Raw genomic sequence first — 57120 nt, forward strand, 5'->3', positions numbered from 1 at the left:
GCTGGCCCGTTTTAGCGAAACAGTTCTAGTTCCCCTCCGACCCCTGCTCTGAAACTTACTGGACCCGGCTGAAAACCTGGTCACTGCGGCAGCAAGCCAGCAGCGGTGGTTCTCGGGTCACGGGGAACTTGCCGGTAGCAGGCTACCGTTCGAGGGGCATAAAAAATGAAGTGGCCAACCCATTGGGGGACGGTTGGCCACTTCAGTTTTCAGGCTACTAGGCCACACTGACATTTTGCTGGGAACCAGGCCCGCAGTAGCTGGGAAACCAACGAGGCCGCGGCCATCGCTGGTTCGTGCCACTGCGTGGTGTCATGGGGGCTGATCATGTCGCGTTTCATGGACTATGAGCCTCCTATTTCGGTGGGTGCAGAGGTGGCTCTATGGCCCATGACGCCCATGCCCCACCCTCTGTGGTCTTGATGGATGAGTTTCTCATGACCGATGGACAACTGCACGCCGAGCAGTTACGAATTGGCTCTCCGACGGGCCGGGGTTTCTGCTGATTCCACCCGATCTTTGAAGAATCGAGGAAATCGCCGTCTCGACCGACCCGTGTAGCCGTCCCGAAGTTTGGCCCAGAGATCGGCGCGTACGAAGGTCCACGCAACAGCTCATCGTCGGCGTGGGGAACCCGCGAGCAGCTCGTAGACGGCACGGTCCCTGCCTTTTCGAAGGTCAGCGACGATTCCCTGTTCGTACAGGGCAATCACTCGTGGGTTGATATACGCTTCCCTCGCCACGCTAGGCGTGTTGTGAAGCCATGCCGCCGCATCAGCAATCGCGGCTGTCACGGCATCGGGAGAGGTGGTACCGGAGTGTAGTGAGCGAGATAGCGAGCACGCCGCAACCACTGTGCCCTGCCATGTGCGGAAGTCCTTTGCGGTAAACCCGTGTCCAGCAAGTTCCTCAAGGTAGGAGTTCAGAGCAGTGTCGGAGATGGGTTTCCATTGCTTTCGGCGTCCGGAAGTCACGGCGTAGGAAAGCGCGGGGGCGGATCGGGGAGTATGGGGCATGGAGCCGAGATAGTTTGTCAGAAGCTCGTCCTTGACTAGCAAATCCCATTCCCCCGCCGATTTCCCCCGGAATTTTAGGTGAAGCAGAGTACCTTCAATATCGGTGTGGCGGCGTTGCAGCGTGGTGGCACCAAAAGACCCATTTTCCTTGGCGTACGCCGCCCCACCCACCCGAAGCCCGGTCCGGTCGATGAGTCGAACGCCGGCTGCCAAGGCTCGGCGCTGGCCGTTGAACTCTTGTCGAAGGTCACGAGCGACGCCGCGGCGTATGGTTGGCAACCGTTGGGCGAAGGCTAATGAGCGAATGAACTTCTCACTGTCTTGGATTTCCCGCCATTTCGGATGGTAGATGTATTGAGTCCGCCCGGCCGCGTCCACACCTGTGGCCTGAATGTGGGCGTTTGGTTGCGAGACAATCCATACTTGGGTCCATGCCGGCGGAATGGCCAAGCCAGCAATGCGAGCAAGTATTTTTTCTGAGCGGATGTGTTTACCGTTGGCGGAGACGTAGCTGAACCCCCGTCCTGCTGCTCGCCGGGTGATTCCGCCGGTCCCAGGTTCAATCCGTTGCAGTGACTGGGCCAACGTAACTCCTTTCTCACTCCTGCCGGGCTGAACCAGGCAGCCAGCTTAGCTGTGGGGACGGCTGGAACAATCTGGACGCCTCATTCCACATGCTTCCCCGGCGCTTCTTCGACGTACGTTTCCCCTTCTGAAGTGGTGTACATGATGAGGTCCGGTGTTTGCTGGTGCTTCTCGGCGTCGGCGGCCCGCTCTGTTGGAGGCTCATCAATAGAGGAGCGCTCGGCATCGCCGAGTACCGCACCCAGCCCTTGGGAGTCGGCAGTGGCGCTTCCCTGCGGTATGTCTTCGCCATTGCCGCGGGCAGTCACAGCCTCAGAGGGTTCATTCTGGTTAAGGGTGGAGAACGTGTGTGCACCTCGATGCATCCAGCTCACGCGCACATGCGCTGAGCCGTCCTCAGGTTGCCTCACTTCGGTGACAACTTCCTGTTTCGGCGCACCCATCTCATGCAGTTGGCGCTGGTAGGAAGCCGTCAATTCGCTCAAACTTTCAGGGGTCCACTCACCAGGGCGCATTCGCGTAGAGATCTCCACTGGCTCGAATTTAGACGGTGTCATTTCAACCTCACATTTTGTTATGCGTCAGGAGCAGATACTTGCGGAACGGCCCAAATTCTCTCAGCAAGCCATCAACGCGTCAAACAATTCTTGGTGCTCGGTCATGAAGAATTCGCCCGACATATTTCCTGCCCTTTCCACGTTGACGGCACACCAGCCCGAACTTCAGGGGGACCAAACATGTATGCCCAGAACCAAAGGCCGGACCCCAACAGGTACCTTATGTAACGCGCCGCATAATGTCTAGGAATAGCGGGCGTGCGGATCGGCCACCGGGCATCTGCACTATCGGCGCAACCAGATTCGAGGTGAAGGAGGGGCACCCTGGGCAACAGCGTTCCTTTTCGGTTTCCTCGCCGCAAGCAAGCGCATACGGGCCGCTGAATTCGTAAATTCCCTTACCCTTCCGAGGATCGTCAATGGTGACTTTTATGCGTTCAGACGCAAGCCTGAGCCGCGGCGGACAAGGCTACTCGTCCAAAGCGATCCGCGCTTAGCTGCGCGACCGCGGAATCCAGTGCGTCATTTCCGAGGAGGAAGACCAGAAAGCCAACCGAAAACGCAGAGGATCTGCAGGTGGCAGGCCCGTGCGTTACGGCACGGAAGCGTATAAACGACGTAACGTTGGCGAACGCAGATTCAACACCATGAAGCAATGGTGCGGGCGGCCACCCGATACGACAAACTCCCACTCACCTACCGCGCAGCAGCAGTCCTGCAAGCAGTTTTCATCGGGAGCGCCGCGTTAGGAGACACGCCTAGACCAGATCAGGCAGGCGTCGAGTGCGACGCTGGCCCGGCAGGTGATGGCGAGTTTGTCGTAACGGTTGGCGATCTGCTCTCGTGGGTCAGAGATGGCGGCCTTGATCTTTTTGTTCCGGCGCTGTCAGGGTGCAATTTTTTGCCCAGCTCGAGCAGGAACGAATCAAAGCATGATCCTTAGGCTCGTTCCGCAGTATCTTGTCATTCAGCGGGCCCGCCTGTGGTGCGGGGAGAGTTTCCCCCCATGCTGGTGCGCGAGGTGGATCGTCGAGTCCAGTGCGATGGTCCAGGTAATCTCTGCGGTCGTGTTGGTCTCGGCCATCAACAGCCGGGTAGGCGATCCCTTCAACTACCTGACGGCTCTTGTCGAACGGGCACCCGCGATGGACGTCAGAACTGGGCAGCAACGACTCCACGCGACACAACCGCGTTAGACATGCAACTCCGCCCGCATGTGGCAGCCACGCCCCAGGGCTGGAGCAGACGAAAAAAGGCCCCGACCATGATTTTCATGGTTCGGGGCCGTTTTAATTTTCCTGCTTCAGATGCGCATGGTTCAACAATGTGAATCTTTCCCTGCGGTCTCTCCGTCTCGGCGGGTGCGTCCCACCTGACTGATCCAGAGAGGCATGGTGCCGTGCTTAGTCCAGCGGGACCGGGGTGACGCCCCACGGCGCAAGCCGCTCCGCACCGCCGTCGGCCGCTGTCAGCACCCAGATGCCCTTGGCATGCACGGCAACTGAATGTTCCCAGTGCGCGGCGCGGGCCTTGTCGGCCGTAACAACCGTCCAGTCGTCTTGGAGGGTGATCGTCTCGAGGCCGCCACGGACCAGCATGGGCTCAAGCGCCAGGCACATGCCGGGCTTGAGCTTGGGGCCGCGGTGCTTGGACGCGTAGTTCAGCACGTCGGGGGCCATGTGCATGGTCGACCCGATGCCGTGACCAACGAAATCCTCCAGGATGCCCAATTCAGGACCGGGCTGGGAGGTGACGTAGTCGTCGATGGCATCGCCAATGTCGCCGACATATTTGGCGCTGGCCATGGCCGCAATGCCTCGCCACATGCTTTCCTCGGTGATGTCGCTCAGACGGCGGTCAGCCGGATCCTCAGCGGCGGGGCCGCCAACGATCGTGCTGCGCGCGGAGTCCGAGTGCCACCCTTCGACGATGGCGCCACCATCGATGGAAATGAGGTCGCCGGCTTCCAACACACGGGCACCGGGGATGCCGTGGACGACTTCCTCATTCACCGAGGCGCAGATCGTTGCCGGAAAGCCGTGGTAGCCCAGGAAGTTGGAGGTGGCGCTGGCAGCCTTGATTTCGGCGGCGAAGATGGCGTCCAGCTCGCCTGTGGTGATCCCCGGCCCGACGGCGGCGATCGTGGTGTTCAGTGCAGCGTCCAGGATGAGTCCGCTGCGGCGCATGATGCGCATCTGGTCAATTGTCTTGTACTCAATCCTTTGCTGGCCAAATGCCATGAAAGAATCCTTTCGCTATGGAACAAACAAGGGCTCCTTCCCAAAATACGGGAAGGAGCCCTCCTTCACTACCTGACGCCTGTGCAGCGCCGTTGAGAATTGCCGTTGCCCTTGTTGGCGGTTTAGACGTTTTTGATGGCGTCCATGATGCGTGCAGTCACGTCGTCCATCTCGCCGAGTCCGTCAACCTTGGCCAGAATGCCGCGCTCCGCATAGCGGGACACTACAACCTCAGTCTGTTCACGGTAAAGGTCCAGGCGGTGCCGAATCACTTTTTCGGTGTCGTCGGTGCGTCCGGTTTCCACGGCGCGGCCCAGTAGGCGCTTGACGAGTTCCTCGTCGTCTGCCGTCAGCTGGACAACAACCTCGAGCCCGACCTTGGCCGCGGCCAGGATGTCGTCGAGTTCATCCACCTGGGGCGAGGTACGGGGATAACCATCAAGCAGGAAACCCTCAGCCACATCGTCCTGGGCGAGCCGGTCCCGCACCATCTTGTTGGTTACGCTGTCCGGCACAAAGTCACCCATGTCGATGTACTTCTTCGCTTCCAGGCCCAGGGGTGTCTCACCCTTGACGTTGGCGCGGAAGATGTCACCGGTGGAGATGGCTACGATGCCGAGCTCTGCGCAGATGCGGTCGGCCTGTGTGCCCTTGCCCGACCCGGGAGGTCCTATGATCAACATTCTTGTCATCGCAATAGCCCTTCATAATGGCGCTGCTGGAGCTGCGCATCAATTTGTTTCACTGTCTCCAAACCGACACCGACAATAATCAGGATTGAGGTTCCACCGAACGGGAAGTTCTGGTTCGCGCCAATGATGACCAGTGCAATGAGGGGGATCAATGCGACGATGGCCAGGTAAAGCGCGCCCGGCAGCGTGATGCGTGAAATAACGTACTGGAGGTAGTCCTGGGTGGGACGGCCCGCACGGATGCCGGGAATGAATCCGCCATACTTCTTCATGTTGTCGGAGACCTCTTCAGGGTTGAAGGTGATCGCGACGTAGAAGTAGGTGAACCCGATGGTCAGCAGGAAGTACGCCAGCATGTAGATCGGGTGGTCGCCACGGGTCAGGTTGGTGTTGATCCAGTCGATCCAGGCGGGGGTGTTGGCGCCGTTGGCCGGAGTGGCAAACTGTGCCACCAAGGCCGGCAGGTACAGCATCGACGAGGCGAAGATAACCGGGATAACGCCGGCCATGTTCACCTTGATGGGAATGTAGGTGCTGGTGCCGCCCATGGTGCGTCGGCCAACCATGCGCTTGGCGTACTGAACAGGGATGCGACGCTGAGACTGCTCAACGAAAACAACCAGGCCCATGACGAGCAGACCAATGACCAGGACGATCAGGAAGGTGCCCCAGCCCTGAGTCTTCAGGATGGCACCCAATGAAGTTGGGAACTGTGCAGCAATGGCGGTGAAGATCAACAGGGACATGCCGTTGCCGACGCCCTTTTCGGTGACGAGCTCGCCCATCCACATGATCAAGCCGGAACCGGCGGTCAAGGTGATGATGAGCAGCAAGATCGTGACCAGGCTGTCATTGGGGATCAACGCGCCAGGTGAACCCGCAGCGCCACAACCGGCAAAGAGCTGGCCGGAGCGGGCAAGGGTAACGAGCGTGGTGGCGTTGAGCAGACCCAAGGCTATGGTCAGGTAACGCGTGTACTGGGTTAGCTTGGCCTGGCCCTGGGCACCTTCAAGGTGCAGTTCCTGGAAGCGGGGGATCACAACGCGCAGCAGCTGAACGATGATGCTGGCGGTGATGTAGGGCATGATTCCCAAAGCAAAGATGGAAACCTGAAGCAAGGCGCCGCCGCTGAAAAGGTTCACAAGCTGGTAGATGCCCTGGCTTGTGTCAGCAGCATTCACGCACTGTTGGACATTTCGGTAATCAATTCCAGGCGATGGGATGAAAGCACCCATGCGGAAGATGGCAAGAATTCCCAGCGTGAACAACAACTTGCGTCGCAGATCAGGCGTGCGAAAGGCGCGGCCAAATGCGGTAAGCAAGCGTCCTCCTGATATGTAGTAATGAAGTTAGCTTCTCAAGTGAAGCTCAAGGACTGATTCTAGGGGGTGATCCAGCTCGCACTGAAACTGTGACGGTGACGCGACCGGAAATAGCGCAGGACACGCGAAAAGTTCTGGTAAAACGAAAGACCCCTGGCGGGCGGAACATGAATTCCACCCACCAAGAGTCTAGTCGCTAGATGTGCGCATTTGTGAACTTTTTACAGTTCGGTGGTTGTTCCGCCTGCAGCAGCAATCTTCTGAACTGCGCTGGAGGAGAATGCGTCGGCAGCAATATCAACCTTGACGGTGATTTCGCCGGTGCCGAGCACCTTCACGGGCTGGTTCTTGCGAACGGCACCCTTCTCAACCAGTGCCTCGACGGTGACAACGCCACCTTCGGGGAAGAGCTCGTTCAGCTTGTCCAGGTTAACAACCTGGAACTCAACGCGGAACGGGTTCTTGAAGCCACGCAGCTTGGGCAGGCGCATATGCAGCGGCAGCTGGCCGCCGGCAAAGCCAGCCTTTACCTGGTAGCGGGCCTTGGTACCCTTGGTACCGCGGCCTGCGGTCTTACCCTTGGATCCTTCACCACGGCCAACACGGGTCTTAGCCGTCTTGGCACCCGGTGCGGGACGCAGGTGGTGGACCTTCAGTGCATTCTGCTTTTCAGCAGTTTCTACAGTCTTCTCAGTAGCCACTTTACTTAGTCTCCTCAACCTTGATCAGGTGCTGGACCGTGTTGACCATGCCAGCAGTCACTGCGTCGGCTGAGCGGGTAACGGTGTGACCGATGCGCTTCAGGCCCAGTGAGCGAAGGGTGGCCTTCTGGTTCTGCTTGGCGCCAACGAGGCCCCTGATCTGAGTGATTTCCAGCGTTGCGTCGGAAACCTGAATGTTCTTCGGTGTAGTCATTACAGACCTGCCTTTTGCATGTTGCGCAAGAGAATGGCCGGAGCAACCTCGTCCAAGGGCAAGCCGCGGCGAGCCGCAACAGCCTTGGGGTCTTCCAGGCCCTTCAACGCAGCAACCGTTGCGTGAACAATGTTGATGGCGTTTGAGGAACCAAGTGACTTGGACAGCACGTCATGGATGCCAACGCATTCCAGGATGGCGCGAACCGGGCCACCGGCAATAACACCGGTACCAGCAGCAGCCGGACGCAGCATGACGACGCCAGCGGCGGCCTCACCCTGGACGCGGTGCGGGATGGTCTTGCCAATCATGGGAACGCGGAAGAAGGACTTCTTGGCTTCTTCAACACCCTTGGCGATAGCGGCAGGAACTTCCTTAGCCTTGCCGTAGCCAACGCCAACCATGCCGTTGCCGTCACCAACGATGACCAGAGCGGTGAAGCTGAAGCGACGACCACCCTTGACAACCTTGGCAACACGGTTGATGTTGACAACGCGCTCGATGAACTGGCTCTTCTCGGCTTCCTTGCCACCGTCGCGACCGCGGCCACGGCCACCGTCGCGGCCGCCTTCGCGGCCTCCACGAGCACCGTCGCGACCGCCACGGCCACGGGCGCTGTCAGCGCCTGCAGCTGTCTCAGTCTTCGCGGCTGCACCGTCAGCTGCAGTTGCTTCTGACACAGTGTTCTCCTTGTTAATGTTTTCGGTCACAGTGCCAGACCGCCTTCACGTGCGCCATCAGCGATCGCTGCGACACGGCCATGGTAACGGTTACCGCCACGGTCGAAGACAACAGCTTCAATGCCTGCAGCCTTTGCGCGCTCGGCAACGAGCTCGCCAATGCGCTTGGCCTTGGCGGTCTTGTCACCGTCAAATGCGCGCATGTCTGCTTCCAGGGTCGATGCCGACACCAGGGTCAGACCCTGGGTGTCATCGATGACCTGCACGAATACGTGGCGGGCTGAGCGGTTGACGACCAGGCGCGGACGCACAGTTGTTCCGCTGACGCGCTTGCGAACGCGCAGGTGACGACGGCCGCGTGCTGCGGCCTTGGACTTTCCTCGTACGGATAGTGCCATGGTTACTTACCAGCCTTTCCGACCTTGCGGCGGATGATCTCGCCAGCGTAGCGAACGCCCTTACCCTTGTACGGGTCGGGCTTGCGCAGCTTGCGGATGTTGGCAGCAACTTCGCCCACCTGCTGCTTGCTAATACCTGACACGGAGAGCTTTGTGGGGCTTTCTACGGTCAGTGTGATGCCTTCAGGTGCCTCAATGAGGACCGGGTGGCTGAAACCAAGAGCGAACTCAAGGTCCTTGCCCTTGGCGACTACGCGGTAACCGGTACCAACAATTTCCAGCTTCTTTTCGTAGCCAGCAGTGACACCGATGATCAGGTTGTCAATGAGCGTACGAGTCAGACCGTGGAGTGAACGCGAGGTGCGCTCATCGTTGGGGCGGCTAACGGTGATGATGTTCTCGTCGATCGAAGCCGCGATGGGGCTGGCAACGGTAAGCTGCAGCAATCCCTTCGGGCCCTTGACGGAAACAAGGCTGTCTTCAATCTTGACCTCAACGCCGGCAGGCACGGAGATGGGGAGACGTCCAATACGTGACATAAGTTCTTTCCCTTCTCTCTCTACTACCAGACGTAGGCGAGGACTTCCCCACCCACGCCCTTCTTGGCAGCCTGGCGGTCGGTCAAAAGACCTGAAGACGTCGACAGGATAGCGACACCCAGCCCACCCAAAACGTTGGGAAGGTTGGTGGACTTTGCGTAAACGCGCAGTCCGGGCTTGGAGATGCGGCGCAGGCCAGCGATTGAACGCTCACGTGCGGGACCGTACTTCAAGTCGATGGTCATCTTCTTGCCAACTTCGGCGTCTTCAACCTTCCAGGCAGCGATGTAGCCCTGTGCCTTGAGGATGTCGGCGATGTGGCCCTTGAGCTTGCTAAACGGCATGGACACGGTGTCGTGGTGTGCCGAGTTTGCGTTGCGCAGACGCGTGAGCATGTCTGCGACAGGATCTGTCATTGTCATTTGGGCGCTTGCCCTTCCTCGTAACGGTTTCCTTCGCGTGGCGTAGCAGCGTGGACATCAGATTCCAGCTCTTCACGCCCGCAGAACGGACCTTTTACGTAGATTAGTTATCTTCGGATTTGAACGGGAAGCCAAGCGCCTTGAGCAGCGCGCGGCCTTCGTCATCGGTCTTGGCTGTGGTCACGACAGTGATGTCCATACCGCGGGGGCGGTCGATGGAATCCTGATCGATCTCGTGGAACATAACCTGTTCGGTCAAACCGAAGGTGTAGTTGCCGTTGCCGTCAAACTGCTTGCCACTGAGGCCGCGGAAGTCGCGGATACGGGGCAGTGCAAGTGTGACCAAGCGGTCCAGGAATTCCCACATGCGATCTCCACGCAGGGTAGCGTGGCAACCGATCGGCATGCCTTCGCGCAGCTTGAACTGTGCGATCGACTTGCGAGCCTTCGTTACCTGGGGCTTCTGACCGGTGATGGCGGTGAGGTCGCGGACGGCGTGGTCGATGAGCTTGGAGTCCTTGGCGGCATCTCCAACACCCATGTTGACAACAACCTTGACCAGGCGCGGAACCTGGTTCACGTTCTGGTACTTGAATTCCTCAACCAGCGTCGCCTTGATTTCCGCTGCGTAGCGGGTCTTCAGGCGAGGGGTGATCTTGGGAGTGTTCTCTGCAACTACCGAGCTCATGACAGGTCCTTCCCCGAGGTCTTGGCAACGCGGATGCGTACTTGACGCTCGCGGCCATCGCGCTCAACGGTTTCGATGCGGTAGCCAACACGGGTCGGCTTCTTCGTGGACGGGTCCACTACAGCAACGTTGGAGATGTGAATGGGTGCCTCGACGATTTCAATGCCACCGGTGTTGGTGCCACGTTCCGTCTGGCCAGCCTTGGTGTGCTTCGTGACGCGGTTTACGCCCTCGACCAACACGCGGTTGGTTTCGGTGTAGACCTTCAGGACCTTGCCCTGCTTGCCACGGTCGCCGCCACGCTCAGCCTTGGCGCCTGTGATGACCTGAACCAGGTCACCCTTCTTGATCTTTGCCATAAGTTACAGCACCTCCGGAGCCAACGAGATGATCTTCATGAACTTCTTGTCACGAAGTTCACGGCCAACCGGGCCGAAGATACGGGTACCGCGGGGGTCCCCGTCAGCTTTGAGAATGACAGCTGCATTCTCATCGAACTTGATGTAGGAACCATCCGCACGGCGGCGTTCCTTCTTTGTGCGAACGATGACAGCCTTGACGACGTCACCCTTCTTTACGTTACCGCCGGGGATTGCATCCTTGACGGTTGCGACAATCGTGTCGCCAATGCCTGCGTAGCGGCGCCCAGATCCACCGAGAACGCGGATTGTCAAGATTTCCTTGGCACCCGTGTTGTCGGCGACCTTAAGCCGCGACTCCTGCTGAATCACTAGTGTCTCCTGTTCGTCGCGCCGGTTCTTGGCCATAAGCCATCTATGGATAAGCCTTGCGGAACGTATTGTTCGGGATGTCTCTTGACGTGCCTGGATTTTGCCAAGACACGCCTAAATACCTCATGCCAACTGCACTTTCCGTTCCGATGTGAGGATAAATCCGCCGATCGGACGGCAGTTTGTAGGGGCACGAGTATTTACGAGGTAATTGAGAACCTTCCTGGCTACCGTAAACGGCCGCACAGAAAAGGCACAACAATAGATAATCCTAGCACGACGGCGGAACCTGGCGTTGCGCTGCGCCCCAATCGAATGCGTTGGCTTGCCCACACGCTGTCGGCGATGCTGGCCTTTACGGGCGCGGTATCGGTACGCTGCCAGCCGGCTTCGCCGTCGTGCGTTAAACAACGTTGGGCCCGCTGCCACAAGTGGCAACGGGCCCAACGTTGAGTAATCAATCAACACGGGTGTTGAAAGGCTTACTTGGCCTTCTCTACGATCTCAACCAGGCGGAAACGCTTGGTTGCAGACAGCGGACGGGTCTCGCTGATGATGACCAGGTCGCCGATGCCGGCGCTGTTCTCTTCATCGTGAGCCTTGACCTTCTTGTTGCGGCGCAGAACCTTGCCGTACAAGGCGTGCTTTACGCGGTCTTCGACCTCAACAACGATGGTCTTATCCATCTTGTTGGAGACGACGTAGCCGCGCATCTTCTTGCGCTCGTTGCGGACAACCGCTCCGGCGCCTTCTTCAACGTTGTTTACAGAATCGCTCACTTGGCGTCCTCCTCAGATGTTTCAGCCTTCTTGGAGGCCTTCTTGGCTTCCTTGTCAGCCTTCTTGGAGGCCTTCTCCACGGGTGCAGCGGCAACGACGTCCGGGCGAATGCCCAGCTCGCGCTCACGCATGACTGTGTAGATACGGGCGATGTCGCGCTTTACAACGCTCAAGCGACCGTGGCTTTCCAGCTGTCCGGTAGCGGACTGGAAGCGCAGGTTGAACAGTTCTTCCTTAGCCTTACGGAGTTCTTCAACAAGACGTGCATTGTCGAACCCGTCAAGCTGTGCAGGGGCAAGTTCCTTGGAACCAACTGACATCTCTACTCACCACCTTCGCGACGCACAATGCGTGCTTTCAACGGCAGCTTGTGGATTGCCAGGCGCAATGCCTCGCGTGCTACCTCTTCTGATACACCGGAGAGTTCAAAGAGAACACGGCCCGGCTTGACATTTGCAATCCACCACTCGGGTGAACCCTTACCGGAACCCATGCGGGTTTCGGCAGGCTTCTTGGTCAAGGGACGGTCGGGGTAGATGTTGATCCACACCTTACCGCCACGCTTGATGTGACGAGTCATGGCGATACGAGCGGACTCGATCTGACGGTTGGTTACGTAGGCCGGCGAAAGAGCCTGAATGCCCCACTCACCAAACGAAACCGTGGTGCCGCCAGTAGCCTGACCCGAACGACCGGGGTGGTGCTGCTTACGGTGCTTTACTCGACGTGGGATAAGCATTTAAGCCTGTCCTCCTTCTACTGCCGGAGCCGCAACCTCTGCAGCTACAGGAGCCTCAACTGCGGCCGGAGCCTCAGTGCGGTCGTTACGACGACGGTCGCCACCGGCACGGGGGCCGCGGGCACCGCGGTCATCGCCGTCACGACGGGGGCCGCGGCCACGAGCAGGAGCGGCAGCTGCCTGAGCAGCCAGTTCCTTGGACGTGACATCGCCCTTGTAGATCCAGACCTTGACACCAATGCGGCCGAACACGGTCTTGGCTTCAAAGAAGCCGTAATCGATGTTGGCGCGCAGGGTGTGCAGGGGCACACGACCTTCGCGGTAGAACTCGGTGCGTGACATTTCAGCGCCACCCAGACGACCGGCACAAGCGACACGGATGCCCTTGACACTGCCGGTGCGCTGTGCGGACTGCATTGCCTTCTTCATCGCGCGGCGGAAAGCCACACGGCTAGTCAGCTGCTCTGCGATGCCCTGGGCAACAAGCTGAGCGTCTGCTTCCGGGTTCTTGACTTCCAGGATGTTCAGCTGAACCTGCTTGCCGGTGAGCTTTTCGAGCTCGCCGCGGATGCGGTCTGCTTCGGCTCCACGACGACCGATAACAATTCCGGGACGTGCGGTGTGGATATCCACACGTACACGGTCACGGGTGCGCTCGATCTCAACCTTGGAAATGCCGGCGCGGTCCATGCCCGTGGACATGAGTGCGCGGATCTGGATGTCTTCTTTTACGAAGTCCTTGTACCGCTGGCCGGGCTTGTTGCTGTCTGCGAACCAGTGCGAACGGTGGTCCGTGGTGATCCCGAGACGGAAACCGTGCGGGTTTACTTTCTGTCCCACTTAGCGAACCTCCTCTTTCTCGGGTGTAGCGACAACCACTGTGACGTGGCTGGTGCGCTTCTTGATCTGGAATGCACGGCCCTGTGCTCGCGGCTGGAACCGCTTCATGGTGGGGCCTTCATCAACGAAGATTTCGCTGATGTACAGATCATTTTCGTTGAACGCGATGCTGTCGCGATCTGCCAGAACGCGGGCGTTAGCCATCGCGGACTGAACTACCTTGAATACCGGTTCCGACGCTGCCTGGGGGGCAAACTTCAGAATCGCCAATGCCTCATTCGCCTGCTTGCCACGAATCAGGTTGACGACGCGCCGGGCCTTCATAGGCGTTACGCGCAGATGACGCGCACTTGCCTTGGCTTCCATTGCTATCTCTCTCTCGTCTTTGCCGTAAGAGCGAGCGCCTAGCGGCGCTTGCCCTTGCGGTCGTCCTTGACATGGCCGCGGAATGTCCGCGTTGCGGCGAATTCGCCGAGCTTGTGCCCGACCATCGACTCAGTTACAAACACGGGGATGTGCTTGCGACCATCGTGTACGGCGATCGTGTGACCCAGCATGTCCGGGATGATCATCGACCGGCGTGACCAGGTCTTAATGACGTTCTTGGTGCCCTTATCGTTTTCCCTAGCTACCTTTACAAAGAGGTGCTGGTCAACGAAGGGACCCTTTTTCAGGCTACGTGGCATGTCTCCAGGCTCCTATCGCTTGTTCTTGCCAGTACGGCGGCGACGAACAATCAGCTTGTCGCTCTCTTTGTTGGGGCGGCGCGTACGGCCTTCGCGCTTACCGTTCGGGTTGACCGGGTGACGTCCACCGGAGGTCTTACCTTCACCACCACCATGCGGGTGATCAACAGGGTTCATGACAACACCGCGGACGGTCGGGCGTACGCCCTTCCAGCGCATACGGCCAGCCTTACCCCAGTTGATGTTGGACTGCTCAGCGTTGCCGACCTCGCCGATGGTTGCGCGGCAGCGCACATCAACGTTGCGGATTTCACCGGAGGGCAGACGCAGCTGGGCGAACTTGCCTTCCTTGGCGACGAGCTGAACAGACGCACCAGCGGAACGAGCCATCTTGGCACCGCCACCGGGACGCAGCTCCACAGCGTGGATAACTGTACCCACGGGGATGTTGCGCATCGGCAGGTTGTTGCCAGGCTTGATGTCAGCTGCGGCGCCGGCTTCTACGAAGTCACCCTGCTTGAGCTTGTTCGGGGCGATGATGTAACGCTTGGTGCCATCAACGTAGTGCAGGAGGGCAATGCGTGCGGTGCGGTTGGGATCGTATTCGATCTCAGCAACGCGAGCGTTAACGCCATCCTTGTCGTGACGACGGAAGTCAATCAAGCGGTACTGGCGCTTGTGGCCACCACCCTTGTGACGAGTCGTGATACGACCGGTGTTATTGCGGCCACCCTTTTTGGGCAGGGGACGGACCAGAGACTTCTCCGGCGTCGACCGCGTGATTTCTGCGAAGTCGGCAACGCTCGAGCCGCGACGGCCCGGGGTTGTCGGCTTGTATTTACGGATTCCCATAGTTTATTTCCTCGTTAAAGTGGTCTCCGCTTATGAAAGCGGACCGCCGAAGATGTCGATCGTGCCCTCGCGGAGGGAGACAATTGCGCGCTTGGTGTTCTTGCGCTGTCCCCATCCGAACTTGGTGCGCTTGCGCTTACCGGCACGGTTGATGGTGTTGATCGTGTCGACCTTGACGGAGAAAATCTTCTCCACGGCCAGCTTGATCTCGGTCTTGTTCGAGCGGGGGTCGACCAGGAAGGTGTACTTACCTTCGTCGATCAAGCCGTAGCTCTTTTCCGATACGACGGGTGCAAGCACTACGTCGCGCGGATCCTTGATGGTGACGGCGCTCACTTGGCGTCCTCCTCAAAAGTCTGGGCAGCTTCGCCACCGGCGGGAACAAAGCCTGCGGCCTTGGCATCCTCAACCGTTGCGAACCAAACCTCGGCCACAGTTGCGTCATACCAGCGTGAACCAGGCACGTGGTACTTCATGGAGTCCTTGTTGCCCTTGATGGTGCCTTCGGCGCCTTCAACTGCATCAACGGAAACGAGCTCTTCGACGAGCAGCAGGCTGGAAGCGAAAGCCTCAGCAGCGGCACGGCCCGAAACGAAAACATCGTAAGCGGCCTGCGTGAAGACGATGTCATCAGAAACAAGCACGTCGTAGGTGTTGAGCTGGTCAACGTACAGGACGTGGAGGTTCGTGATGTTGCGTACGCTCAATGCGGCAACGTCGTTGGCGCGCTCGATAACAACGAGCAAGTTCTTGCGCGTCGTAACGGCTGCCAGAGTGGCCATTGCAACCTTGGTGGACGGCTTGGAGCCGGAAACCAATTCAGCGATGACGTGAATACGGCCGTTGCGTGCGCGGTCAGAGAGGGCGCCGCGCAGGGCTGCAGCCTTCATCTTCTTGGGCGTACGCTGGCTGTAATCGCGAGGGGTCGGACCGTGGACAACGCCACCGCCGGTCATGTGAGGGGCGCGGATGGAACCCTGACGGGCACGGCCGGTACCCTTCTGTGCGAACGGCTTGCGGCCTGCACCGGATACTTCGGCGCGGGTCTTGGTCTTGTGAGTACCCTGACGGGCAGCAGCAAGCTGGGCTACGACAACCTGGTGCAACAGCGGCACGTTGGTCTGAACGTCGAAGATCTCAGCAGGCAGATCTACTTTGACAGTAGTCATTTACTTAAGCTCCCTTCACGGCGGTGCGTACGAGTACGACCGAACCGCGGGCGCCGGGAACGGCACCCTTGATCAGCAGCAGCGACTTCTCGGCGTCAACGCCGTGAACGGTGAGGTTCATGGTCGTTACGCGCTCAGCACCCATACGGCCTGCCATGCGCATACCCTTGAAAACGCGGCCAGGGGTGGACGCGCCACCGATGGAACCGGGCTTACGGTGGTTCTTGTGAGCACCGTGAGAGGCCGGGGCGCCGTGGAAGCCGTGACGCTTCATGACACCGGCGAAGCCCTTACCCTTTGAAGTACCGACGACGTCGACCTTCTGGCCGGCTTCGAAGATCTCAACTGAGAGCTCCTGGCCGAGGGTGTAAGTGTCAGCGTCTGCGGTGCGCAGTTCGACGACGTGGCGACGAGGCGTGACGCCTGCCTTTTCGAAGTGACCAGCCAAAGGCTTGGTTACCTTGCGAGGATCGATCGCACCGTAGCCGATCTGGATCGCTACATAGCCATCTACCTCTGCGTTGCGCAGCTGGGTGATGACGTTGGAGTCGGCCTGGACGACGGTTACGGGAACAAGCAAGTTGTTCTCGTCCCAGACCTGGGTCATGCCGAGCTTCGTGCCCAGGATGCCCTTAGTGTTTCGGGTCGCGGTCATAGTTTCTCAGCACCTCCCTACAGTTTGATTTCGATGTTCACGTCGGCCGGCAGGTCGAGACGCATGAGCGAATCTACAGCCTTGGGCGTGGGATCAATGATGTCGATAAGACGCTTGTGCGTGCGCATTTCAAAGTGCTCGCGGCTGTCCTTGTACTTGTGAGGAGAACGAATTACGCAGTAAATGTTCTTCTCGGTGGGCAGCGGCACCGGGCCGACTACCGTTGCGCCTGCGCGCGTGACCGTCTCAACGATCTTCCGGGCTGAAACATCAATAACCTCGTGGTCATATGACTTCAGCCGGATGCGGATTTTTTGTCCCGCCATGGCGTCGTGACTCTCTTTCCTGTAACGAAGCATCCTGAAAGGAGCGATGCTGTTGACGTAAACGCTGTTTACTTTTCATAGTTCATCTGTGGCACTCACAGCCACGCTTCCAATGAACTGAATCCGGATATTTCCGGGTTCCTCAATCCACCGAAGCCCCGACCCCCGCGGTCGGGCGTGTCGCGAATAATTCACGCACGTACCCACACCAATGATGCGAAGGAAGGTTATGTTTGGGCTTTAGCTTGGACCCTGCACCGAGCATTATCTCGGTCGGGACTCGAAAAAGCACTTGAACAACTCAATAAGTATGCCGGATTCCACGCCGGAACGCCAATCGGGCCATGCATAATCCCCGCCACCTCAGCGCCCCGGCAGCCCCTGACTACCGCCGTCGCGCCACCCTTGACTACCATGAGAAGCTGAATTCGTGAGCAAAGTCACCAATAATGGCGCGGTGTCCGCAACCCCGTCAACACAGTCACTGGCCGATGTACCCACGCGCAGGGTCAGCGGGAGGTGGATCTCATTCTTTGCGCTCAGCTGGTTTGGGGTGTGGATCGCGCAGCTGACGCCCGTGCAACTATTGCTTCCGCTGCAGGTCGAAAAGTTCCTCGACGCCGCCGACTGGGTGCAAAACGTCTTGGGCTTCGGCATGATCTCCGGCATCGCCGGCGCTTTCGCACTCATCGCCTACCCGCTCACGGGCGCACTCTCGGACCGCACCACGTCCCGCTTCGGCCGACGCCGGCCGTGGATTGCGGGCGGGACCGCGGGCTTCGCCTTATCACTTCTCATTCTGGGCCTGCAGACGTCCCTGACCGGCATCGGGATGTGCTGGGTCGTGGCAAGCACGTTCTTCTGTGTCCTCACGGCGGCGCTGACAGCCGCCATCTCCGACCAGGTGCCGGTGAACCAGCGCGGATACGTCTCAGGGTGGATTTCGGCCCCTCAGGCCATCGGCATCATCGCCGTCCTGGTCCTGGTCACCACACTGGGGCTTGGCACCTTCGGCGGCTATGCGCTCATGGCCGCACTCCTGGTGGTTCTGTCACTGCCCTTCCTGCTGCTGATTCCCGACGCCGTGCTGCCACAGGGAATCGTTGCGCCACTCACCCTGCACTCGCTCCTGGAAGGGATGTGGATCAGCCCGCGCAAGTTCCCCGACTTCGGCTGGACACTGCTCAGCCGTATCCTGGTGAACCTCGGCAACGCCTTTGGCACCAGCTTGCTGCTGTACTTCCTCATGTACGGGCTGAAGGTGCCCGATGCCGAGGGCTCGCTTATTCTGCTGACCCTTGTCTACATGGTCTTCGTCATCGTGGCGTCGCTGTGGCTTGGCCGGCTTTCGGACAAACTCGGACGCCGCCGGGTGTTTGTGTTCGGCTCTTCAGTGCTCCAGGCCGCCGCGGCACTGATCCTTGCCTTCATCCCCACCGTGGAGGCCGCCACTGTCGGGGCCGCCCTGCTGGGACTGGGCTACGGCTGCTTCCTCTCCGTGGATCAGGCATTGGCCACCGAAGTTCTGCCCGACCAGCTCTCCCGCGGAAAGGACCTCGGCATCATGAACATTGCCCTGACGGTCCCCCAGGCGTTCGCTCCGATGCTGGGCGCGCTGCTGGTCAGCGCGGTCGGCGGCTTCACCCTGCTGTTCCTGGTTTCCGGTCTCACCGCACTTGCAGGGGCCTGGGCCGTTGGCCAGGTCAAGGGAGTCAGGTAGCCCTCCCCACCCGCAGCCGTCGTTTCCCCTAGTTCGGGGATTCAGCGGTTGCCTATGTTTCCGCGGACCAGTGGCAAACGCTGCATCCCCGGCGGACAAAAAAGAAGGCCCCCAGCCGAAGCCGGGGACCTTCTTCAAAGAACTTCAGTAATTAGAAATTACTTGATGATCTTGGTGACACGGCCTGAACCAACGGTGCGGCCGCCTTCGCGGATAGCGAAGCCGAGGCCCTCTTCCATGGCGATCGGCTGGATCAGCGCGACAGTCATTTCGGTGTTGTCGCCAGGCATAACCATTTCCGTGCCCTCGGGCAAGGTGATGACGCCGGTAACATCCGTTGTGCGGAAGTAGAACTGCGGGCGGTAGTTGGAGTAGAACGGGTTGTGACGACCGCCCTCATCCTTGGCCAAGATGTAGACGTTGGCTTCGAAGTCGGTGTGCGGGGTGATGGAACCCGGCTTCACGATGACCTGTCCACGCTCTACGTCTTCGCGCTTGATGCCGCGGAGCAGCAGACCACAGTTCTCGCCGGCCCATGCCTCGTCGAGCTGCTTGTGGAACATTTCGATACCGGTAACCGTGGTCTTCTGGACCGGACGGATGCCGACGATCTCGACCTCAGAGTTGATCTGAAGTGTTCCACGCTCGGCGCGGCCCGTAACAACAGTTCCACGACCGGTGATGGTGAAGACATCTTCAACCGGCATCAAGAACGGCTTGTCCTTGTCGCGGATGGGGTCCGGCACGTTGTTGTCAACGGCGTCCATCAAGTCCTCAACGGACTTGACCCATACGGGGTCGCCTTCCAGAGCCTTCAGGCCGGAAACGCGGACAACAGGTGCCTCGTCGCCGTCGAAGCCCTGTGAGGAGAGGAGTTCGCGAACTTCCATTTCGACCAGGTCGAGGAGTTCTTCGTCATCGACCATGTCGGACTTGTTCAATGCAACCAGCAGGTAGGGGACACCAACCTGGCGGGCCAACAGAACGTGCTCGCGAGTCTGGGCCATCGGGCCGTCAGTCGCAGCAACCACCAGGATAGCGCCGTCCATCTGGGCAGCACCGGTGATCATGTTCTTGATGTAGTCAGCGTGACCGGGGGCGTCTACGTGTGCGTAGTGGCGCTTCTCGGTCTGGTACTCAACGTGCGAGATGTTGATCGTGATACCGCGCTGCTTCTCCTCGGGAGCCGAGTCGATGGAGCTGAAATCACGCTGCTCGTTCAGATCCGGGTACTTGTCGTACAGTACCTTGGAAATGGCAGCCGTCAACGTGGTCTTACCATGGTCAACGTGACCGATGGTGCCGATGTTAACGTGCGGCTTGGTCCGCTCGAACTTTGCCTTTGCCACGGGTTCCTCCTAGAACGTTTTCAGATGACTTACTCTCAGCGACGCTGTTCGTCACTGAAGTCGTAGTAAGTCTACTGGGGGCTTTTTATGTTTAAGAAATTGCTTGATGCTGGCGTCTGTTCCAGCTTAGGGCCGGAACAGACGCCAAGCAAAAGTGCGACTATTCGCCGCGTGCCTTCTGGATGATTTCGTCGGCTACAGCCTTCGGAACCTCAGAGTAGCTATCAAACTTCATCGAGTACACGGCACGACCCTGGGTCTTGGACCGCAGGTCACCGATGTATCCGAACATGCCTGACAACGGAACCAGGGCCTTGATGACCTTGACGCCGCTGGCGTCCTCCATTGACTGCATCTGGCCACGACGGGAGTTGAGGTCACCGATAACTTCACCCATGTATTCCTCAGGGGTGCGGACTTCAACTTCCATCAACGGTTCAAGCAGAACCGGGTTGGCCATCCGAGCAGCTTCCTTGAACGCCATTCGACCGGCGATCTTGAAGGCCATTTCGGAGGAGTCAACATCGTGGGACGCGCCGTCAAGCAGCGTGGCCTTGATGCCAACCATCGGGTAACCGGCAAGCACGCCATCAGGCAATGCGGACTGGATGCCCTGGTCAACGCTGGGGATGTATTCACGGGGAACACGACCACCGGTGACCTTGTTTTCGAATTCGTACATTTCGCCATCAGCAGTATCCAAAGGCGCAATTGCGATCTGAATCTTTGCGAACTGACCTGAACCACCGGTCTGCTTCTTGTGCGTGTAGTCGTGCTTGACGACTGCGCGCTTGATGGTTTCGCGGTAAGCAACCTGCGGCTTGCCAACGTTGGCCTCAACGTTGAATTCGCGACGCATGCGGTCCACAAGGATGTCCAGGTGGAGCTCGCCCATGCCGCCAATTTCAGTCTGGCCGGTGTCTTCGTTGAGGTTGACAGTGAACGTCGGGTCCTCAGCGGAGAGCTTCTGGATAGCCGTTGACAGCTTCTCCTGGTCACTCTTGGTCTTCGGCTCAATGGCAACGAAGATCACGGGATCGGGGAAGGTCATCGACTCGAGAACAATCGGGTTGCCGGGATCGCACAAGGTGTCACCGGTGGTGGTGTCCTTGAGGCCGATCACTGCGTAGATGTGGCCTGCATGGACCTCGTCTACGGGCATTTCCTTATTGGCGTGCATCTGGAAGAGCTTGCCAATACGTTCCTTCTTCTGCTTCGTGGAGTTCAGCAGCTGAGTACCGGGAGTTGCCTTGCCCGAGTACACGCGGATGAAGTTCAACTGGCCGAAGAACGGGTGCGATGCGATCTTGAAGGCAAGTGCCGAGAACGGCTCGTCTTCGCTCGGTTCGCGACGGAGTTCGATTTCCTCGTTGCGGGGATCATGACCGATCATCGCGCCAACATCCAAGGGGTTCGGCAGGTAGTCGATGACAGCATCGAGCATCGGCTGAACGCCACGGTTCTTGAAGGCAGAACCACAGAAGACCGGGTAGATCTCCGAGTTGACTGTCAGCTTGCGAATGCCAGCCTTCAGCTCCTCGATGGAAGGTTCGATACCTTCAAGGTACTTCTCCATGAGCTCTTCGGAGGACTCCGCAGCGGCCTCAACGAGGGCTGCGCGGTACTCTTCTGCCTTTTCCTGAAGATCAGCGGGGATCTCCTGGACTTCGTAAGCGGCACCCATGGTGACGTCACCCTTGGAGTCACCGGCCCAGACGAAAGCCTTCATGGTCATCAGGTCGACGACACCAACGAATTCGCTTTCAGTGCCGATCGGCAGCTGCATGACCAACGGCTTGGCACCCAAACGGTTGATGATGGTGTCTACGGTGAAGTAGAAATCAGCGCCGAGCTTGTCCATCTTGTTGACGAAGCAGATACGCGGAACGTTGTACTTGTCAGCCTGACGCCAAACAGTCTCAGACTGCGGCTCAACGCCTTCCTTGCCGTCGAAAACAGCAACGGCGCCATCGAGAACACGCAAGGAGCGCTCGACCTCTACCGTGAAGTCAACGTGGCCGGGTGTGTCAATGATGTTGATCTGGTTGTTGTTCCAGAAGCAGGTCACGGCGGCAGACGTGATGGTGATGCCGCGTTCCTTTTCCTGTTCCATCCAGTCAGTCGTCGAAGCGCCGTCGTGCGTTTCGCCGATCTTGTGGTTCACACCCGTGTAGAACAGGATGCGCTCAGTGGTGGTGGTCTTGCCAGCATCAATGTGGGCCATGATGCCGATGTTGCGGACCTTGTTCAGGTCTGTAAGCACGTCCTGTGCCACGGTTTCTCCCTTAGTTTAGAGATGAGCTGGAAGGTTGCCGGCGGGTTCGCCGCCGGCATCCTCATGGCTCTAGTTACCAGCGGTAATGTGCGAAGGCCTTGTTGGACTCTGCCATCTTGTGGGTATCTTCGCGACGCTTGACAGCGGCACCAAGACCGTTGGAGGCATCCAGAACTTCGTTGCGCAGGCGCTCGGTCATGGTCTTCTCGCGGCGAGCCTTCGAGTAACCAACCAACCAGCGAAGAGCAAGTGCGGTCTGACGACCCGGCTTGACTTCAACCGGAACCTGGTAGGTGGCGCCACCAACACGGCGGGACTTGACCTCAAGGCTCGGCTTGATGTTCTCCATGGCCTTCTTCAAGGCAACAACGGGATCAGCACCGGTCTTCTCACGAACACCTTCGAGTGCGCCGTAAACGATGCGCTCTGCGGTGGACTTCTTGCCGTCTACCAGAACCTTGTTGATCAGCTGTGTGACCAAAGGGGAACCGTATACGGGATCTACTACTAGCGGCCGCTTCGGGGCCGGACCCTTGCGAGGCATATTACTTCTTCTCCATCTTTGCACCGTAGCGGCTGCGAGCCTGCTTGCGGTTCTTAACGCCCTGGGTATCCAATGCGCCACGGACAATCTTGTAACGAACACCGGGAAGGTCCTTGACTCGGCCTCCACGGACGAGCACGATGGAGTGCTCCTGGAGGTTGTGACCTACACCGGGGATGTAAGCAGTAACTTCCACGCCGCCGTTGAGGCGCACGCGTGCAACCTTACGCAGAGCCGAGTTCGGCTTCTTCGGGGTGGTGGTGTAAACGCGCGTGCAAACGCCGCGACGCATGGGGCTGCCCTTAAGTGCGGGAGCCTTGGTCTTTGTGACCTTGGGTGTCCGGCCCTTTCGGACCAGCTGGTTAATCGTAGGCACTTTCGTGTTCTCCGTTGTTTTCTCGAGTGGATTCTCGTGTTGCTTGCCCCGCCGGCCACATGAAACAGCCGCTGGGAAAAACCTTTTACTGGTAGTCGCAGGCTTGGCGACTTCACAGCGCCTAGGCATGCAAAAATGTGGCATTCGCTGTACAAGAACCGTACAACCCGGACCCGTACCCACTTTCCTTCACCTGGGTGAAGGAAGCGGATACTCTTATCCACTGCCACACTAACAATTACTCATTAGATTACCACGGGTTGGCCCATGACCTGAAATCAGCTGCCTGCGACTCCTTGACACGCGGCACGGGGAGGCGCAATGTTCTAATTACCCCACGACTCCGGAATCCGCCCCCGGCGGACGACGGAGCCCCTCATGCGGGGCGGATCGCTGTTGAGATGCGGTGTGCCATGGCTGATACAGATCTAGTTCTTGAGGGCGGCGGAGTCAAGGGCTCCAGCCTTGTCGGTGCCGTGACGGCCTTGGCCGGTCACAGCGACCCCTACACTTTCCACCGCATTGCAGGCACGTCCGCGGGCGCCATCGTGGCCGCCTTTCTGGCTTCGGGCATGTCACCAGCACAGGTGAAGAACGTCATGGACTCGCTGGATTTTGCCCAGTTTGAGGACAGGCATGGTTTTCTGGAGCGCATTCCCGGCCTTGGCCCGGTGTCCGGTCTGCTCCTGCACGAGGGCCTGTTCTTTGGCGGCTTCATGCACGACTGGATTGCCGAAACATTAGCTGCCCAGGGCGTCCACACCTGGGCGGACCTGAAGGATGACGACCCGGAGAGCTCTCTCCCGCCGGAACAGCGCTACCGGCTGGTGGTGATAGTTTCGGACGTTTCACGCGGCCTCATGCTACGCCTGCCTTGGGACTACAAGTCACTCCTTGGTGTCGACCCGGACACTGTTCCGGTAGCGGATGCCGTCAGGGCTTCAGCCTCCATCCCGTTCTTCTTCCGCCCCTGGAAGATGCACACCGACCCGGCCGCGACCGGCCACGACCACATCGTCTGTGCCGACGGCGGACTGTTGTCCAACTTCCCCATGTCCATCTTTGACCGCACAGACGGCAAGCCTTCGCGCTGGCCAACCATTGGTGTCAAGCTTTCAGGCCAGACCACCATTCGTACAGCGGACTGGAGCGCCGCAAACAGCAACGTGACGCTGGCCAAGTCACTGCTTGGCACCATGATGAGCGCCCATGACAACGCATACGTGAACAACCCGCAGGCCACATCACGCACCATCTTCGTGAACACCTCCCCCTACCAGGCCACCGACTTCCACCTCACCCCCGAGGACAAGACCACGATGTTCGGGCGCGGGATGACCAGCGGTGAAAAGTTCCTGACCACCTGGGACTGGGACAAGTGGAAGGGCGGGGACTATTCCTTTGGTCAGTGAGCACGTTGTTAAAGCGCGATGGCGGTGAGTCACCCTTTCAGGTGACTCACCGCCAATTCGTTGCTTGGGCCCACGCGCCCGGAACATACCGAACCGATGGCCCCACAGCTCCGAGGACCCCGGCTTTTTGATCGCTAGCGATCAAAAAGCCGGGAGGAGCTGGGGATTAGCCGGAGAAGTTGGTGCCCAGATCGTAGTCATCCAAGGGGATGGCACGGAACTCTGCGCCCAAGTCTCCAACGCCGCCCACGTAGTCAAAGTCGCTGAATGCGCTCGGACCGGTGAACAGGTTGGCCTTGGCTTCTTCCGTGGGTTCCACCGTGACGTTGGTGTAGCGCGGAAGACCAGTGCCGGCCGGGATCAGCTTACCGATGATCACGTTTTCCTTCAGACCCAGCAGCGGGTCAGACTTGCCTTCCATGGCCGCCTGCGTCAGAACGCGGGTGGTTTCCTGGAAGGAAGCGGCGGAGAGCCATGACTCGGTGGCCAAGGAGGCCTTGGTGATACCCATGAGCTCGTTACGGCCTGAAGCCGGCTTCTTGCCCTCGGACACGACGCGACGGTTTTCCGTCTCGAAGCGGCCGCGCTCGGCGAGCTCGCCGGGCAGCAGGTTGGAATCGCCGGATTCGATGACCGTCACGCGACGGAGCATCTGGCGGACAATAACCTCGACGTGCTTGTCGTGGATACCCACACCCTGGCTGCGGTAAACGCCCTGAACTTCCTCAACGAGGTGCTTCTGAGCGGCACGCGGGCCGAGGATACGAAGAACCTGCTTGGGATCAACAGCACCCACAATCAGCTTCTGACCAACTTCAACGTGCTCGCCGTCGGCAACCGTCAGACGTGCACGTCGCAGGACCGGGTAAGCGATCTCTTCGGTGCCGTCGTCCGGTGTCAGGATCAAACGCATGGTCTTTTCGGACTCATCAATGTTGATGCGGCCGGCAGCTTCTGCGATCGGAGCGACACCCTTGGGGGTACGTGCTTCGAAGAGCTCCTGGATACGGGGCAGACCCTGGGTGATGTCCTCGCCACGGCTGGCGGAAACAGCACCACCGGTGTGGAAGGTACGCATGGTCAGCTGGGTACCGGGCTCACCAATGGACTGTGCGGCGATAATACCGACGGCCTCACCGATGTCAACGGTCTTGCCCGTGGCCAGTGAACGGCCGTAGCAGAGTGCACACGTTCCAACGGTTGACTCACAGGTGAGTACCGAGCGGACCTTGATCTCTTCAATGCCTGCTGCGAACAGCTTGGCAATGAGGACATCTCCGACGTCGTCTCCGGCCTCGGCCAGGACGGTGCCTGAGGAGTCCACTACCTCGGCAGCCAAGGTACGGGCGTAAACGCTGTTCTCGACTTCCTCGTGCAGAACGAACTCGCCATTGGAGTCGACCACTGCGATCGGCAGGGTCAAACCGCGCTCGGTACCACAGTCGTCTTCGCGAACGATGACATCCTGTGAAACGTCAACCAGTCGACGCGTCAAGTAACCGGAGTTGGCCGTACGCAAAGCAGTATCGGCCAGACCCTTACGGGCACCGTGAGTAGCAATGAAGTACTCCAAAACCGACAGGCCCTCACGGTAGGAGGACTTGATCGGGCGCGGAATAATTTCACCCTTCGGGTTAGCCACCAAGCCACGGATACCGGCAATCTGGCGAACCTGCATCCAGTTACCACGGGCACCGGAGGAAACCATGCGGTTGATCGTGTTGGATGCGGCGAAGGACGCACGCATGACATCAGCGATCTCGTTGGTTGCCTGGTTCCAGATGTCGATGAGCTCCTGGCGGCGCTCGTCGTCGGCGATCAGACCCTTGTCGTACTGGGCCTGGACCTTTGCAGCCTTGACTTCGTAGCCTTCGAGGATGGCCGGCTTGGCCGTAGGCACCTCAATGTCGGAGATGGCAACGGTGATTCCTGAACGGGTTGCCCAGTAGAAACCGGCATCCTTGAGGTTATCCAGTGTCGCTGCAACGACAACCTTGGGGTACCGCTCGGCGAGGTCATTGACGATCTCTGAGAGCTGGCCCTTGTCGGCAACTGCTTCAACCCACGGGTAGTCCGCAGGCAGGGTCTCGTTGAAGATGACCTGTCCCAGGGAGGTGTCGATGATGGCGGAACCGCCAGCTTCGAAGCCTTCCGGGCCCTTGCGCTCGGCACCGGGGATGAAGTTGTCCAGACGGATCTTGACCTGTGAGTTCAAGTGCAACTCATTGGCGTCGAAGGCCATGACGGCTTCGGCAGCGGTGGAGAACATACGGCCTTCGCCGGCAGAACCCTCACGCTTGGTGGTCAAGTGGTACAGACCGATGATCATATCCTGCGACGGCAGGGTAACCGGGCGGCCGTCGGAAGGCTTCAAGATGTTGTTCGAGGACAACATCAGGATGCGTGCTTCAGCCTGGGCCTCGGGGCTCAGCGGCAGGTGGACTGCCATCTGGTCGCCGTCGAAGTCTGCGTTGAAGGCGCCACAAACCAGCGGGTGAAGCTGGATTGCTTTGCCTTCAACAAGCTGGGGTTCGAACGCCTGGATACCCAAACGGTGCAGGGTTGGTGCACGGTTCAGCAATACCGGGTGCTCGGTGATGATCTCTTCGAGAACATCCCAGACCTGGGGACGGAAACGCTCGACCATGCGCTTGGCGCTCTTGATGTTTTGTGCGTGGTTGAGGTCAACCAGGCGCTTCATCACGAACGGCTTGAAGAGCTCCAGGGCCATCTGCTTGGGCAGACCACACTGGTGCAGTTTCAGCTGCGGGCCAACAACAATGACCGAACGGCCCGAGTAGTCAACGCGCTTGCCGAGGAGGTTCTGACGGAATCGACCCTGCTTGCCCTTGAGCATGTCAGAGAGCGACTTCAACGGACGGTTGCCCGGACCCGTGACGGGACGGCCACGACGACCGTTGTCGAACAGTGAGTCAACAGCTTCCTGAAGCATGCGCTTCTCGTTGTTGACGATGATCTCCGGAGCACCCAGATCAAGCAGGCGCTTGAGGCGGTTGTTGCGGTTGATCACACGACGGTACAGGTCATTCAGGTCCGAGGTGGCGAAACGGCCACCGTCGAGCTGAACCATGGGGCGCAGTTCCGGCGGGATCACCGGGACGGCATCCAGAACCATGCCAAGCGGGCTGTTGTTGGTCGTCAGGAATGCATTGACAACCTTCAGGCGCTTGAGGGCACGGGTCTTGCGCTGGCCCTTGCCGTTGGCAATGATGTCGCGCAGGATCTCGGCTTCACCGGGCATGTCGAAGGTCTCAAGACGGCTCTTGATGGCTTCGGCACCCATGGAACCTTCGAAGAACATGCCGTACCGGTCACGCAGTTCGCGGTACAGGGCCTCGTCACCTTCGAGGTCGGCAACCTTCAGGCCCTTGAAACGGTCCCAAACCTGCTCGAGGCGGTCGATGTCGGCGTCCGCGCGCTTGCGCACGTTGGCCATCTGACGGTCCGCGGAGTCGCGGGCCTTCTTCTTATCGGCAGCCTTGGCGCCTTCACCTTCAAGGCGGGCAAGCTCGCCCTCAAGGTCGCGGGCGATCGTGGCGATGTCGCTGTCACGGGTGTCGACCATCTGCTTGCGTTCCAGGTCATGCTCGATCTGGAGGTTCGGCAGTTCGGCGTGACGTGCTTCGTCGTCAACGCTGGTGATCATGTAGGCAGCGAAGTAAATGACCTTTTCGAGGTCCTTCGGTGCAAGGTCCAGCAGGTAGCCCAAGCGCGAGGGGACGCCCTTGAAGTACCAGATGTGGGTGACGGGTGCTGCAAGCTCAATGTGACCCATGCGCTCACGGCGTACCTTTGCGCGGGTGACTTCTACGCCACAACGCTCACAAATGATGCCCTTGAAACGCACGCGCTTGTACTTGCCGCAGTAGCATTCCCAGTCGCGGGACGGGCCAAAGATCTTCTCACAGAAAAGACCGTCTTTTTCCGGCTTGAGCGTGCGGTAGTTAATGGTTTCCGGCTTCTTGACTTCGCCGTGGCTCCAGTCGCGAATATCTTGCGCGGTGGCCAGGCCAATCTGCATACTGCCGAAGGAGGATTCGCTGGACATATGGGTCCTGTTCTCTCTAATTCTCTAAAGTCTGAATGTCTAGGCGGGGTACGGGAGGAAGTGAAGGTTCGACGGCGATGGGCTGGCCACCGCCGTCGTCCTCCTAAACTTCTTCGACAGAGTTAGGCTCGGCCCGTGACAGGTCGATGCCCAGCTCCTCCGCGGCCCGGAAGACTTCTTCATCCGAGTCACGCATCTCAATCGTGGCACCATCGGAAGAAAGGACTTCCACGTTCAGGCACAGCGACTGCATTTCCTTGATCAGAACCTTGAAGGATTCCGGGATGCCCGGCTCCGGGATGTTCTCGCCCTTGACGATGGCTTCGTAGACCTTCACGCGGCCATGGATGTCATCGGACTTGATCGTCAGCAGTTCCTGCAGAGTGTAGGCAGCGCCGTACGCCTCAAGTGCCCAAACTTCCATTTCACCAAAGCGCTGGCCACCGAACTGGGCCTTACCGCCCAAGGGCTGCTGGGTGATCATGGAGTACGGACCGGTGGAGCGGGCGTGAATCTTGTCGTCCACCAGGTGGTGGAGCTTCAGGATGTACATGTAGCCCACGGATACCGGGTCCGGGAACGGCTCGCCGGAGCGGCCGTCGAACAGACGCGTCTTACCGGATGAGTCGATCAGGCGTTCGCCGTCACGGGTCACGTTGGTGGAGTCCAGCAGGCCTGTGATTTCAGTATCACGGGCACCGTCGAATACCGGGGTGGCAACCTTGGTCTGGCCGGTCTCGCGAGGCAGGTTCGGCAGGTTCTTGATCCAGTCAGGCTCGCCTTCAACCTTCCAACCGGTCTTGGCAACCCAACCGAGGTGAATTTCCAGGACCTGGCCAACGTTCATTCGACCCGGAACACCCAAGGGGTTCAAGACGATGTCAACGGGGGTGCCGTCTGCAAGGAAGGGCATGTCCTCGATCGGGAGGATCTTGGAGATAACACCCTTATTGCCGTGACGGCCTGCAAGTTTGTCACCATCGGTGATCTTGCGCTTGTTGGCAACGTACACGCGAACCAGCTGGTTCACGCCGGGAGGCAGGTCGTCCTCGGAGTCACGGTCAAAGACGCGCACGCCGATGACGGTACCGGACTCGCCGTGGGGAACCTTCAGGGAGGTGTCGCGAACTTCGCGGCTCTTCTCACCGAAGATGGCGCGCAGCAGACGCTCTTCCGGGGTCAGCTCGGTTTCACCCTTGGGGGTGACCTTGCCTACCAGGATGTCGCCGGCTTCAACTTCAGCACCGATGTGGATGATGCCGCGCTCGTCGAGACCGGCAAGGATTTCCTCGGAAACGTTCGGGATGTCCCGGGTGATTTCCTCGGCACCAAGCTTGGTGTCGCGTGCATCGATTTCATGCTCTTCGATGTGGATGGAGGAGAGGACATCTTCGGCAACAATGCGCTGCGAAAGGATGATGGCATCCTCGTAGTTGTGGCCTTCCCATGACATGAATGCCACGAGGAGGTTCTTGCCCAAGGCAAGCTCGCCCATGTCCGTTGCCGGACCGTCGGCGATGATGCCGCCAACTTCCAGGCGCTGGCCTTCGGAAGCCAGGACGCGCTGGTTGTAAGCCGTTCCCTGGTTGGAGCGCTGGTACTTGGCGATCGGGTAGTTGGTCTCCGTGCCGTCGTCGTTCAACATGACGACGACGTCTGCGGAAACTTCCGAGACCACACCGGCCTTCTTGGCGATGACAACGTCACCGGCGTCAACAGCGGTGGCGCGCTCCATGCCGGTACCCACGAACGGGGCCTCGGACTGGACCAGCGGCACAGCCTGACGCTGCATGTTCGCACCCATGAGGGCGCGGTTGGCGTCATCGTGCTCGAGGAACGGAATCAGTGCGGTAGCCACAGACACCATCTGGCGCGGGGAAACGTCCATGTACTCGACCTCGTTGGCCGGGATCAACACGGGTTCGCCGCCACCACCGCGCTGGCGAACCAGAACGGACTCTTCAACGAAGTGGCTGTCGTCATCGAGAGGCGCGTTGGCCTGGGCGATGACTACATCCATCTCGTCATCAGCTGTCAGGTAGTCAACTTCGTCGGAAACGAAGCCTTCCTTGACACGACGGTACGGTGTCTCAATGAAACCGAACGGGTTGATGCGTCCGTAGGATGCCAATGAACCAATCAGACCAATGTTCGGGCCTTCAGGGGTTTCAATGGGGCACATACGGCCGTAGTGGGACGGGTGAACGTCTCGAACTTCCATGCCTGCGCGGTCACGGGACAAACCGCCCGGGCCCAGCGCGGACAGGCGACGCTTGTGCGTCAGGCCAGCCAGCGGGTTGTTCTGATCCATGAACTGTGACAGCTGGGAGGTTCCGAAGAACTCCTTGATGGCTGCAACAACGGGACGGATGTTGATCAGGGTCTGCGGCGTGATCGCTTCGACGTCCTGGGTGGTCATACGCTCGCGGACAACGCGCTCCATGCGGGAAAGGCCCGTGCGGACCTGGTTCTCGATGAGCTCGCCAACGGCGCGGATACGACGGTTGCCGAAGTGGTCGATGTCATCGACATCAACGCGCAAGTCAACCTCGGCGCCATCACGCTGGCCCTTGGTGGTCTTGTTTCCGGCGTGCAAGGCAACAAGGTACTTGATCATGGCGACGATGTCGTCAACGCTCAGCACGGAGGCCTCGGGGTCGCTCAACGGCAGGTCAATGCCCAGCTTGCGGTTGATCTTGTAACGGCCAACCTTGGCCAGATCGTAGCGCTTGGGGTTGAAGTACAGGTTATGCAACAGCGCGTCGGCGGCGTCAACCGTCGGCGGCTCGCCCGGGCGCAGCTTGCGGTAGATATCAAGCAACGCGTCTTCGCGACCCGTGGTGGCATCCTTTTCCAAGGTGGCACGGATGGAGTCGAACTCGCCGAACTCCTCCAGGATCTGGCCTTCGGTCCAACCCAAGGCCTTCAGCAGTACGGTGACCGACTGCTTGCGCTTGCGGTCAAGACGAACGCCAACCTGGTCGCGCTTGTCAATCTCCAGCTCGAACCATGCACCACGTGAGGGGATGATCTTTGCGGTGAAGATTTCCTTGTCACTGGTCTTGTCCGCCGTGCGCTCGAAGTAAGCACCGGGGGAACGAACCAGCTGCGACACAACGACACGCTCTGTGCCGTTGATGACGAAGGTACCCTTGTTGGTCATGAGCGGGAAATCACCCATGAAGACAGTCTGCTGCTTGATTTCACCGGTCAAGTTGTTCATGAACTCGGCCTTGACGTACAGCGGCGCGGCGTACGTGGCGTCGCGGTCCTTGCACTCGTCAACGGTGAACTTGGGATCAGAGAATTCCGGCTCCGTGAAGGACAAGGACATGGTGCCCTGGAAGTCTTCAATCGGGGAGATCTCTTCGAAGATGTCGGATAGGCCCGAGGTGACGGCCACACTGTCATCGCCGGCGTCCACGGCCGTCTGCATGCGGTCCTGCCAGCGCTCGTTGCCGACGAGCCAGTCAAAGCTCTCGGTCTGGAGTGCAAGCAGATTCGGCACGTCAAGCGGCTCATGAATCTTTGCGAATGAGAGGCGACTCTTTGCACCGTCGGTGCTGTTTGAATCGATAGCGGTTGCAGCGTTATTTACATTAGAGGTGCTCGAGGCGACCAAGAGGGATCCTTCCACAGACCTGCAGGCTTGTTCTTACGAACCCTCACCCGATTCACTCCTGGTCATCAAACCCGGACGAACGCTGGCCAAGCAGCTTCGGAAAGTGCTTCACAGTGCAGCTTGGCTGCCCTGTTTTGCATGCTGTCCGCAGCTCTTGACCGAAACAAAGCCCACCGCTATATGAAGGCTGAAGGTTAAGAGGGATACGCAAAGATCTACATTACAGGGTTTTATGGCCGCGTGTCTACCCCAGGAACCAGGAAACTGCAAGTATTGATGTTGGATCACCCCTGTGGCCGCAGGATTACGGGGAATTTTTGCCACTATCGTTCGCGTCACACCTGTCAAATCTTCCCTGCGGCAGGGTCCTGGGAAATTTCCCGGAGGTCCAAGCTGTTAGATTCTATGCAGGACGGTACAGCTCAATGAGGATCTGTACGGCACGCGATTTCAAGGAGTGCGGAAGCCATGGCGGCACAGGCAAATGATGTTGTAATTCTCGCGGGTGCGCGCACCCCCCAGGGGCGGCTGAATGGTCAATTGGCGCCGTTTACCGCCGTCGAGCTTGGGTCACGGGCCATTGCAGCAGCCGTGGAACGCTCCGGCATTGCCGCAGCCGACGTCGACTACGTGATCATGGGCCAGGTCCTTCAGGCAGGGGCGGGGCAGAACCCGGCACGACAGAGTGCCGTCGGCGCCGGAATCGGCTGGAACGTCCCCGCCGTGACCATCAACAAGGTCTGCCTGTCCGGGCTGACGGCCGTGATCGACGCCGCACGCATGATCCGGGCCGGCGAGGCCACAGTGGTTGTTGCCGGCGGCCAGGAGTCAATGACACGGGCCCCGCACATTCTTCCCGGATCCCGGCAGGGCTGGACCTACGGTGCGATCCAGGCGCTCGACGTCGCAGCGCATGACGGGCTGACTGACGCCTTCGACGACGACTCAATGGGACTCTCCACCGAGCGCGGCAACATTCGCCTGAACCTCTCCCGCACTGCGCAGGACGAGGTCGCGGCAGCCTCACACCAGCGCGCGGCTGCGGCAGCGGACGCAGGTATTTTCGCGGACGAAATCGTGCCCGTGACTGTCCCCCAGCGCAAGGGTGAGCCCGTCATGCTCACCGCCGACGAGGGTGTCCGCCCCGCCACCACAGTGGAGACGCTTGCCAGCCTGCGCCCAGCCTTCACGGCCGACGGCGCCATCACGGCAGGTAACTCCTCCCCCCTCTCCGACGGTGCCAGCGCCGTCGTCGTGGCCTCACGCTCCTACGCCGAGGAGCACGGCCTGCCATGGCTCGCCGTCGTCGGCTCCCCCGGGCAGGTTGCCGGCCCCGACAACTCCCTGCACTCACAGCCATCAAATGCCATTTTCCGGGCACTGAAGACCGCCGGCTGGGAGGTTGGCGACCTGGACTTCATCGAGATCAACGAGGCCTTCGGCTCCGTCGCTGTCCAGTCCCTGCGCGATCTGGGCGTACCCCTGGAGAAGTGCAACATCCACGGCGGGGCCATTGCCCTCGGCCACCCCATCGGGGCATCGGGTGCCCGCCTGGCCTTGCACGCCGCCATGGAACTTGGCCGGCGGGGCTCCGGCAAGGCCGCAGTTTCCCTGTGCGGCGGTGGCGGCCAGGGCGAAGCACTCCTGCTGTACCGGGACGCCGAGTGAGCGCCGAGGCCGCCCTGACCGGGCATGGCCGTGTCGCGGCGGATGCTGCGGCCCGCGGCCTTGTCGTGGAGATTTTTCCCCGTCCGGCCGCAAACTCACTCACCGAAGCCGCGTCCCTCATGGGGATCGAGCCTTCCAACATTGTGAAGTCTCTGGTGGTCAAACGCAGCGACGGAACATTCCTCTTCGCGCTGGTGCCCGGCGGTAGGTCCATCTCCTGGCCCAAGCTGCGCGCGGTGGTGGGTGTGAACAAACTGCAAATGCCCCCTGCCGACGTGGCCCTTGGGGCAACCGGCTACGAACGTGGCACCATCACTCCCCTGGGAAGCACGACGGCGTGGCCCGTCTACGTTGACGACGGCATCCGGGGGCGCAGGGTTGCCATGGGCGCCGGTGAACACGGCTACAGCATGTTCGTCGAGGCCGATGCCCTCATCGAAGCGTTCGGCGCGATCGTTGCGGACATTTCAGTCCCCGAATAGCCTCCGAGCGCTCCTGGTCCGCCACGTCGCCCGGTAGGTTTCACCGTCACCATGGGTTCAAGACGGCGAAACGGTCATCCGCTGGTGAAATATCAACAGCGGATGACCGTTTCGCAGTCATGGAGCGGGTGGGGAGCAAAGAAGCCCCGCACCAAACGGTGCGGGGCTTCTTTAAGAAACGCGGGGTGATTACTTGAGGGTAACCGTGGCGCCGGCAGCTTCAAGAGCTTCCTTGGCCTTCTCGGCAGCTTCCTTCGTTGCACCTTCGAGAACAGCCTTGGGAGCCGAGTCAACGACCTCCTTGGCTTCCTTCAGACCCAAGGAAGTGATCGCGCGGACTTCCTTGATAACAGCGATCTTCTTGTCGCCAGCTGCTTCGAGGATAACGTCGAATTCGGTCTGCTCTTCAGCTTCTTCGGCTGCGCCACCGGCAGGACCGGCAACTGCAACAGCAGCAGCGGTTACTTCGAAGGTCTCTTCGAAGAGCTTAACGAACTCGGAGAGCTCGATGATGGTCAGTTCCTTGAAAGCTGCAATCAGCTCGTCGTTGGTGAGCTTAGCCATGGTAGGCGCTCCTTCTGTTTCTTGCCCACAAGGGGCTAATCCATAAACCTAGGTCCTGATGAAACTAGGGAAAAACTACTACTGATGACCGGCACAGCGGCGGTGTGCCCACGAAGGACACAACACGCTTACGCTTCGGTGGTCTCAGCTTCTGCGGCGGGAGCTTCTTCAGCAACCGGAGCTTCTTCAGCTGCCGGTGCTTCCTCAGCGGCCGGAGCCTCTTCGGCGGGTGCACCTTCGGCCAGCTTCAAACGCAGGGCTTCGAGGGTGCGCGCAACGGCGGCCATCGGAGCCTTGAGGATGCCTGCAACCTTGGCCAGCTGCAGTTCGCGAGATTCCAGGGCTGCCAGGGCGGCGACCTCAGAAGCATCGAGAGCCTTGCCTTCGAAGATACCGGTCTTGATGACCAGCTGCTTGTTGGCCTTTGCAAAATCAGTGAGGCTCTTTGCCGCAGCAACAGCGTCGCCCTTGATGAAAGCAATTGCGGTGGGGCCGGACAGCTGACCGTCGAAAGCGTCAACACCAGCTTCCTTTGCCGCAATGGCCGTCAGGGTGTTCTTTACAACCGAGAACTTGGTGTCCTGGCCGAGAGAAACGCGCAGCTCCTTGAGCTGAGCAACGGTGAGCCCACGGTATTCGGTTAGGACTGCTGCAGTTGAATCATTGAAATCCTTTGCGATTTCTGCAACCGCAGCCACCTTTGTCGGCGTTGCCATAACACTCCTTCCGGGAATTAGTGCCAGTCTTTCCGGTCCCGCCCCCAGCCAGCAAGCTGGCAACAGGCAAATAAAAACGCCCCGCACAGATGTACGGGGCGTTTTTCGCAGCGGATCCATGGGAGTTATCCCGGTTCAACACTGCTCATAAGCTTTGTGCACCTGCGCTGGTCGTCCATATCAGGACTTTTCGGATGAAAACCGGCCCGGTTCCAGCACAAGAAGGTACATGATGCACTTGATGGCTGGGGGTGGTTGACATCGACCGACGGTCTTTGGTTCTTATAGATTACAGGAGGCACCGTGCTGATTCCAAATCGGCGCCTCGCGCCACCGGCCACGACTTTCCTTAGACGGCGTTGAAGTCCTTGCGCCATTGCCCCGTCATGCCGGCACTGACATAGCCCAATTCGGCGTTGACCGAGAGCATGTAGGAATTTTCGGGCGCGTTCCAGGTGTAGACGGTCCGGGCCTGGGGGAACTCCCGCACGAGCTGGTCCATGTTGGACACCTTGATGAGCAGCCCCACGTCCTTGCCCTTGTGAGAGAGTTCCACCACCGTATCGTCCTGAAAGGCCACGTCGCTGCGGTGGCCCAGAATGGAGATGGAGGTGAACGCGACAAGGGCGCCCGTTTCAAGGCATTCGGCGGCACTGACCATCGAATGCCGTCCGGTGAGCACCGACAGTTCCTCTGCCTCTCGCAGCCTCGCCACATCCCATGGTTCCTGCGCTACTCCGTCGGGGCCCAGGCTCTGTTCCAGGCGGGCGATGTCCTGGGCCCATTCCTCGGGGCAACTGTCCACCCACTGGTGTATGGCGTAGCCGGAATTGTGCGTCCGTGCTGCCTTGGCTGCCAGCTCCTCAGTGAGCCCGGCCCGCACCGGCAACGCACACGCGCTGAACTGCTCCACCTGTTCAAGGTCGTAGCCGGCGCTGAAGGCAAACCGGGCCTCCCTGCTGCTCATCGGCAGGACTCCGCTGCCGTGGGTGGCAGGGATCGGATCGCCGGTGCCCTCCTCAAGTGTTGCCGCCGGGTGGTTTGTCTCGACCATTACAATCTGCCGGTTTTCTCCCCTGACAAAAGTTTCCGCGGCTTCAAGGAGCTTACGGCCAAGCCCCATGCCCTCGGCGGTAGGCAGCACGTCAAGGGTGACGTGGGCCAGCTCTGTGTTGTCGTCAAGGGGCAGGGCTATGCCAGCCCGCCCAACAATTGCGCCTCCCTTGCGCGCAACCAACACCACATACCACTCGTAGGGGTCGTGGCACTGGTCGAACAGTTCCTCCGCGGTGTAGGCCAGTTCGTCGTTGCCCCACGTATGCCTGCGCACCAGGCGGGACACCTCCACGGCCTCCAGGAAGTCTGCTGCAAGGTCACCGTCCAATGAATCGGGAATCCGCAATTGCTCGATGGTCGTTTCGCTCATGAATTCACTACCCTGTTGTTGACTTTCGTCCGGGCCGCACCATGACATAGTCATGTTCGACTCTTTTCCCCAATTGAAAACTTCTCGTCCCGGCAACGCTGAACCCGTGCTTGCCGTAGAAACGCTGGGCCCGCAGGTTTTCGCTGTTGACGCCAAGCCACGCCTGCCTGTTGCCGTGCTCGGTAATCCAGCCAAGGCTTGCCTGCATAATGTCCCTGCTGATGCTGCCACCATGGACGTCCGGGTGCGCGTAGCATTTGCTCAGCTCCACCGCATCGGGGTCAGACACCGCCGCCACGTCAGCGTCCGACGGCGGGGAGTCCACCAGCATCGTGTAGGCCAGCAGGTGCCCGGCACCGTCCACTGCAGTCTCTTCAGCAACGAACAGGATGCGGGAGGGATCCGCCAGATATTTGGCAAAGGCCTGCGTGCTGAGGTTCGCGGCCACAAACGCTGAAATCTCCGCTGCCGGGCTGTCCGGCGGACAGGCGAGGGGGAAGGTAACGGCAGCCAATTCCGCCAAGGCAGGGGCGTCGTCGGCCGTGGCCTGCCGGATCGTTGCTTCCATGCCTGCACTCCCCCTGTTGTGATTAGCTGTGGACTTCTACCAGCTTACAAATAAAGAAGGGACCGTGGTGGCGAAACGCCACCACGGTCCCTTCTTTATAAACTTGAAGGCTAGCCTTCCATGACAACCTTGGTTGCCGCAGGGTCAACAGCGATACCCGGGCCGAACGTCGTGGAGACGGTGGCCTTCTGCAGGTAACGGCCCTTGGAAGCTGACGGCTTCAAACGAAGCACCTCTTCCAGGGCAGCTGCGTAGTTCTCAGCCAGCTTGACGGCGTCGAAGGACACCTTGCCGATGATGAAGTGAAGGTTGGAGTGCTTGTCGACGCGGAAGTCGATCTTTCCACCCTTGATGTCGTTAACAGCCTTGGCAACATCGTTCGTTACCGTACCGGTCTTCGGGTTCGGCATGAGGTTACGGGGACCAAGAACCTTACCCAAACGACCAACCTTACCCATGAGGTCAGGTGTGGCAACGGCTGCGTCGAAGTCGGTCCAGCCGCCCTGGATCTTTTCGATCAGGTCGTCGGTGCCAACGAATTCGGCGCCGGCTGCGATAGCAGCCTCGGCACGCTCACCGGTTGCGAAAACCAGGACGCGGGCAGTCTTACCGGTACCGTGGGGCAGGTTGACCGTGCCACGGATCATCTGGTCAGCCTTGCGAGGGTCTACACCCAAGCGGAAGGCAACCTCAACGGTGGCGTCGAACTTGGACGGGTTGGTGTCCTTGGCGAGCTTGATAGCTTCGAACGGTGCGTAGACATTGTCTGCATCGATCTTGGCTACGGCTGCCTCATATGCTTTACTGCGCTTTGCCATGCTGCGTTTCTCCTTGTGCAGTTGTGGTCGTTAGGACCGCGCGGGCCCTGCCACTACGTACGTCGCCAGCCACACGAGGTGGGCTGTTCGGCGTCGTTCTTAATGATTGTTTGTGCCCAAATGGGCGTAAAGCGAAAGTCGAAAGACTTAGGCCTCGACGGTGATACCCATGGAACGGGCGGTACCGGCGATGGTCTTCTCAGCAGCTTCGATGGTGGTTGCGTTGAGGTCAACCATCTTCTGGGTTGCGATCTCGGTAACCTGAGCCTTGGTCAGCTGGGCAACCTTGACGGTGTGCGGGGTACCTGAACCCTTGGCAACCCCTGCTGCCTTCTTGATGAGCTCTGCAGCCGGCGGGGTCTTGGTGATGAACGTGAAGGAACGGTCTTCGTAAACCGTGATTTCCACGGGGATGACGTTTCCGCGCTGGGATTCAGTTGCAGCGTTGTACGCCTTGCAGAATTCCATGATGTTGACGCCGTGCTGACCAAGCGCGGGACCGATCGGAGGTGCCGGGTTAGCGGCGCCTGCCTGGATCTGCAGCTTGATAAGGCCGGTGACCTTTTTCTTGGGAGCCAATGTAGGGTCCTTCTCTCAATATCTTTCCGTAGAACGACGGAGCGCGTCCTAAGTGGGTGGCCGAATGGCGTCCGGCCGAACGTTTCGCGGAGAAATAAGCACTTTCCCGCGGAACGAAATTTGGGGCAACTAGATCTTGGTGACCTGGTTGAATGCGAGGGTGACGGGGGTTTCACGCTCGAAGATGGAAACCAGCACAACGAGCTGCTGCGCTTCGGGCTTGATCTCGGAGATCGACGCGGACAGCCCCTCGAACGGACCGTCCTTGACGATGACTGCCTCGCCGACTTCAAAGTCGATCTCGGCGTCGCTGGGATCGTGACGCAGCGGAACGCCGGTCTCTTCAGCCTGCTGCTCCTCGAAGATCGGGGCGAGCATGGAGAAGACTTCATCCAAACGCAGCGGGACAGGGTTGTGGGCGTTGCCAACAAATCCTGTAACACCGGGGGTGTGGCGGACAACGCCCCAGGAGGCGTCTGTCAGGTCCATGCGGACGAGAACATAGCCGGGAATGCGGACGCGGTTGACAACCTTGCGCTGTGCATTCTTGATCTCCACGACTTCTTCCATGGGGACCTGGACTTCGAAGATGTAATCTTCCATGTTCAGCGACAGGCTGCGTGACTCAAGGTTTACCTTGACGCGGTTCTCGTAGCCTGCGTAGGAGTGGATGACGTACCAGTCACCCTCCTGGCGGCGCAGCTTGGCCTTGAATTCTGCGACGTGGTCAACTTCAGGCTCGGCCGGAACTTCGGCGGCATCCTCTGCCACTTCGGTTTCAACGTCGGCGTCGGTTTCAACGTCGGCGTCGTCAGCATCGGTTACAGCGTCGACTTCGTCAGCAACGGCTTCTTCAGCAACGGCATCAAGGTCGGCATTGATGGCAGCATCAGCAACCACAGTGTCCTGGTCCTGCTCACTGTATGTTGCCTCGGGCTCCAGCTCAGACACGAATTTCCTGCTTTCCTTGTGCGTTTCTTAAATGGCTCAAACCGACCCCATGCCGAAATATTCAGCGGGGTCGGCCCAGATGAGCGTTTTACTGCTCGGCGTTGATGTTTCCACCGAAGATCCACAGCACGGCCTTGCCGAAGCCCAGATCCAAGACGGTAACAATACTCATCACGATTACTACGAACACGAGCACAACGGCGGTCATGTTGATCAACTCTTTGCGAGTGGGCGTGACAACCTTCTTCAACTCGCCGATGACCTGGCGAAGGAAAATGGCAATCCGGGCAAAGAATCCGGGCTTGCCGGGCTTTGCTACCTTCTTTGCAGGGCCCTTGGAGCTGCTAGCCGCAGTTTCGGTCACCGGTGCCTCACTCGTCATTTTGTTGGGATACCCGCAAATCTGCGGGCTCTGACCGTACGATGTGCAAAATATTCGCTCAGGCGCCTGGAATTTCCACACGAATAATTCGTGCTTCAAAGCCATTACGCCCATGCGCAGGGCAGACAGGACTCGAACCTGCAACCTGCGGTTTTGGAGACCGCTGCGCTACCAATTGCGCCACTACCCTTTGGAGTTGATCCGCCTGAAACTTGCTCGATTCAGTGGTTCAAAAATCCATTCAGTGCTAATAACCATGAATAACCTACAGTCTCTAAGCCGTGTTTCCAAAACCAGCGTCAAGGCGTGAACCATCATGGTGCTTGAGCACCAGTTACCCATTCTACGCATCCTTGGCGCCGTTCGTCGAACCGGGCACCGGATGCCCCTAAAGTAGTCAGTGACGATGTTTGCATTTTGGGCCTCCCACCGAAGAAAGATTCCTGATGTCTGCCGACTTGACAGCTGACCATGCCTCCGGCCGCCGCGTTTCCGCACGAATCGCCGCCATTGCCGAATCCGCCACCCTGGCCGTTGACGCCAAGGCCAAGGCCTTGAAGGCGGCCGGCCGGCCCGTCATTGGCTTTGGTGCCGGTGAACCCGACTTTCCCACCCCGGATTACATTGTTGAGGCAGCCATCGCTGCTGCCCGCCAGCCCAAGTACCACAGGTACTCCCCGGCCGCCGGGCTCCCGGAGCTGCGCAGCGCCATCGCCGATAAGACGCTGCGGGACTCCGGTTACGCCGTCGACCCCGCCCAGGTGCTGGTGACTAACGGCGGCAAGCAGGCTGTCTACGAGTCTTTCGCGACCCTGCTGGACCCGGGCGATGAGGTCATCGTGCCCACTCCCTTCTGGACCACGTATCCGGAGGCCATCCGCCTCGCCGGCGGTGTTCCCGTTGAGGTGTTTGCCGGCCCGGAGCAGGGTTACCTTGTCACCGTCGATCAGCTTGAGGCAGCACTGACCCCGCGCACCAAGGTGCTGCTGTTCGTGTCCCCCTCCAACCCGACGGGTGCCGTTTACTCCCCCGAGCAGACGCGTGAAATTGGCCTGTGGGCCGCGTCCAAGGGCCTGTGGGTCATCACGGATGAAATCTATGAGCACCTGACCTACGACGGCGTCCCCTTCACCTCGATTGCCACTGCGGTGCCCGAGCTGGGGGACAAGGTGGTGATCCTGAACGGTGTTGCCAAGACCTACGCCATGACCGGTTGGCGCGTGGGCTGGATGATCGCGCCGCTGGATGTCACCAAGGCCGCCACCAACATGCAGTCCCATGCAACGTCCAACGTGGCCAATGTGTCGCAGATGGCCGCGCTGGCAGCCGTTTCCGGCCCGCTGACCGCCGTGGATGAGATGAAGGTTGCCTTCAACCGCCGCCGCCTAGCCATGGTTTCGGCACTGAACGCCATTGACGGCGTGGAATGCCCCACCCCGCACGGCGCCTTCTACGCCTACGCTGACGTCCGTGGCCTGCTGGGCCGTGACATTGGCGGCATCCGCCCGGCCACATCGGCCGAGCTGGCCGCCCTGGTCCTGGACAAGGCTGAAGTTGCCGTTGTCCCCGGCGAAGCCTTCGGGCCCAGCGGCTACATCCGCCTGTCCTACGCCCTGGGCGACGACGACCTCGCAGTCGGCGTCCACCGGCTGCAGGAAATCCTCGGCTCAGCCAAGGCCTAAGGCACCCTAGGCGCGCGCCGCCGTCGTACCTCACGGCCAGTCTGTGACGCAGTTAGTGCACCAAAAACCCCTCTTTTCGGGGAAATCGATGCACTAACTGCGTCACAGTCGTTTAAAGCAGGCGGCGGTCCACGGCCCAGCGGGTCAGTTCATGGCGCGATGACAGCTGCAATTTGCGCAGCACGGCCGACACATGGGTCTCCACCGTCTTGATCGAAATGAAAAGCGCCTTGGCCACCTCCTTGTAGGAGTAGCCGCGGGCGATCAGGCGCATGACCTCGAGTTCACGGGCCGAAAGCCTGTCCAGCTCGTCCTCCACGGCAACCTCGGCCGTGCCAAAGGCGTCAAGGACAAAGCCGGCCAGCCGCGGCGAGAACACCGCGTCCCCGCTTGCCACCCGCCGGACGGCAGCTGAAATTTCAGCCCCGGAAATTGACTTCGTCACATAACCGCGGGCACCGGATCGGATCACCGAAACCACGTCCTCGGCCGCGTCGGAAACACTCAGTGCCAGGAATTTAGTGCTCCCCAACAGCGCGGCACACCCGGCAATGACCTCACGCCCTCCCTGCCCCCGCCCGCCGGGAAGGTGGACGTCGAGCAGGACCACGTCCGGCTGCTGGGCATTGACGGCCGCGATGGCCTCCTCCACGGTGGCAGCTTCGGCCAAAACCACAATGTCACCGGCCAGGTCGGCCTTGAGACCGGAGCGGAAAATGGCGTGGTCATCGACAATCACAACCCTGATGGGTGTTTCAGACATGGTCATTTCGCTTCCTGGGTGGCTGGGGTTTCGGCGGGCAGGTGGAGCCGCACCTCGGTGCCCTCCGATGAGCTAATGATCTCAGCCGTGCCGCCGTTACGCTGCATGCGTCCGACGACGGACTCCCTGACTCCCAGCCTGTCCGCCGGCACTGCCCCCATGTCAAAGCCGGTGCCGCGGTCCTTCACGAACACGTCAACACCCTTGGGGCCGGCCTCCACATAGACCGAAACGGTGGTGCCGCCATGGCGCACCCCGTTCAGCACTGCTTCACGCACCGCCTGAACCAAGGCAGTGCCGCGTTCGGTCAGTTCGGCGTCGCCTACGGTGACGATCTCCACGGCAAGTCCGCACAAGTCTTCAGCCTCGGCACACACGGCCTTGACCCGTTCCACCAATGCCCCTGAACTGTTGGCGTTGTCCTGGTAGATCCATTCACGCAGCTCCCGTTCCTGAGCGCGGGCCAGGCGGGTCACGTCGGCGGCGGAACCGGCGTTCTTCTGGATCAGCGCCAGGGTTTGCAGGACGGAGTCGTGCAGGTGGGCGGCAATCTCGGCTCGCTCCGTTTCGCGGATGCGCCCGGCCCTTTCACTTTGGAATTCTCGCCAAAACTTCAATGCCCACGGTGCCAGGACAAGTGCCACGCCTGCCAAGACGGCCAGTGAAGCAATCACTGACGTCCACATCAGCGTCCAGGAGCCTGATCCTGCCACGATCACGATGACCCCGGCAATGACAAGGGCAATGCCGCCGCCCAGCCGGGCCAAGGCCATGGGTGTGTCCATCTTGGTGGCGCTGAGCAGGCCGACCCTGCGGGTGTCATCCAATTGAGTCCACGTCAGGACGGCACCTACGGCAATCACCAGCACAGGGATCAAGGTCCCCAGCTGCAGGTTCCAGCCCATTTGCTGTCCAAACATGACGACGGCGGCAATCACGAGCCCGCCGCCAATCAGTATGTCCTTGAACCCGATCGGAAGCTTCCGGCGGTCGGGGTTTCCGCCGGCCTCCGCGGGCTGTTCCATCGAAACGGCCCCCGCGGCGGGACGGAACAGTTTCAGCCGCGGGTTCCCGTCGGCGTCGTCCAAGGTGCTGCCGGCCCCTGCCGCATCGCCGGCCATGGGCACCAGAAGCCACAGCCAGGCGTACAACACCAGGCCCGCGCCAAAGGAAAAGCAGGCAGCAACCATGATGGCGCGCACAACCCCCACCTTGACCCCGAGGTGTTCGGCCAACCCGCCGCAGACCCCGGCGACCATACGATCCCGGGAACGGTACATCTTTGCGCTCATGGTTCAATCCAAGCACGCCAAGCACCCACCCGGAGCCGTTCCCGGGGGCACTTCAGGGTTCTTTCAGGGTCTCCCCCGATGGCAGTGCGGGCCTCCCCCGCGGCAGGATTGAACCATGAACATCCCCCATGACACCCCGGATCAGCCCGGGGGCCCAACACCCGCCCAAGAGACACCCGACGCCCAAACGTGGCAGTCAGGTCCCGCAGGTCCCGCAGGTCCCGCAGGTCCCGCAGGTCCAGAACAGCCTGCCTCCGCAGGGTTCTTCCAGTGGCTGCGCAGCCTTGGCGTTCGGCGCGGAAGCAGCCGGTGGGTGGGCGGTGTATGCAGCGGCCTGGCCAACAAGTGGGGCATTGACCCTGTGATTGTGCGCGGGCTCGCCGTTGTCCTCACACTCTTTTTCGGTGTGGGCCTGCTGGCCTACGGACTCGCATGGGCGCTGCTGCCTGAACCCGACGGCCGCATCCACGTCCAGGAGGTCGCCCGCGGGCGCTGGACCGCGGGCATGACGGGTGCCGGCATAGTGACCCTCCTGGGATTTGCCGGCCCCGGCCAGGGTTTCCTCTTTGGTGGCAAGGACGGGTGGTTCCCCTGGGCCGTGTTCTGGATTGGTGGGACAGCCGCTGTCATCTACTGGGCCGTGACCCGCAAGAAGGACCAGGCCCCGGGCACCGCCACCGGCTGGCAGCATCCGAACCAGGGCAACCAGATGGGCCAAGGCCCCCGGCCGGATCAGGGTGCGCAGTCCCGCCAAGGCACCCAGTATGACGCGGCAAGTCAGCACTTCGCACCCAACCCGCAGATGTACGTCAAGGTCCGGCCGGTGAAGCGCACGCCGAGGCTCGGTGCCGCCGCCAGCCTGCTCGTGCTGGGCCTTGCAGTTATCGTCGGCGCCACGGTACTCATCCTGAACGCCGCCAGCATCATCGACCTCAACGGCTACCAGACAGGCTTTGCCACAGCCGCAGCCGCCATCACTGCCGGGATCGGCATAGTGGTCGCGGGCATCCGGGGCCGGAGCGCCGGCGGGCTCGGAACCTTCGCCATTATCATGTTGGTTCTCGTCGGCCTGCTGAGCCTGCCGCCGCAGACAGGACCGTTCACCGGATTCAGCTCGGTGAGCTGGACTCCCAATTCGGGTACGTCCGCGGCGACCGGGCGAACAGTGCTGATGGGCAACGCAACGTTTGACCTGACCCAGTTCGACGGCGGACCCTCCTTGCGTGCCGACGTCCAGGTCCCGCTCACAGCCGTCGCCGCCAGCATCACCATCAAGGTTCCTGACAACATTCCTGTCACGGTCAAAAGCGAACTTGCCGCCGCGTCATTGACGGTTAACGGCAAGAACCACGGCGGCGCGCTCGCCCAGGAGGCGACCACCGAGATCAACCCGTCCGCCACAGGGCATGGAATTGTCATCACCGTGCAGGGCGTCGCGAGCAGCATCGACGTCCAAACCGTGACCGGGAAGTGACCGGCATGGTCCCCACCACACCCACGGCTGGAAGCGACGAAACAAAGGGCCCGGCCACCGCAAACGCTACGGAGCACACCATGAAAATCAACGAATCAGACACCCCGCAAGCCGCCCACGGCAAGCAGTCCAGCCCCGCGGTTCAGCCGGCCACCCACCCGGCGAGGGTCGGCACCGTGGTGTGGGGCGCCGTCGTGGTTGTCATGGGAATCCTTGTCATTGGTGTCAGGCAGAGCGGGCTCTCCCTCGACGCCGGCCAGACGGCCATGTGGCTGCTGCTGGGCGCGGGGGTCGCCATGGTTGCCGGCGGCGCCATCAACATCCTGCGAAAGAAGCAGCCGTAGCGGCCCGTCCACGGTTCGCCATGAAGTTGCCGGGATCACATGAGCGTCTAGAATGATTTGAGAGGAGCTCAATGGTGCGCTCGAAACACCCCATTGACCCCATCCCTTGAAGGACTTAATACTCATGAAGATTGGAATTCTCACCAGCGGCGGAGACTGCCCCGGGCTGAATGCTGTAATCCGTGGAATCGTGCTCAAGGGCATCAAGAGTTACGGCCACGAATTTGTCGGCTTCAGGGACGGCTGGCGCGGCGTGGTTGAGGGAGATGTCATGGACCTCCCCCGCCAGATGGTCCGCGGCATCTCCAAGCAAGGCGGCACCATTCTGGGAACCTCCCGCACCAACCCCTTTGAGGGCAACGGCGGCCCCGAAGTCATCAAGGCCCACATGCAACGCCTCGGCATTGACGCACTTATCGCCATTGGCGGCGAAGGCACCCTCGCAGCCGCACGCCGCCTCACGGATGCAGGCCTGAAAATTGTTGGCGTGCCCAAGACCGTGGACAACGACCTTGACGCCACCGACTACACTTTTGGTTTCGACACGGCCGTGCAAATCGCCACCGAGGCCATCGACCGCCTCCGCACCACCGGCGAATCGCACCACCGCTGCATGATCGCGGAGGTCATGGGCCGCCACGTCGGCTGGATCGCCCTCCATGCAGGCATGGCAACCGGTGCCCACGCCGTATTGATCCCGGAACAGACAACCAGCATGGACCAGATCGTTGAATGGGTAAAGGAAGCCCATGACCGCGGCCGCGCACCGTTGGTGGTTGTTGCCGAAGGATTCGTCCCTGACACCCACGAATCGGCACACTCCGAGCGCGGCCTGGACACGTTCGGCCGCCCCCGCCTCGGTGGCATCAGCGAGCAGCTCGCACCGGAAATTGAAGCCCGTACTGGCATCGAAACCCGTGCGACCATCCTCGGCCACATCCAGCGCGGCGGCGTCCCCTCCAGCTTTGACCGTGTGTTGGCCACCCGTTTGGGCATGGCCGCCGTCGACTCTGTTGTTGAGGAACGCTGGGGCACCATGGTGGCTCTGAAGGGGACAGAGATTGAGCATGTGCCTTTCGAAGCCGCCCTGGGGAACCTGAAGACCGTTCCGCAGCACCGTTACGACGAGGCCGCGATCCTGTTCGGGTAGCAGACACTTGACCTTCGACGCCCCATGGCTTTTTCACAAAGCCGTGGGGCGTTTTTGTATAACTTATTCCGTTGCGGTGGATCCGGGCTGCGGCTTCAGACAAAAGAGGCCCTCGCCGGGGCGATGAGGCGGTGGGTGTTGATGCCGATCGGTGTACATGTGATTAGGGAGAGGAAGATTGCTCGGCTTGGCAGAAGTTCGTGCCAGCCCGGGAAAACGACGTCCTTCGACCCGACCTCGGACGGACAAGGAAAACGCCTGACACACAACCGGGCGCGGCGCCGAACAGGGGCCGGCAACCACCTGTGGATACGAAAAAACGCCCCACAGCTTTCCAGAAGCTGTGGGGCGTTAATGTTGAAGCATGACCTTTGATCTTGCATCCGCGCCCATCGTGTTCCTGGCCTGGGAGCGCGGGCTCCAACTGCCGGCAGGCTCCCTCCTCGCGGACCGGGCAGACACCCGGGTCACACACGCAGTGGCGGGCCCGACGCTGACGTTCCTGCGGCTCTGGGATACGTCGATCCTTGTCGGCCCGGAACACCTGCTGGCCGCCGCTGAAGCCTTTGACGATGACGAGCTCAGCGACCACTCGACCATGCTGCGCCTCACGAGGGATCACGGCGGCCGCGGCCTGGGCACCGAGGCGCTGTATTACGCCGACGACCTGGAATTGCACCAGCCCGAACAAACAGTCCATGTTTCCTCCGGCCCGGAGCAGGCCGCCCTGCTGGAGTCCTTATGCCCGCCGGATGACGTCAATGATGTTGGCCTGTCGGGCAGGGAGCACAAGTTCACGATCATGGCGTCGGGAATGCCCGGCTCCGGCCCCCTCGCCTGCAGCGCCTATGCCGAGTACGAAGGGCTGTTGGCCAGGCTGGGAACCCTGGTGGCCCCCGAGTTCCGGCGGCAGGGCCAGGGCAGGCTGGCAACCAGCATCGCCGCGCATGAGGCACTGGCCGCCGGGCTCATTGTGCAGTGGAGCGCCGACATCCACAACGCCGGCGCCCACGCCCTGGCAACCTCACTTGGCCTTAATGTTGCTGGTTTACGGACGCAGGTTTCCCTGTCTCCGGCTGCCTCTTAGCCTGGTCAAACTCGGCGTAGATCGCGTCAACCGACCGTGGCTTTGCGAAGAACGCCGCGGCGAATCCTCCCAACAGCACAACGACGGCCGGCAAGATCATGGACTGGCCCATCGCGGTTGCGAAGCCGGCCCGGAGGAATTCGGGCAGCTGACCCTCGACACCTCCGGTACCGGAGGAGGCGCCAGCTGGCATCTCGGCCGCGAGCCGGGCGGTGATGAGGGCTGCGATGGCTGCGGATCCGAGAACCGAGCCTATCTGCCGCGTCGTGTTGTAGACCCCGGCCCCTGCGCCCGCCTCATGCGGGCCAAGGTTGCGGGTCGCCGTCGTCGACAGCGGGGCCCAGATGCCCGAGCTTGCGATGCCTAGGAGTCCGCTGGGCAGCAGGAACATCCAGATGGGCGTGTCCGGATTCATGAGTGAGGACGCCCATAAAAGTGACGCGGACATCAACACGAAGCCGAGGCAGGCGACATAGCGTGGGTTGACCACGTCAATGAGCTTGCCAACAAAGGGCGCCAGGACACCGGCAAATAGGGCCATGGGGACCATCATGAGCGCGGATTGGGTCGGGGACATGCCACGAACCAGCTGGTAGTAGAAGAACAGCGGCAGGCTCATGGCAGTGACGGTGAAGCCCATGGTGGTGATTGACGCGTTGGCAAGGGAGAAGTTGCGGACCTTGAACAGATGCAGTGGCACGAGCGGTTCGCCCTTGTTCAAGGCCTGCCACACAACAAAAGCCATAAGGAAAACAATGCCGGCGATGATCAGGCTCCACACGCTCAGCGGCCCGGCGATGGTGCCCCAGTTGTACGTGCCGCCTTCCTGGATGCCAAAGACCAGCATAAACAGCCCTGCCGAGCTGAGCAGGACGCCCAGCAGGTCAAACTTATGGTCATGGGTCTTCAGGGTGGGCACCAGGCGCCAGGCCATCACAAATGCCACGATGCCAACAGGGACATTGACGAAGAAGATCCATTCCCAACCCAGCCCGTCAACCAAGACGCCGCCCAGGATCGGGCCGACCAGCATGGCCACACCGGCGGTAGCTCCCCAGAGGCCCATGGCAGGGCCACGCTTGTCGGGGGCAAAGATGCGGGTGATGACGGCCATGGTTTGCGGCGTCATCAGGGCAGCGCCGAGGCCCTGGACCACACGGGCGATGATGAGTGTGCCAATATCACCGGAAAAACCGCACCACAGCGATGCCAAGGTGAAGACGCTCAGTCCAATGAGGTACAGGTTTTTGGGGCCGTATTTGTCGCCGAGGCGGCCGGCGACAAGCAACGGCACGGCGTAGGCCAGAAGGTAGGCACTGGTGACCCAGATGACTGAGTTAATGTCGGTATGCAACCCCTCCATGATCTTCGGGTTTGCCACGGAGACGATGGTTGAATCCACCAGGATCATGAAGAATCCCAGTACTAAAGCCCATAACGCGGGCCACGGTTTTGCCACGATTTCCATGGGTGATCCTTAAGGTTGAGAACTGTAGTTCAAATTTTCGTTAATTCGGGGTGCGCCGCATCAGGTCTTGTTACCTCAGTGACGGCTGTTTGCACACTGGCCGGGGCACAGGCGCCCCAGAGCAGTGAGCCGTCCATGAGTTCCTCGCGGAAGCCGCGAACCCACTCGATTTCGGCACGTACCAGGTGCTTCTGGTAGCCCACATCAATCCAGTACTGGCGCGGCACATGACGTGAAAGCGCCAATCGGCTGTCGGCGTCGAGCAGTGCCAGGTCCTTTTCAAGCGCACTCTGGCGCTCCCCCAGCAGACCAATGACGTCCCCGGCCGGCAGATTGTGCGCCTCGGACAGGGCCTGCGGGAAACGGGGAAATTCCTTGACCGGCTGCGCAAGAAGGGCGCACACGGCCGCCGTCAGATACTCCCGGCCTTCAGGGAGAATTGAGTAAGTGGTGCGTTCGGGCCGGTTGCCGTCACGGCAGGTTCCCACGGATTCCACCAGTCCGGCGGCGGCGAGCCTTCCAACCGCGTGGTAGAGCGTTCCCGGCCTGACCTTGAGCAGGCGGTCCCCATGCCGGTCCACCAACAACTGGTACATCTCGTAGGGATGCATGTCCCGCTCCGCCAACAAGCCAAGGGCAGCCATGGCCAGGGGCGTTGGTTGCTGCCCTGCCGCCATGTCCAGCCCTTCGTTGCGGTGTCGAAACCTGCACGTCGCCGAAATGATCCACGTGGAGTATTCCAGCTGGAACACCCAGCGACAATTTTATCCCTCCAGCGGAACGTGGCTTGAATTCCACTGCTGGTAAATCGCTGGGAATCTCACCTCGGCGGGCGGAGGAAGCCCGTCTGCCTGCCCAGGACCTGTCCGGCATCGGTGGCAACGATGATTTCCTGGTTGGCGGGATATTTTTCGCCACTGTCATCAACCATCAGGACAGCGGCCGGGTCAACTGACCGCTTGATAACGGCCAGTGCAATCGGGCCCATTTCAAAGTGTTGCGCCACGGACGTCACCTTGCCGACAACACGGTCCTCAAGTAACACCTCGCTGCCTGCGGCGGGCAGGGTGTGCAGGGAACCGTCGAGTTGCAGGAACACCAGGCGGCGCGGAGGGTGGCCCAGGTTGTGCACCCGGGCAATGGTTTCCTGCCCTTTGTAACAGCCCTTGGCCAAGTGGACCGCCGTGCGCATCAGGTCAAGTTCGTGCGGGATGGTCTTCTCGTCTGTCTCCGCACCCCGGCGTGGACGCCACGCGGCGAGGCGCAGGGCTTCGGCCGCCCAGACTCCGGCCAGCGGCAACGATCCAACCGCCTCGACGAATTCCGTGGCGGGGATCAGGTATTCGCGCCACGGGCGCTCAAGGCCGGGATGGTCGGCTTCGGGCAGCGCGGCGTAGCTGTAGCCTCCCGCGCCAATGTTCGGCCACGGATCAACCCACACCAGGTATTTTTCCCAGCCGGGGACCTCGGTGACCGAGCCGGCCACGGCCCAGTCGGCAGAAACATCGGCAATCTCAACCCGCAGCATGAACTTCATGGAATTCAGCCACTGGGCAAGCGGTGCAGCTTCGGCGGTCTCAACGATCAGCCAGGCAGTCCCGCCATCGTCAACAACCCGGGCATCGAATTCAATGCGCCCCTGGATCGTCAGCAGCAGCAGTTCGGTGCCGACATTGGGGGCAAGGTTTGTCAACGCCTGGGACGAGAGCGTGTTGAGCCAGCTGAGCCTGTCGGGCCCCGTCACCGTCACCACTCCCCTGTGGGAGAGATCAACGACGGCGGATCCCGGCTTGCCCAGGTATCCCGCCAGAAGGCGCTGCTCGCGGTTGGGATCCCCATAATGGGAGGCAACGCCGGCGTCAAGACCGCCGGCCGCAACGGCCCCGGACCGGTTCAACAAAGGACTCAAATAGCTCATAACGGGTGCAACACCTTCTCTTGGCGGCCTATTCCTGCCCAGTGGGGCGAGGCGGCGAACCGGCGGAGGAGCCGGCGTCGTACTTAAGCAACTGACCCGCACCAGTGGCTGAAAAACAACGGAAATTCGTGATTTTTCGACCACTCATGCGGGTCAGATGGAAAAATTGGCTAGTTAGGCTGGGACTTTGCGCAGTGCGGCTGAGGCGTGGGCGTCAAGTGCCTTGCCTTGGGCGGCAACATCCCAGCGCCAGTAAAGGTCGCCGTTGACGAGGCCGAAAATGCGAGTTGCAGCTTTGTAGTCCTTGGCTCCTGCACCGCGCATGACGGCGTCGGTGGATAGCTGGATCTGCGGTCCCTTGATGCTGCCGTAGTACAGCTCCGAGATGCCGCCGGGGTGCACGATGTTGGCCATAATGTCGAAGCCGCCGTCGGCGTTGCGCAGCGCTTCGACGTCGTCGGCTGTCCTGAGTGCGGGGACGATGTCTGCGGGGACAAGCCCGGGTCCACCATCGGCATCATTCATGGGACGGTCAAGTTGCCAAAAGCCGGTCTCGACGGACAGCGGCCGCAAGACGGTGCCGTTCTCATCGGTGAGCCACGACTCTGCCGTGTACTGCAGGTAGGGCAGTCCGTTGGCTTTGAAGGTCGCGGTCTGGGTGAAGTACTCGGAATCAGCTTCCCCGGAGCCGAGGCGTCCGCCACCAGTCCAGGTTCCAAGCAGCCATGACAGCGGAACCAGTTCCGGGGTCAGGTCGGTGGGAATCTCAATGGGCATGGCAGGTTACTGCTGACCCTTGAAGAGGCGCCACACCACCAGTGCGGCAAAGCCGGCCATGGCAACGCCTGCGACGACCAAAAGGCAGATAAAGAAGATTTCCAAGGCAAGTACGCTCATAGTTTCATCCTAACAATGTTCTGGCGGGGTTGTTGACTCTCATTCCATGCACGGGCCGAAGCCTAGTGCAGGACAATTTTTTCAACGAAATACACGAGTGAGCCCAAGGACAATATGGGCGCGAGTGAGGCCGCGGCGACGCCAAGGGGATGTGTGGAAACCCCGGCCAGGGTCCGCAGCCGGTGGAAGGCGGCGATGACGGCGCCCACAACGATGCCCAACACCATGGCCGGCACAATCCTGACGTCGGAAAAGATCAGTGCAGCCAACGGGCTGGCCAGCGCTGCCAAGGCGATTGTCAGGGGTGCCAGCACCCGGTCGGGCCAAGGCAACATGCCGGCAAGAAGTGCCACCACGCCGCTGAAGGCCACGATGACCGTCAGGCCAGGTTCACCAAGGTAGCGCAGGGACGCCACCCACCCGCAGGCCAATCCGGCGATCAACACCCCGGCGCCGGCACCAAGGGTGGACTCCAGCCGGTGTATTTGTCCGGTGCCCCGAACGAGCTGGACAACCATGATGGCGCCAAAACCCACGGCAATGTAAAGGGGTGTCCATGCAAGATAGTCGCTTCCGGCGGCAAGGCCGGCGGTCAGGGCGGCCCCGGCCCCGGCCAGGCCGATGACGGCGCCAAGGGTCTTCTTGGCCGGGATGCCCAAATAGTGCGGCCAGCCGACGCCAAAGACGGCGGCCAGCGCGATGCCCGCACCCATGGTGTAGCCGAGGCCCAGATAGTGCCCGGCCACCAGCATGGCAAAGGCGAGGATTCCAATAAGTCCGGCTATTGATGACTTCACACATCAATCCTGCCCTATTCTGCCGGTACACTGTGGAACAACCCTGCGGGCGGCGGCGTCAATTCCACTTCTACCCGCAATTTGTCCGGGTTTGCAGCTGGTTCGTCGCTCAAAGATGCGCGTTTAAGGCACTTTGTTAGGAAGTCATGTCGCAGATTTTAATGCTGACCAATCACCACGGCAGTTCCGTGGAGGTCCTGCCTGCGCTGGAACTTTTGAGCCACACCATCCACATTCTTCCAGCCGTGCCCACTGCGTTGCTTGAAGCCAAGCCCTCCGACCTGATCATGGTCGATGCCCGCAAGGATCTCGTCGGTTCCCGCTCCCTGACCCAGCTGTTGCGTGCCACGGGGATCAGCGTCCCCCTGCTGCTTGTCCTGACCGAGGGCGGCATGGCAGCGGTGACTGCCTCGTGGGCGGCCGACGACGTCATCCTTGACACCGCGGGCCCCGCCGAAATTGAGGCGCGGATCCGCCTGGCCCTGACCCGTGCTGCCAATGCCAATGACGACGCGCCGCAGGAAATCCAGGCCGCAGGCATCGTCATTGACGAGGACAGTTACACCGCAAGGGTCCACGGTTCGGTGTTGAACCTGACCTACAAGGAATTCGAGCTCCTGAAGTACCTTGCCCAGCACCCCGGCCGCGTCTTCACGAGGGTGCAACTGCTCAATGAGGTGTGGGGCTATGACTATTACGGTGGCACCCGCACGGTTGACGTCCATATCCGCCGCCTGCGTGCCAAGCTCGGCTCCGAGAATGAGAACCTGATCAGCACGGTGCGCAACGTGGGCTACCGCCTGACAGTTTCCAAGATTCCCGACGGCGCACTCGCTGACGCTTAGCGCCGCACCTCCCCCGTGGCCCAACCAGGAGGAAATCCCCACCATGACAGTCTTGCCACGCGCCCTTGCAGTGATGGACGCCGATACCTTCGCCCTACAGTTCGATGATTCGCGCCTTCGGCGGCTCGGAGAGCTGGCAACCCTCGGCCAAACAGTGTGGACGGCGTCGCTTGACGCCCCGCAGGTGCAGTCGCAACTGGCCGACGTCGAAGTGCTTGTCACCAGCTGGGGCGTTCCTGTCCTTGATGAAGCCGCACTGTCACGCATGCCCGCCCTGAAAGCTGTCTTTCACTGCGCCGGTTCCGTGCGCACCTTTGCCACCGAGGCGATGTGGGACCGCGGAATTACGGTGTGCAACGGCGCCGATGCCAACGCCGTACCCGTCGCAGAATTCACCTTCGCCAGCATCATTTTGGCCGGCAAGAGGGCCCAAGTCCTGGCCAACGACGCCCGCACGCACCGCGGCGAACGCGCCTACGCCACGGCCCGCGGCGAGCGGAGCAATCTGGGCCGAACCATTGGAATCGTGGGGTATTCAAGGATCGGCCGGCGCGTGGTGGCAATGCTGCGCCAACTCCAGGACGTGACCATCTTGGTGGCAGACCCGTTCGCGGACCCCGCCGAGGTGACCGCCGCGGGCGCAACACTTCTCTCACTCGCCGACATGCTTCCGCGGGTGGACATCCTGTCCATCCATGCCCCCGAGCTGCCCAGCACCCGCCACATGATTGGCGCAGCCGAACTCGCGGCCCTGCCGGATCAGGCAACCATCATCAACACTGCCCGCGGCTCATTGATTGATACGGATGCGTTGACGCAGGAGTGCCGGACCGGACGCCTGACGGCCATCCTTGATGTGACGGATCCCGAACCGCTCCCGGCCGACAGTGAACTCCATGACCTGCCCAATGTCATCCTGACACCGCATGTGGCCGGATCACTGGGAACTGAAACCCGCCGCATGGTCGACGACGCCCTGGCCGACCTCGCACGCTTCACCAGCGGAACCCCGCTGCAGGCCCGGGTTGCGCGCGAGGACATGGAATACAGCGCCTAGTTTCCCGGAATAAACACATGAAGGCCCGTTTCCTTGACGGAAACGGGCCTTCAGTTATTGGTGGAGGACATACGGGTCGAACGTATCGAGGACACCCCACTGGTGCATCCCCCTCGCCACTGGCCGTTTTCACGAACAAGTGCACTCAAACTCTAAGGCACGTCCACCGAATGGTGCAAACCGCCGGCATCCGCACCACGGATCTGACACGATCAGTGGCCTTCGAGTCTCGCCTTAGCCAATGCGCTCCCACTAGGCTGGGGTTATGAGCCCCGCAAAGACTGACAGCTGGCCAGTGACAGTGATCCCCGGTGTGCCCGGGCCCGAGCTTCTGGGAGAAATCCAGACGGTGATTGACGCGGCGGAGGACGCCGACGGAAACCCGCCCTTCTCCGAGCAGACGCTGGTTGAACTCAAGGCCGCGGACGCCGGTCCCGACACCGTCCTGACGCTGCTGACGTACGCACCCGAGGATGCCTCCCCCACAGTCGGTGAAGACCTCGCCGGGGTTGCCGTCGTAGTTCTCAACGGCAGTGAAGGCGTCTTGGAGATCGCTGTGCACCCGGCCTACCGCAACGACGGCGTCGGCACCATCCTCGCCGACAAGCTGGTGGAGGTTCGTGGGCTGCAGGGCCTGAAAGCCTGGTCCCACGGCGGCCATGAGGCGGCCGCCGATCTGGCCGCCAGCTACGGGTACCGTGCCATCCGTGAACTGTGGCGCATGCGCCTGGTCCGGCAGGCGCCGTCGTCCGCTGGCGTTGAGAGGCACGACTATCCAGCGCCCGACGGGGTGAGGCTGCGGACCTTTGTCCCGGACCAGGACGAGGAAGCCTGGTTGGCAGCCAACGCGGCCGCATTTGCGCACCACCCCGAGCAGGGTTCGCTGACGCTGACGGACCTGCGCGCGCGCATGGCGGAACCGTGGTTTGATCCGGCGGGGTTCTTCCTGGCGGTCAATGACGAGGATGAGATCCTTGGCTTCCATTGGACCAAGGTCCACCCGGCACGCTCGGGGCAGGCGGCCATGGGCGAGGTTTACGTCGTGGGCGTGATACCAGCTGCGCAGGGGCTCGGCCTGGGCAACACCCTGACCCGCCAAGGCCTGGACCACCTGCACGATGCGGGTCTGAGCGCCATCATGCTTTATGTTGATGCGGACAATGAGGCGGCGGTCGCGCTGTATCGCAAACTTGGGTTCACCAAGTGGGATTCCGACGTCATGTACGGCCCCGTTTCGGCATAGGCCTCGCATCCGCTGATTTTGCCGGCAACGGCGGCTGTGGCTTGTAAGGTTGATGCAAGGCAGTACCGACTAAGAGGACTTGTTGATGAATCGCGATTACAAGCAATCCGCAAACTTGGCGGTGGCCAACGGCCGGGAACGATTTGCCGCGGGCGAGGTTCCGGCCTATCGGGCCACGCAGGACCGCATCGAGATCCCGGAGTTTGAGCCGACGCTCATTCCCGAGGGCGACATCAGCCCCGACAGGTTTCTCGACCGTGAGCTGAGCTGGCTGGCGTTCAACGCCAGGGTGTTGGAACTGGCCGAGGACCCCGAGCTGCAGCTGCTTGAGCGCGTAACCTTCCTGTCAATATTTGCCTCCAACCTTGATGAATTCTTCATGGTGCGCGTAGCCGGGTTGAAGCGCCGCATCGCTACAGGACTGGCTGTGCCCTCCCCCGCCGGGCTGAGCCCGCTTGAGGTGTTGGAACAGATCAGCGACGCGGCCCACGAGCTTCAGGCCAGGCACGCCCACGTTTTTGCCAACCAGATCCGGCCGGCACTCGCCTACGAGCACATCCACTTGGTGCATTGGGACGAGATCGACGACGCGTCCAAAATCCAGCTGTCCAAAATGTTCGCCGAAAAGATCTTCCCGATCCTCACCCCCCTGGCGGTGGATCCGGCTCACCCCTTCCCCTACATTTCCGGGCTTTCGCTGAACCTGGCCGTGGTGGTTCGCAACCCTGTCAGCGACAAGGAGCTCTTCGCC

The 57120-nt window shown here is 60.6% G+C and carries 59 protein-coding genes and 1 tRNA gene (1 of these 60 only partly in view); 13 read left to right on the forward strand and 47 right to left on the reverse strand.

Annotation, left to right across the window (positions count from 1 at the left end; all coding sequences use genetic code 11):
* Positions 1-614: 614 nt before the first annotated feature.
* The 25 genes from AAGW05_RS05565 to rpsJ all read right to left on the reverse strand — a co-directional run bounded on the left by AAGW05_RS05565 (position 615) and on the right by rpsJ (position 16831).
* The gene (locus tag AAGW05_RS05565; RefSeq protein ID WP_411803501.1) at positions 615-1601 is read right to left on the reverse strand and encodes a DNA topoisomerase IB; all 987 of its coding nucleotides are present in this window, start codon (positions 1599-1601) and stop codon (positions 615-617) included.
* A gap of 80 nt (positions 1602-1681) precedes the next feature.
* Positions 1682-2086 carry a hypothetical protein gene (locus AAGW05_RS05570; RefSeq protein ID WP_411803502.1) on the reverse strand — a complete coding sequence of 135 codons (405 nt, stop codon included), beginning with the start codon at positions 2084-2086 and terminating at the stop codon, positions 1682-1684.
* Positions 2087-3561: 1475 nt separating this feature from the next.
* Positions 3562-4398, reverse strand: coding sequence for a type I methionyl aminopeptidase (gene map, locus AAGW05_RS05575; protein ID WP_411803503.1), 837 nt, complete (start codon positions 4396-4398; stop codon positions 3562-3564).
* A gap of 122 nt (positions 4399-4520) precedes the next feature.
* A complete protein-coding gene (locus tag AAGW05_RS05580) occupies positions 4521-5081 on the reverse strand; it encodes an adenylate kinase (protein WP_411803504.1) in 561 nt (186 codons plus the stop codon).
* Positions 5082-5086: 5 nt separating this feature from the next.
* Positions 5087-6412, reverse strand: a complete 1326-nt coding sequence (gene secY / locus AAGW05_RS05585) for a preprotein translocase subunit SecY (RefSeq protein ID WP_411803505.1) — start codon at positions 6410-6412, stop codon at positions 5087-5089.
* 221 nt (positions 6413-6633) lie between these two features.
* Complete coding sequence (gene rplO / locus AAGW05_RS05590; protein WP_411803506.1) at positions 6634-7113, reverse strand: 50S ribosomal protein L15; 480 nt, start codon at positions 7111-7113, stop codon at positions 6634-6636.
* A gap of 1 nt (position 7114) precedes the next feature.
* A complete protein-coding gene (rpmD, locus tag AAGW05_RS05595) occupies positions 7115-7327 on the reverse strand; it encodes a 50S ribosomal protein L30 (protein WP_411803507.1) in 213 nt (70 codons plus the stop codon).
* Positions 7327-8007, reverse strand: coding sequence for a 30S ribosomal protein S5 (gene rpsE / locus AAGW05_RS05600; protein WP_411803508.1), 681 nt, complete (start codon positions 8005-8007; stop codon positions 7327-7329). Before rpsE ends, rpmD begins: the two co-directional genes overlap by 1 nt.
* 26 nt (positions 8008-8033) lie before the next feature.
* The gene (rplR, locus tag AAGW05_RS05605) at positions 8034-8405 is read right to left on the reverse strand and encodes a 50S ribosomal protein L18 (RefSeq protein ID WP_044576453.1); all 372 of its coding nucleotides are present in this window, start codon (positions 8403-8405) and stop codon (positions 8034-8036) included.
* Positions 8406-8407: 2 nt separating this feature from the next.
* Positions 8408-8944, reverse strand: a complete 537-nt coding sequence (rplF, locus tag AAGW05_RS05610) for a 50S ribosomal protein L6 (RefSeq protein ID WP_411803509.1) — start codon at positions 8942-8944, stop codon at positions 8408-8410.
* 23 nt (positions 8945-8967) lie between these two features.
* Positions 8968-9366, reverse strand: a complete 399-nt coding sequence (gene rpsH, locus AAGW05_RS05615; RefSeq protein WP_103464858.1) for a 30S ribosomal protein S8 — start codon at positions 9364-9366, stop codon at positions 8968-8970.
* 103 nt (positions 9367-9469) lie between these two features.
* Complete coding sequence (gene rplE / locus AAGW05_RS05620; RefSeq protein ID WP_411803510.1) at positions 9470-10054, reverse strand: 50S ribosomal protein L5; 585 nt, start codon at positions 10052-10054, stop codon at positions 9470-9472.
* Positions 10051-10413 (reverse strand): 50S ribosomal protein L24, encoded by a 363-nt coding sequence (gene rplX, locus AAGW05_RS05625; RefSeq protein ID WP_411803511.1) that lies wholly within the window; start codon positions 10411-10413, stop codon positions 10051-10053. The genes rplE and rplX overlap by 4 nt, the downstream gene beginning before the upstream one ends.
* A 3-nt stretch (positions 10414-10416) precedes the next feature.
* Entirely contained in the window at positions 10417-10785 is a 369-nt protein-coding gene (gene rplN, locus AAGW05_RS05630) for a 50S ribosomal protein L14 (RefSeq protein WP_062286641.1), read from the reverse strand.
* A gap of 482 nt (positions 10786-11267) precedes the next feature.
* Positions 11268-11498, reverse strand: coding sequence for a 30S ribosomal protein S17 (rpsQ, locus tag AAGW05_RS05635; protein WP_411803738.1), 231 nt, complete (start codon positions 11496-11498; stop codon positions 11268-11270).
* A gap of 62 nt (positions 11499-11560) precedes the next feature.
* Positions 11561-11884: a 50S ribosomal protein L29 gene (gene rpmC, locus AAGW05_RS05640; protein WP_411803512.1), complete on the reverse strand. Its 324-nt coding sequence runs from the start codon at positions 11882-11884 to the stop codon at positions 11561-11563.
* A gap of 2 nt (positions 11885-11886) precedes the next feature.
* On the reverse strand, positions 11887-12303 hold the full coding sequence (gene rplP / locus AAGW05_RS05645) for a 50S ribosomal protein L16 (RefSeq protein ID WP_038464683.1): 417 nt from the start codon (positions 12301-12303) through the stop codon (positions 11887-11889).
* On the reverse strand, positions 12304-13143 hold the full coding sequence (gene rpsC / locus AAGW05_RS05650; RefSeq protein WP_411803513.1) for a 30S ribosomal protein S3: 840 nt from the start codon (positions 13141-13143) through the stop codon (positions 12304-12306).
* Entirely contained in the window at positions 13144-13509 is a 366-nt protein-coding gene (rplV, locus tag AAGW05_RS05655; RefSeq protein WP_411803514.1) for a 50S ribosomal protein L22, read from the reverse strand.
* 38 nt (positions 13510-13547) lie between these two features.
* Positions 13548-13829, reverse strand: a complete 282-nt coding sequence (gene rpsS / locus AAGW05_RS05660) for a 30S ribosomal protein S19 (protein WP_019481497.1) — start codon at positions 13827-13829, stop codon at positions 13548-13550.
* A 12-nt stretch (positions 13830-13841) separates the two neighbouring features.
* Positions 13842-14681, reverse strand: a complete 840-nt coding sequence (rplB, locus tag AAGW05_RS05665) for a 50S ribosomal protein L2 (protein WP_411803515.1) — start codon at positions 14679-14681, stop codon at positions 13842-13844.
* 30 nt (positions 14682-14711) lie between these two features.
* Positions 14712-15017 (reverse strand): 50S ribosomal protein L23, encoded by a 306-nt coding sequence (gene rplW / locus AAGW05_RS05670; RefSeq protein ID WP_283458455.1) that lies wholly within the window; start codon positions 15015-15017, stop codon positions 14712-14714.
* On the reverse strand, positions 15014-15850 hold the full coding sequence (gene rplD, locus AAGW05_RS05675; RefSeq protein ID WP_411803516.1) for a 50S ribosomal protein L4: 837 nt from the start codon (positions 15848-15850) through the stop codon (positions 15014-15016). The genes rplW and rplD overlap by 4 nt, the downstream gene beginning before the upstream one ends.
* Before the next feature lie 4 nt (positions 15851-15854).
* Positions 15855-16505 carry a 50S ribosomal protein L3 gene (gene rplC / locus AAGW05_RS05680; protein ID WP_411803517.1) on the reverse strand — a complete coding sequence of 217 codons (651 nt, stop codon included), beginning with the start codon at positions 16503-16505 and terminating at the stop codon, positions 15855-15857.
* 17 nt (positions 16506-16522) lie between these two features.
* Positions 16523-16831: a 30S ribosomal protein S10 gene (rpsJ, locus tag AAGW05_RS05685; RefSeq protein WP_038464699.1), complete on the reverse strand. Its 309-nt coding sequence runs from the start codon at positions 16829-16831 to the stop codon at positions 16523-16525.
* Positions 16832-17261: 430 nt separating this feature from the next.
* Here rpsJ and AAGW05_RS05690 point away from each other — a divergent pair, with 430 nt between their 5' ends.
* A complete protein-coding gene (locus tag AAGW05_RS05690; RefSeq protein ID WP_411803518.1) occupies positions 17262-18551 on the forward strand; it encodes an MFS transporter in 1290 nt (429 codons plus the stop codon).
* A gap of 158 nt (positions 18552-18709) precedes the next feature.
* Here the strand turns inward: AAGW05_RS05690 and tuf are convergent, their stop codons facing one another.
* The 4 genes from tuf to rpsL all read right to left on the reverse strand — a co-directional run bounded on the left by tuf (position 18710) and on the right by rpsL (position 23095).
* A complete protein-coding gene (gene tuf, locus AAGW05_RS05695) occupies positions 18710-19900 on the reverse strand; it encodes an elongation factor Tu (protein ID WP_411803519.1) in 1191 nt (396 codons plus the stop codon).
* Between the two features lie 160 nt (positions 19901-20060).
* Entirely contained in the window at positions 20061-22175 is a 2115-nt protein-coding gene (gene fusA / locus AAGW05_RS05700; RefSeq protein WP_411803520.1) for an elongation factor G, read from the reverse strand.
* A 73-nt stretch (positions 22176-22248) separates the two neighbouring features.
* Positions 22249-22719: a 30S ribosomal protein S7 gene (rpsG, locus tag AAGW05_RS05705; protein ID WP_038464713.1), complete on the reverse strand. Its 471-nt coding sequence runs from the start codon at positions 22717-22719 to the stop codon at positions 22249-22251.
* Position 22720: 1 nt separating this feature from the next.
* On the reverse strand, positions 22721-23095 hold the full coding sequence (gene rpsL, locus AAGW05_RS05710; protein WP_038464715.1) for a 30S ribosomal protein S12: 375 nt from the start codon (positions 23093-23095) through the stop codon (positions 22721-22723).
* Between the two features lie 413 nt (positions 23096-23508).
* Here rpsL and AAGW05_RS05715 point away from each other — a divergent pair, with 413 nt between their 5' ends.
* Positions 23509-24507, forward strand: a complete 999-nt coding sequence (locus AAGW05_RS05715; RefSeq protein ID WP_411803521.1) for a patatin-like phospholipase family protein — start codon at positions 23509-23511, stop codon at positions 24505-24507.
* A 166-nt stretch (positions 24508-24673) separates the two neighbouring features.
* Here the strand turns inward: AAGW05_RS05715 and AAGW05_RS05720 are convergent, their stop codons facing one another.
* A complete protein-coding gene (locus AAGW05_RS05720; protein ID WP_411803522.1) occupies positions 24674-28576 on the reverse strand; it encodes a DNA-directed RNA polymerase subunit beta' in 3903 nt (1300 codons plus the stop codon).
* Between the two features lie 103 nt (positions 28577-28679).
* Positions 28680-32198, reverse strand: a complete 3519-nt coding sequence (gene rpoB / locus AAGW05_RS05725; protein WP_411803523.1) for a DNA-directed RNA polymerase subunit beta — start codon at positions 32196-32198, stop codon at positions 28680-28682.
* A gap of 468 nt (positions 32199-32666) precedes the next feature.
* Between rpoB and AAGW05_RS05730 the strand changes: the two genes are divergently transcribed.
* Both AAGW05_RS05730 and AAGW05_RS05735 read left to right on the forward strand, forming a co-directional pair.
* Complete coding sequence (locus AAGW05_RS05730) at positions 32667-33866, forward strand: acetyl-CoA C-acetyltransferase (protein ID WP_411803524.1); 1200 nt, start codon at positions 32667-32669, stop codon at positions 33864-33866.
* Positions 33863-34348, forward strand: a complete 486-nt coding sequence (locus tag AAGW05_RS05735; RefSeq protein WP_411803525.1) for an aminoacyl-tRNA deacylase — start codon at positions 33863-33865, stop codon at positions 34346-34348. Before AAGW05_RS05730 ends, AAGW05_RS05735 begins: the two co-directional genes overlap by 4 nt.
* 189 nt (positions 34349-34537) lie before the next feature.
* Here the strand turns inward: AAGW05_RS05735 and rplL are convergent, their stop codons facing one another.
* The 9 genes from rplL to AAGW05_RS05780 form a co-directional block, all read right to left on the reverse strand.
* The gene (rplL, locus tag AAGW05_RS05740) at positions 34538-34912 is read right to left on the reverse strand and encodes a 50S ribosomal protein L7/L12 (RefSeq protein ID WP_411803526.1); all 375 of its coding nucleotides are present in this window, start codon (positions 34910-34912) and stop codon (positions 34538-34540) included.
* Positions 34913-35040: 128 nt separating this feature from the next.
* On the reverse strand, positions 35041-35628 hold the full coding sequence (rplJ, locus tag AAGW05_RS05745; RefSeq protein WP_411803527.1) for a 50S ribosomal protein L10: 588 nt from the start codon (positions 35626-35628) through the stop codon (positions 35041-35043).
* A 349-nt stretch (positions 35629-35977) separates the two neighbouring features.
* Positions 35978-37054, reverse strand: a complete 1077-nt coding sequence (locus tag AAGW05_RS05750) for a GNAT family N-acetyltransferase (RefSeq protein WP_411803528.1) — start codon at positions 37052-37054, stop codon at positions 35978-35980.
* A 7-nt stretch (positions 37055-37061) separates the two neighbouring features.
* On the reverse strand, positions 37062-37622 hold the full coding sequence (locus tag AAGW05_RS05755; RefSeq protein ID WP_411803529.1) for an N-acetyltransferase family protein: 561 nt from the start codon (positions 37620-37622) through the stop codon (positions 37062-37064).
* 110 nt (positions 37623-37732) lie between these two features.
* Complete coding sequence (rplA, locus tag AAGW05_RS05760) at positions 37733-38440, reverse strand: 50S ribosomal protein L1 (protein WP_411803530.1); 708 nt, start codon at positions 38438-38440, stop codon at positions 37733-37735.
* Positions 38441-38587: 147 nt separating this feature from the next.
* Positions 38588-39019 carry a 50S ribosomal protein L11 gene (rplK, locus tag AAGW05_RS05765; RefSeq protein ID WP_411803532.1) on the reverse strand — a complete coding sequence of 144 codons (432 nt, stop codon included), beginning with the start codon at positions 39017-39019 and terminating at the stop codon, positions 38588-38590.
* A 129-nt stretch (positions 39020-39148) separates the two neighbouring features.
* The gene (gene nusG / locus AAGW05_RS05770; protein WP_411803533.1) at positions 39149-39970 is read right to left on the reverse strand and encodes a transcription termination/antitermination protein NusG; all 822 of its coding nucleotides are present in this window, start codon (positions 39968-39970) and stop codon (positions 39149-39151) included.
* A gap of 88 nt (positions 39971-40058) precedes the next feature.
* Complete coding sequence (gene secE, locus AAGW05_RS05775) at positions 40059-40352, reverse strand: preprotein translocase subunit SecE (protein WP_411803534.1); 294 nt, start codon at positions 40350-40352, stop codon at positions 40059-40061.
* Between the two features lie 117 nt (positions 40353-40469).
* Positions 40470-40542: transfer RNA gene (locus AAGW05_RS05780), tRNA-Trp, on the reverse strand.
* 256 nt (positions 40543-40798) lie between these two features.
* Here AAGW05_RS05780 and AAGW05_RS05785 point away from each other — a divergent pair.
* Positions 40799-42034, forward strand: coding sequence for a pyridoxal phosphate-dependent aminotransferase (locus AAGW05_RS05785; protein ID WP_411803535.1), 1236 nt, complete (start codon positions 40799-40801; stop codon positions 42032-42034).
* A 112-nt stretch (positions 42035-42146) separates the two neighbouring features.
* On the opposite strand, the gene AAGW05_RS05790 is transcribed toward AAGW05_RS05785, so the two are convergent.
* Together AAGW05_RS05790 and AAGW05_RS05795 are read right to left on the reverse strand one after the other, a co-directional pair.
* The gene (locus AAGW05_RS05790) at positions 42147-42797 is read right to left on the reverse strand and encodes a LuxR C-terminal-related transcriptional regulator (RefSeq protein WP_411803536.1); all 651 of its coding nucleotides are present in this window, start codon (positions 42795-42797) and stop codon (positions 42147-42149) included.
* 2 nt (positions 42798-42799) lie between these two features.
* The gene (locus AAGW05_RS05795) at positions 42800-44089 is read right to left on the reverse strand and encodes a PspC domain-containing protein (RefSeq protein ID WP_411803537.1); all 1290 of its coding nucleotides are present in this window, start codon (positions 44087-44089) and stop codon (positions 42800-42802) included.
* Positions 44090-44204: 115 nt separating this feature from the next.
* Between AAGW05_RS05795 and AAGW05_RS05800 the strand changes: the two genes are divergently transcribed.
* The 4 genes from AAGW05_RS05800 (at position 44205) to AAGW05_RS05815 (ending at position 48144) form a co-directional block, all read left to right on the forward strand.
* Positions 44205-45563 (forward strand): PspC domain-containing protein, encoded by a 1359-nt coding sequence (locus AAGW05_RS05800; protein ID WP_411803538.1) that lies wholly within the window; start codon positions 44205-44207, stop codon positions 45561-45563.
* A gap of 80 nt (positions 45564-45643) precedes the next feature.
* Positions 45644-45907 carry a hypothetical protein gene (locus AAGW05_RS05805; RefSeq protein WP_411803539.1) on the forward strand — a complete coding sequence of 88 codons (264 nt, stop codon included), beginning with the start codon at positions 45644-45646 and terminating at the stop codon, positions 45905-45907.
* Positions 45908-46031: 124 nt separating this feature from the next.
* Complete coding sequence (locus AAGW05_RS05810) at positions 46032-47057, forward strand: 6-phosphofructokinase (protein ID WP_411803540.1); 1026 nt, start codon at positions 46032-46034, stop codon at positions 47055-47057.
* A gap of 364 nt (positions 47058-47421) precedes the next feature.
* The gene (locus tag AAGW05_RS05815) at positions 47422-48144 is read left to right on the forward strand and encodes a GNAT family N-acetyltransferase (RefSeq protein ID WP_411803541.1); all 723 of its coding nucleotides are present in this window, start codon (positions 47422-47424) and stop codon (positions 48142-48144) included.
* On the opposite strand, the gene AAGW05_RS05820 is transcribed toward AAGW05_RS05815, so the two are convergent.
* The 5 genes from AAGW05_RS05820 to AAGW05_RS05840 all read right to left on the reverse strand — a co-directional run bounded on the left by AAGW05_RS05820 (position 48092) and on the right by AAGW05_RS05840 (position 53224).
* Positions 48092-49612 carry a DHA2 family efflux MFS transporter permease subunit gene (locus AAGW05_RS05820; protein ID WP_411803542.1) on the reverse strand — a complete coding sequence of 507 codons (1521 nt, stop codon included), beginning with the start codon at positions 49610-49612 and terminating at the stop codon, positions 48092-48094. The two genes, AAGW05_RS05815 and AAGW05_RS05820, sit on opposite strands and share 53 nt — an antisense overlap.
* Positions 49613-49641: 29 nt before the next feature.
* Entirely contained in the window at positions 49642-50364 is a 723-nt protein-coding gene (locus tag AAGW05_RS05825) for a PadR family transcriptional regulator (RefSeq protein ID WP_411803543.1), read from the reverse strand.
* Between the two features lie 68 nt (positions 50365-50432).
* Positions 50433-51530, reverse strand: a complete 1098-nt coding sequence (locus AAGW05_RS05830) for a YgfZ/GcvT domain-containing protein (RefSeq protein ID WP_411803544.1) — start codon at positions 51528-51530, stop codon at positions 50433-50435.
* Between the two features lie 174 nt (positions 51531-51704).
* The gene (locus AAGW05_RS05835; RefSeq protein WP_411803545.1) at positions 51705-52307 is read right to left on the reverse strand and encodes an FABP family protein; all 603 of its coding nucleotides are present in this window, start codon (positions 52305-52307) and stop codon (positions 51705-51707) included.
* Positions 52308-52489: 182 nt separating this feature from the next.
* Positions 52490-53224 carry a permease gene (locus AAGW05_RS05840; protein WP_411803546.1) on the reverse strand — a complete coding sequence of 245 codons (735 nt, stop codon included), beginning with the start codon at positions 53222-53224 and terminating at the stop codon, positions 52490-52492.
* A 146-nt stretch (positions 53225-53370) separates the two neighbouring features.
* On the opposite strand from AAGW05_RS05840, the gene AAGW05_RS05845 reads away from it, so the two are divergent.
* The 4 genes from AAGW05_RS05845 to AAGW05_RS05860 all read left to right on the forward strand — a co-directional run.
* Complete coding sequence (locus tag AAGW05_RS05845) at positions 53371-54069, forward strand: winged-helix domain-containing protein (protein ID WP_411803547.1); 699 nt, start codon at positions 53371-53373, stop codon at positions 54067-54069.
* A gap of 43 nt (positions 54070-54112) precedes the next feature.
* Positions 54113-55126 (forward strand): hydroxyacid dehydrogenase, encoded by a 1014-nt coding sequence (locus AAGW05_RS05850; protein ID WP_411803548.1) that lies wholly within the window; start codon positions 54113-54115, stop codon positions 55124-55126.
* A 265-nt stretch (positions 55127-55391) separates the two neighbouring features.
* Positions 55392-56369, forward strand: a complete 978-nt coding sequence (mshD, locus tag AAGW05_RS05855) for a mycothiol synthase (RefSeq protein ID WP_411803549.1) — start codon at positions 55392-55394, stop codon at positions 56367-56369.
* A gap of 85 nt (positions 56370-56454) precedes the next feature.
* On the forward strand, positions 56455-57120 hold the 5' portion of the coding sequence (locus tag AAGW05_RS05860; RefSeq protein ID WP_411803550.1) for an RNA degradosome polyphosphate kinase. 1578 nt of this gene lie beyond the right edge of the window; 666 of the gene's 2244 nt are visible here — the first part of the coding sequence; its start codon is at positions 56455-56457; its stop codon lies beyond the right edge, outside the window.

Origin of the sequence: Arthrobacter sp. LAPM80, from assembly GCF_046736435.1 — a bacterium.
Taxonomy (GTDB): Bacteria; Actinomycetota; Actinomycetes; order Actinomycetales; family Micrococcaceae; genus Specibacter.

Bases quoted from the DNA above. Each gene is read 5' to 3' on its own strand.
- rplC (WP_411803517.1), bottom strand. From the start codon at position 16,505: ATGACCGCGACCCGAAACACTAAGGGCATCCTGGGCACGAAGCTCGGC.
- rplV (WP_411803514.1), bottom strand. From the start codon at position 13,509: ATGGAAGCCAAGGCAAGTGCGCGTCATCTGCGCGTAACGCCTATGAAG.
- AAGW05_RS05580 (WP_411803504.1), bottom strand. From the start codon at position 5,081: ATGTTGATCATAGGACCTCCCGGGTCGGGCAAGGGCACACAGGCCGAC.
- rplE (WP_411803510.1), bottom strand. From the start codon at position 10,054: ATGAGCTCGGTAGTTGCAGAGAACACTCCCAAGATCACCCCTCGCCTG.
- rplL (WP_411803526.1), bottom strand. From the start codon at position 34,912: ATGGCTAAGCTCACCAACGACGAGCTGATTGCAGCTTTCAAGGAACTG.
- AAGW05_RS05750 (WP_411803528.1), bottom strand. From the start codon at position 37,054: ATGAGCGAAACGACCATCGAGCAATTGCGGATTCCCGATTCATTGGAC.
- AAGW05_RS05790 (WP_411803536.1), bottom strand. From the start codon at position 42,797: ATGTCTGAAACACCCATCAGGGTTGTGATTGTCGATGACCACGCCATT.
- rplR (WP_044576453.1), bottom strand. From the start codon at position 8,405: ATGGCACTATCCGTACGAGGAAAGTCCAAGGCCGCAGCACGCGGCCGT.
- AAGW05_RS05815 (WP_411803541.1), top strand. From the start codon at position 47,422: ATGACCTTTGATCTTGCATCCGCGCCCATCGTGTTCCTGGCCTGGGAG.
- rpsH (WP_103464858.1), bottom strand. From the start codon at position 9,366: ATGACAATGACAGATCCTGTCGCAGACATGCTCACGCGTCTGCGCAAC.
- rplD (WP_411803516.1), bottom strand. From the start codon at position 15,850: ATGACTACTGTCAAAGTAGATCTGCCTGCTGAGATCTTCGACGTTCAG.
- AAGW05_RS05755 (WP_411803529.1), bottom strand. From the start codon at position 37,622: ATGGAAGCAACGATCCGGCAGGCCACGGCCGACGACGCCCCTGCCTTG.
- rplA (WP_411803530.1), bottom strand. From the start codon at position 38,440: ATGGCAAAGCGCAGTAAAGCATATGAGGCAGCCGTAGCCAAGATCGAT.
- AAGW05_RS05805 (WP_411803539.1), top strand. From the start codon at position 45,644: ATGAAAATCAACGAATCAGACACCCCGCAAGCCGCCCACGGCAAGCAG.
- rplX (WP_411803511.1), bottom strand. From the start codon at position 10,413: ATGGCAAAGATCAAGAAGGGTGACCTGGTTCAGGTCATCACAGGCGCC.
- rpsS (WP_019481497.1), bottom strand. From the start codon at position 13,829: ATGCCACGTAGCCTGAAAAAGGGTCCCTTCGTTGACCAGCACCTCTTT.
- rplJ (WP_411803527.1), bottom strand. From the start codon at position 35,628: ATGGCAACGCCGACAAAGGTGGCTGCGGTTGCAGAAATCGCAAAGGAT.
- secE (WP_411803534.1), bottom strand. From the start codon at position 40,352: ATGACGAGTGAGGCACCGGTGACCGAAACTGCGGCTAGCAGCTCCAAG.
- AAGW05_RS05850 (WP_411803548.1), top strand. From the start codon at position 54,113: ATGACAGTCTTGCCACGCGCCCTTGCAGTGATGGACGCCGATACCTTC.
- rpsQ (WP_411803738.1), bottom strand. From the start codon at position 11,498: ATGCGCGGCTACGTCGTCTCCAACAAGATGGATAAGACCATCGTTGTT.
- AAGW05_RS05715 (WP_411803521.1), top strand. From the start codon at position 23,509: ATGGCTGATACAGATCTAGTTCTTGAGGGCGGCGGAGTCAAGGGCTCC.
- AAGW05_RS05830 (WP_411803544.1), bottom strand. From the start codon at position 51,530: ATGAGCTATTTGAGTCCTTTGTTGAACCGGTCCGGGGCCGTTGCGGCC.
- AAGW05_RS05845 (WP_411803547.1), top strand. From the start codon at position 53,371: ATGTCGCAGATTTTAATGCTGACCAATCACCACGGCAGTTCCGTGGAG.
- AAGW05_RS05795 (WP_411803537.1), bottom strand. From the start codon at position 44,089: ATGAGCGCAAAGATGTACCGTTCCCGGGATCGTATGGTCGCCGGGGTC.
- AAGW05_RS05835 (WP_411803545.1), bottom strand. From the start codon at position 52,307: ATGCCCATTGAGATTCCCACCGACCTGACCCCGGAACTGGTTCCGCTG.
- AAGW05_RS05785 (WP_411803535.1), top strand. From the start codon at position 40,799: ATGTCTGCCGACTTGACAGCTGACCATGCCTCCGGCCGCCGCGTTTCC.
- rplP (WP_038464683.1), bottom strand. From the start codon at position 12,303: ATGCTTATCCCACGTCGAGTAAAGCACCGTAAGCAGCACCACCCCGGT.
- map (WP_411803503.1), bottom strand. From the start codon at position 4,398: ATGGCATTTGGCCAGCAAAGGATTGAGTACAAGACAATTGACCAGATG.
- rpmC (WP_411803512.1), bottom strand. From the start codon at position 11,884: ATGTCAGTTGGTTCCAAGGAACTTGCCCCTGCACAGCTTGACGGGTTC.
- rplB (WP_411803515.1), bottom strand. From the start codon at position 14,681: ATGGGAATCCGTAAATACAAGCCGACAACCCCGGGCCGTCGCGGCTCG.
- rpsJ (WP_038464699.1), bottom strand. From the start codon at position 16,831: ATGGCGGGACAAAAAATCCGCATCCGGCTGAAGTCATATGACCACGAG.
- mshD (WP_411803549.1), top strand. From the start codon at position 55,392: ATGAGCCCCGCAAAGACTGACAGCTGGCCAGTGACAGTGATCCCCGGT.
- AAGW05_RS05820 (WP_411803542.1), bottom strand. From the start codon at position 49,612: ATGGAAATCGTGGCAAAACCGTGGCCCGCGTTATGGGCTTTAGTACTG.
- AAGW05_RS05730 (WP_411803524.1), top strand. From the start codon at position 32,667: ATGGCGGCACAGGCAAATGATGTTGTAATTCTCGCGGGTGCGCGCACC.
- rpsG (WP_038464713.1), bottom strand. From the start codon at position 22,719: ATGCCTCGCAAGGGTCCGGCCCCGAAGCGGCCGCTAGTAGTAGATCCC.
- rpmD (WP_411803507.1), bottom strand. From the start codon at position 7,327: ATGACTACACCGAAGAACATTCAGGTTTCCGACGCAACGCTGGAAATC.
- AAGW05_RS05800 (WP_411803538.1), top strand. From the start codon at position 44,205: ATGAACATCCCCCATGACACCCCGGATCAGCCCGGGGGCCCAACACCC.
- AAGW05_RS05720 (WP_411803522.1), bottom strand. From the start codon at position 28,576: ATGTCCAGCGAATCCTCCTTCGGCAGTATGCAGATTGGCCTGGCCACC.
- AAGW05_RS05810 (WP_411803540.1), top strand. From the start codon at position 46,032: ATGAAGATTGGAATTCTCACCAGCGGCGGAGACTGCCCCGGGCTGAAT.
- rplF (WP_411803509.1), bottom strand. From the start codon at position 8,944: ATGTCACGTATTGGACGTCTCCCCATCTCCGTGCCTGCCGGCGTTGAG.